General features: G+C 67.2%; 48 protein-coding genes, 2 tRNA genes and 2 pseudogenes (2 of these 52 only partly in view). 25 read left to right on the top strand and 27 right to left on the bottom strand.

The features are described from left to right. On the top strand, window positions 1-325 hold the 3' portion of the coding sequence (locus tag U1701_RS00840; RefSeq protein ID WP_332780641.1) for a winged helix DNA-binding protein. It extends 62 nt beyond the left edge of the window; the window shows 325 of its 387 coding nt (coding positions 63-387); its start codon lies off the left edge, out of view; it ends in the stop codon at window positions 323-325. A gap of 8 nt (window positions 326-333) precedes the next feature. Here the strand turns inward: U1701_RS00840 and U1701_RS00835 are convergent. Then, window positions 334-407, bottom strand: a tRNA-Gly gene (locus U1701_RS00835). A 105-nt stretch (window positions 408-512) separates the two neighbouring features. On the opposite strand from U1701_RS00835, the gene U1701_RS00830 reads away from it, so the two are divergent. Continuing rightward, window positions 513-1,790, top strand: coding sequence for a methyltransferase family protein (locus tag U1701_RS00830; RefSeq protein ID WP_332780640.1), 1,278 nt, complete (start codon window positions 513-515; stop codon window positions 1,788-1,790). A 97-nt stretch (window positions 1,791-1,887) separates the two neighbouring features. Here the strand turns inward: U1701_RS00830 and U1701_RS00825 are convergent, their stop codons facing one another. The 3 genes from U1701_RS00825 to U1701_RS00815 all read right to left on the bottom strand — a co-directional run bounded on the left by U1701_RS00825 (window position 1,888) and on the right by U1701_RS00815 (window position 4,363). After that, on the bottom strand, window positions 1,888-3,255 hold the full coding sequence (locus U1701_RS00825; protein ID WP_332780639.1) for a glutamate--cysteine ligase: 1,368 nt from the start codon (window positions 3,253-3,255) through the stop codon (window positions 1,888-1,890). A gap of 67 nt (window positions 3,256-3,322) precedes the next feature. Then, window positions 3,323-4,066, bottom strand: coding sequence for a 16S rRNA (uracil(1498)-N(3))-methyltransferase (locus tag U1701_RS00820; RefSeq protein ID WP_332780638.1), 744 nt, complete (start codon window positions 4,064-4,066; stop codon window positions 3,323-3,325). A 138-nt stretch (window positions 4,067-4,204) separates the two neighbouring features. Beyond that, a complete protein-coding gene (locus tag U1701_RS00815) occupies window positions 4,205-4,363 on the bottom strand; it encodes a hypothetical protein (RefSeq protein ID WP_332780637.1) in 159 nt (52 codons plus the stop codon). A gap of 84 nt (window positions 4,364-4,447) precedes the next feature. Between U1701_RS00815 and ubiA the strand changes: the two genes are divergently transcribed. From ubiA to U1701_RS00790, 5 genes are all read left to right on the top strand, one after another. Further along, a complete protein-coding gene (gene ubiA / locus U1701_RS00810; RefSeq protein ID WP_332780636.1) occupies window positions 4,448-5,356 on the top strand; it encodes a 4-hydroxybenzoate octaprenyltransferase in 909 nt (302 codons plus the stop codon). Window positions 5,357-5,371: 15 nt separating this feature from the next. Continuing rightward, window positions 5,372-6,718 (top strand): TldD/PmbA family protein, encoded by a 1,347-nt coding sequence (locus U1701_RS00805; RefSeq protein ID WP_332780635.1) that lies wholly within the window; start codon window positions 5,372-5,374, stop codon window positions 6,716-6,718. Continuing rightward, window positions 6,711-7,502, top strand: a complete 792-nt coding sequence (locus U1701_RS00800; protein WP_332780634.1) for a 3'(2'),5'-bisphosphate nucleotidase CysQ — start codon at window positions 6,711-6,713, stop codon at window positions 7,500-7,502. The genes U1701_RS00805 and U1701_RS00800 overlap by 8 nt, the downstream gene beginning before the upstream one ends. Window positions 7,503-7,520: 18 nt before the next feature. Continuing rightward, window positions 7,521-7,817, top strand: a complete 297-nt coding sequence (locus U1701_RS00795) for a putative quinol monooxygenase (RefSeq protein WP_332780633.1) — start codon at window positions 7,521-7,523, stop codon at window positions 7,815-7,817. A 64-nt stretch (window positions 7,818-7,881) separates the two neighbouring features. Beyond that, the gene (locus tag U1701_RS00790) at window positions 7,882-8,076 is read left to right on the top strand and encodes an NfeD family protein (protein WP_332780632.1); all 195 of its coding nucleotides are present in this window, start codon (window positions 7,882-7,884) and stop codon (window positions 8,074-8,076) included. 8 nt (window positions 8,077-8,084) lie between these two features. Here the strand turns inward: U1701_RS00790 and U1701_RS00785 are convergent, their stop codons facing one another. After that, on the bottom strand, window positions 8,085-8,795 hold the full coding sequence (locus U1701_RS00785; protein ID WP_332780631.1) for a hypothetical protein: 711 nt from the start codon (window positions 8,793-8,795) through the stop codon (window positions 8,085-8,087). A gap of 4 nt (window positions 8,796-8,799) precedes the next feature. Then, a complete protein-coding gene (locus tag U1701_RS00780) occupies window positions 8,800-10,008 on the bottom strand; it encodes a toxic anion resistance protein (RefSeq protein ID WP_332780630.1) in 1,209 nt (402 codons plus the stop codon). A gap of 253 nt (window positions 10,009-10,261) precedes the next feature. Here U1701_RS00780 and U1701_RS00775 point away from each other — a divergent pair, with 253 nt between their 5' ends. The 8 genes from U1701_RS00775 (at window position 10,262) to U1701_RS00740 (ending at window position 20,038) form a co-directional block, all read left to right on the top strand. Beyond that, window positions 10,262-11,275: a zinc-binding alcohol dehydrogenase family protein gene (locus U1701_RS00775; protein WP_332780629.1), complete on the top strand. Its 1,014-nt coding sequence runs from the start codon at window positions 10,262-10,264 to the stop codon at window positions 11,273-11,275. A gap of 225 nt (window positions 11,276-11,500) precedes the next feature. Next, on the top strand, window positions 11,501-13,345 hold the full coding sequence (gene typA / locus U1701_RS00770; RefSeq protein WP_332780628.1) for a translational GTPase TypA: 1,845 nt from the start codon (window positions 11,501-11,503) through the stop codon (window positions 13,343-13,345). A 384-nt stretch (window positions 13,346-13,729) separates the two neighbouring features. Beyond that, a tRNA-Leu gene (locus tag U1701_RS00765) sits at window positions 13,730-13,814 on the top strand. A gap of 18 nt (window positions 13,815-13,832) precedes the next feature. Beyond that, window positions 13,833-15,059, top strand: coding sequence for an NAD(P)/FAD-dependent oxidoreductase (locus U1701_RS00760; protein ID WP_332780627.1), 1,227 nt, complete (start codon window positions 13,833-13,835; stop codon window positions 15,057-15,059). A gap of 51 nt (window positions 15,060-15,110) precedes the next feature. Then, window positions 15,111-16,112, top strand: coding sequence for a fumarylacetoacetate hydrolase family protein (locus tag U1701_RS00755; protein ID WP_332780626.1), 1,002 nt, complete (start codon window positions 15,111-15,113; stop codon window positions 16,110-16,112). A gap of 113 nt (window positions 16,113-16,225) precedes the next feature. Further along, window positions 16,226-17,512: a 3-methyl-2-oxobutanoate dehydrogenase (2-methylpropanoyl-transferring) subunit alpha gene (locus U1701_RS00750; RefSeq protein ID WP_332780625.1), complete on the top strand. Its 1,287-nt coding sequence runs from the start codon at window positions 16,226-16,228 to the stop codon at window positions 17,510-17,512. A gap of 181 nt (window positions 17,513-17,693) precedes the next feature. Beyond that, entirely contained in the window at window positions 17,694-18,701 is a 1,008-nt protein-coding gene (locus U1701_RS00745) for an alpha-ketoacid dehydrogenase subunit beta (RefSeq protein WP_332781415.1), read from the top strand. Then, window positions 18,701-20,038, top strand: coding sequence for a dihydrolipoamide acetyltransferase family protein (locus U1701_RS00740; RefSeq protein ID WP_332780624.1), 1,338 nt, complete (start codon window positions 18,701-18,703; stop codon window positions 20,036-20,038). The genes U1701_RS00745 and U1701_RS00740 overlap by 1 nt, the downstream gene beginning before the upstream one ends. A gap of 203 nt (window positions 20,039-20,241) precedes the next feature. On the opposite strand, the gene U1701_RS00735 is transcribed toward U1701_RS00740, so the two are convergent. From U1701_RS00735 to pgi, 5 genes are all read right to left on the bottom strand, one after another. Further along, the gene (locus U1701_RS00735) at window positions 20,242-21,672 is read right to left on the bottom strand and encodes a glucoamylase family protein (protein ID WP_332780623.1); all 1,431 of its coding nucleotides are present in this window, start codon (window positions 21,670-21,672) and stop codon (window positions 20,242-20,244) included. 47 nt (window positions 21,673-21,719) lie between these two features. Further along, window positions 21,720-24,731 (bottom strand): TonB-dependent receptor, encoded by a 3,012-nt coding sequence (locus U1701_RS00730; protein WP_332780622.1) that lies wholly within the window; start codon window positions 24,729-24,731, stop codon window positions 21,720-21,722. 358 nt (window positions 24,732-25,089) lie between these two features. Further along, complete coding sequence (gorA, locus tag U1701_RS00725; RefSeq protein WP_332780621.1) at window positions 25,090-26,454, bottom strand: glutathione-disulfide reductase; 1,365 nt, start codon at window positions 26,452-26,454, stop codon at window positions 25,090-25,092. A 171-nt stretch (window positions 26,455-26,625) separates the two neighbouring features. Further along, window positions 26,626-27,000: a DUF4174 domain-containing protein gene (locus U1701_RS00720; protein WP_332780620.1), complete on the bottom strand. Its 375-nt coding sequence runs from the start codon at window positions 26,998-27,000 to the stop codon at window positions 26,626-26,628. A 226-nt stretch (window positions 27,001-27,226) separates the two neighbouring features. Beyond that, window positions 27,227-28,714: a glucose-6-phosphate isomerase gene (pgi, locus tag U1701_RS00715; protein ID WP_332780619.1), complete on the bottom strand. Its 1,488-nt coding sequence runs from the start codon at window positions 28,712-28,714 to the stop codon at window positions 27,227-27,229. 105 nt (window positions 28,715-28,819) lie between these two features. Here pgi and lepB point away from each other — a divergent pair, with 105 nt between their 5' ends. The 3 genes from lepB (at window position 28,820) to era (ending at window position 31,390) form a co-directional block, all read left to right on the top strand. Next, on the top strand, window positions 28,820-29,623 hold the full coding sequence (gene lepB / locus U1701_RS00710) for a signal peptidase I (protein ID WP_332780618.1): 804 nt from the start codon (window positions 28,820-28,822) through the stop codon (window positions 29,621-29,623). After that, complete coding sequence (rnc, locus tag U1701_RS00705; RefSeq protein WP_332780617.1) at window positions 29,620-30,282, top strand: ribonuclease III; 663 nt, start codon at window positions 29,620-29,622, stop codon at window positions 30,280-30,282. The genes lepB and rnc overlap by 4 nt, the downstream gene beginning before the upstream one ends. Window positions 30,283-30,460: 178 nt before the next feature. Beyond that, entirely contained in the window at window positions 30,461-31,390 is a 930-nt protein-coding gene (gene era, locus U1701_RS00700) for a GTPase Era (RefSeq protein WP_332780616.1), read from the top strand. A gap of 109 nt (window positions 31,391-31,499) precedes the next feature. Here the strand turns inward: era and U1701_RS00695 are convergent, their stop codons facing one another. Then, the gene (locus U1701_RS00695) at window positions 31,500-32,234 is read right to left on the bottom strand and encodes an NAD-dependent deacylase (RefSeq protein ID WP_332780615.1); all 735 of its coding nucleotides are present in this window, start codon (window positions 32,232-32,234) and stop codon (window positions 31,500-31,502) included. Between the two features lie 95 nt (window positions 32,235-32,329). Here U1701_RS00695 and U1701_RS00690 point away from each other — a divergent pair, with 95 nt between their 5' ends. Then, window positions 32,330-32,851, top strand: a complete 522-nt coding sequence (locus tag U1701_RS00690) for a hypothetical protein (RefSeq protein WP_332780614.1) — start codon at window positions 32,330-32,332, stop codon at window positions 32,849-32,851. A gap of 128 nt (window positions 32,852-32,979) precedes the next feature. Here U1701_RS00690 and U1701_RS00685 read toward each other — a convergent pair. The 6 genes and pseudogenes from U1701_RS00685 to U1701_RS00660 all read right to left on the bottom strand — a co-directional run. Beyond that, window positions 32,980-33,061: pseudogene (locus U1701_RS00685) on the bottom strand (NAD-dependent protein deacylase); the annotation flags it as partial. 43 nt (window positions 33,062-33,104) lie between these two features. Then, entirely contained in the window at window positions 33,105-33,452 is a 348-nt protein-coding gene (locus U1701_RS00680) for a hypothetical protein (RefSeq protein ID WP_332780613.1), read from the bottom strand. A gap of 1,073 nt (window positions 33,453-34,525) precedes the next feature. Then, a pseudogene (locus tag U1701_RS00675) lies at window positions 34,526-34,636 on the bottom strand (Sir2 family NAD-dependent protein deacetylase); the annotation flags it as partial. A 113-nt stretch (window positions 34,637-34,749) separates the two neighbouring features. Next, window positions 34,750-35,904, bottom strand: coding sequence for a tetratricopeptide repeat protein (locus U1701_RS00670; RefSeq protein ID WP_332780612.1), 1,155 nt, complete (start codon window positions 35,902-35,904; stop codon window positions 34,750-34,752). A 195-nt stretch (window positions 35,905-36,099) separates the two neighbouring features. Continuing rightward, window positions 36,100-36,891: an arginyltransferase gene (locus U1701_RS00665; protein WP_332780611.1), complete on the bottom strand. Its 792-nt coding sequence runs from the start codon at window positions 36,889-36,891 to the stop codon at window positions 36,100-36,102. Between the two features lie 147 nt (window positions 36,892-37,038). Next, on the bottom strand, window positions 37,039-38,283 hold the full coding sequence (locus tag U1701_RS00660; protein WP_332780610.1) for a threonine ammonia-lyase: 1,245 nt from the start codon (window positions 38,281-38,283) through the stop codon (window positions 37,039-37,041). 57 nt (window positions 38,284-38,340) lie between these two features. Between U1701_RS00660 and U1701_RS00655 the strand changes: the two genes are divergently transcribed. Continuing rightward, window positions 38,341-39,201, top strand: coding sequence for an NAD(P)-dependent oxidoreductase (locus U1701_RS00655; protein WP_332780609.1), 861 nt, complete (start codon window positions 38,341-38,343; stop codon window positions 39,199-39,201). Between the two features lie 110 nt (window positions 39,202-39,311). Beyond that, the gene (locus U1701_RS00650; RefSeq protein ID WP_332780608.1) at window positions 39,312-40,973 is read left to right on the top strand and encodes an amidohydrolase; all 1,662 of its coding nucleotides are present in this window, start codon (window positions 39,312-39,314) and stop codon (window positions 40,971-40,973) included. Between the two features lie 18 nt (window positions 40,974-40,991). Here the strand turns inward: U1701_RS00650 and U1701_RS00645 are convergent, their stop codons facing one another. From U1701_RS00645 to otsB, 3 genes are read right to left on the bottom strand one after another with little or no spacing between them, the layout of a single operon-like run. Beyond that, window positions 40,992-42,380 carry an alpha,alpha-trehalose-phosphate synthase (UDP-forming) gene (locus U1701_RS00645; RefSeq protein ID WP_332780607.1) on the bottom strand — a complete coding sequence of 463 codons (1,389 nt, stop codon included), beginning with the start codon at window positions 42,378-42,380 and terminating at the stop codon, window positions 40,992-40,994. After that, window positions 42,377-44,194, bottom strand: coding sequence for a glycoside hydrolase family 15 protein (locus U1701_RS00640; protein WP_332780606.1), 1,818 nt, complete (start codon window positions 44,192-44,194; stop codon window positions 42,377-42,379). Before U1701_RS00640 ends, U1701_RS00645 begins: the two co-directional genes overlap by 4 nt. Beyond that, complete coding sequence (gene otsB, locus U1701_RS00635; RefSeq protein WP_332780605.1) at window positions 44,194-44,946, bottom strand: trehalose-phosphatase; 753 nt, start codon at window positions 44,944-44,946, stop codon at window positions 44,194-44,196. The genes U1701_RS00640 and otsB overlap by 1 nt, the downstream gene beginning before the upstream one ends. Window positions 44,947-45,216: 270 nt before the next feature. On the opposite strand from otsB, the gene U1701_RS00630 reads away from it, so the two are divergent. The 4 genes from U1701_RS00630 to U1701_RS00615 all read left to right on the top strand — a co-directional run bounded on the left by U1701_RS00630 (window position 45,217) and on the right by U1701_RS00615 (window position 50,119). Further along, window positions 45,217-46,686, top strand: a complete 1,470-nt coding sequence (locus U1701_RS00630) for an efflux transporter outer membrane subunit (protein WP_332780604.1) — start codon at window positions 45,217-45,219, stop codon at window positions 46,684-46,686. Beyond that, window positions 46,686-48,068: an efflux RND transporter periplasmic adaptor subunit gene (locus tag U1701_RS00625; protein ID WP_332780603.1), complete on the top strand. Its 1,383-nt coding sequence runs from the start codon at window positions 46,686-46,688 to the stop codon at window positions 48,066-48,068. The genes U1701_RS00630 and U1701_RS00625 overlap by 1 nt, the downstream gene beginning before the upstream one ends. Window positions 48,069-48,123: 55 nt before the next feature. Then, the gene (locus tag U1701_RS00620) at window positions 48,124-48,780 is read left to right on the top strand and encodes an ABC transporter ATP-binding protein (RefSeq protein ID WP_332781414.1); all 657 of its coding nucleotides are present in this window, start codon (window positions 48,124-48,126) and stop codon (window positions 48,778-48,780) included. Window positions 48,781-48,910: 130 nt separating this feature from the next. Next, entirely contained in the window at window positions 48,911-50,119 is a 1,209-nt protein-coding gene (locus U1701_RS00615) for an ABC transporter permease (protein ID WP_332780602.1), read from the top strand. Here the strand turns inward: U1701_RS00615 and U1701_RS00610 are convergent. The 6 genes from U1701_RS00610 to U1701_RS00585 form a co-directional block, all read right to left on the bottom strand. After that, on the bottom strand, window positions 50,094-50,711 hold the full coding sequence (locus tag U1701_RS00610; RefSeq protein WP_332780601.1) for a nucleotidyltransferase family protein: 618 nt from the start codon (window positions 50,709-50,711) through the stop codon (window positions 50,094-50,096). The two genes, U1701_RS00615 and U1701_RS00610, sit on opposite strands and share 26 nt — an antisense overlap. Continuing rightward, the gene (locus U1701_RS00605) at window positions 50,698-51,621 is read right to left on the bottom strand and encodes an XdhC family protein (protein WP_332780600.1); all 924 of its coding nucleotides are present in this window, start codon (window positions 51,619-51,621) and stop codon (window positions 50,698-50,700) included. Before U1701_RS00605 ends, U1701_RS00610 begins: the two co-directional genes overlap by 14 nt. A 109-nt stretch (window positions 51,622-51,730) precedes the next feature. Continuing rightward, complete coding sequence (locus U1701_RS00600) at window positions 51,731-53,935, bottom strand: xanthine dehydrogenase family protein molybdopterin-binding subunit (RefSeq protein ID WP_332780599.1); 2,205 nt, start codon at window positions 53,933-53,935, stop codon at window positions 51,731-51,733. A gap of 175 nt (window positions 53,936-54,110) precedes the next feature. Beyond that, the gene (locus tag U1701_RS00595) at window positions 54,111-56,348 is read right to left on the bottom strand and encodes a xanthine dehydrogenase family protein molybdopterin-binding subunit (RefSeq protein WP_332780598.1); all 2,238 of its coding nucleotides are present in this window, start codon (window positions 56,346-56,348) and stop codon (window positions 54,111-54,113) included. Next, window positions 56,345-57,337 (bottom strand): FAD binding domain-containing protein, encoded by a 993-nt coding sequence (locus U1701_RS00590; RefSeq protein ID WP_332780597.1) that lies wholly within the window; start codon window positions 57,335-57,337, stop codon window positions 56,345-56,347. Before U1701_RS00590 ends, U1701_RS00595 begins: the two co-directional genes overlap by 4 nt. After that, window positions 57,334-57,671: the 3' portion of a 2Fe-2S iron-sulfur cluster-binding protein gene (locus U1701_RS00585; protein WP_332780596.1), read on the bottom strand. Its footprint extends 229 nt past the window's final position; 338 of the gene's 567 nt are visible here — the last part of the coding sequence; its start codon lies off the right edge, out of view — the gene reads right to left on this strand; the stop codon is at window positions 57,334-57,336. The genes U1701_RS00590 and U1701_RS00585 overlap by 4 nt, the downstream gene beginning before the upstream one ends.

The following is a 57,671-nucleotide window of genomic DNA, read 5'->3' as shown; positions in this document are numbered from 1 at the left end:
GGTCGAGCTTGCCCGGCGGCTCTATCGCCTGCGCAAGCGCCGCGACGCCGAGCTCGGTGGCACATTGTTCTCGGAGCCCGCCTGGGACATCCTGCTCGACCTGTTCATTTCCGATTACGACGATCGGCAGCTGAGCGTGTCGGCGGTCTGCATCGGCGCCCGTGCGCCCTCGGCAACCGCGTTGCGCTATCTGTCGCTGCTGCAGGAGGCGGAACTGGTCGAGCGCGTCCGCGACGCCACCGACGGCCGCCGTTCGCATGTGAAGCTGACCGCGCTCGGCCGGCGCCGCATGACGAATCTGCTGGCGATGCTCGCGCTGCCGTGATGCTGCGATGGAGCGGGTAACGGGAATCGAACCCGTGTATTCAGCTTGGAAGGCTGCTGTACTACCATTGTACTATACCCGCCCGGCGTCCGAGCATCGGTAAGCGCGGGTTAGCGTCGCGCCACCGCGTGCGCAAGCCGCGGAATGCTTCACGGCTTGCTTACCAATATCGGCTAGGGGCTCTGGCATGTACCACGACCCCGCGCTCGCGGCCCGGACGCCGGCCGATCCCCGCCCCAAATCCGCCGTCAGCCACGGCGCTGGGCTCGCCGGGCTGGCCGGCGTGCTGGCCTGGGTCGGGATCGCCCGCATGTACGGCATGGACGGGCCCTATTCTGCGCTGGTCAACCTGCTCGCCTGCGCGGTGCCGATGGTCGTCTGGTCGGTGTTCGTCGACAAGGTCCACCGCAACCCCAGCACCGGGATCGACTGGGCGGCGCCGCGGCCCTGGCGCGACACGCGCGAGATCAGCCTGACCAAGCTCGCCGCATTCTGGGTCACCTGGCTCGGTATCGCGACGATCTATTTCATGGGTCGCTTCTACTGGACGGGCAATTTCGCGTTCGCGATGTGGTGCTTCACCAACGCCGCGCCGATCCTGTTCGGCGCCTCGATTCCCTATGTGCTGTGGCTCGACCGCTATCTGGTCGAGCCGCGCGACGGCGCCTGGCATCTCGGCGCCTGGCTGACGGGGCAGGGAGGCGTCGAGCGCGAGGCGATCTACGGCCACTTGCGCGCCTGGGGGGTGAAGACCTTCTTCCTCGCCTTCATGCTGGCGATCGTCCCGCCGGGCTTCGGCGACTTCATCCGCGGCGATACCAGCACGATCCTGCGCGATCCCGCCGCGCTGGCGAACTGGCTGATCACCTTCATGTTCACGATCGACGTGGCGTTCGCGACCGTGGGCTATCTCCTGACCTTTCGCCCGCTCGACTCGCACATCCGCAGCGCCAATCCGTTCGCGGTCGCCTGGCTAGCGGCGCTGATGTGCTATCCGCCGTTCATCCTGATGAGCACCGGCGGGCCGCTCGATTACCATGAGGGCACGCGCTATTGGGATTTCTGGTTCCAATATCATCCGGTGGTGCTGGCGCTGCTGGGGTCGGTGCTGGTCGGCCTCACCGGAATCTACGCTTGGGCGACGATGGCGTTCGGGATGCGCTTTTCGAACCTCACGCATCGCGGCATCCTGACACATGGACCGTACGCGTTCTCGCGGCACCCGGCCTATCTGTCGAAGAACCTGTTCTGGTGGCTGTCGACGATTCCCGTGCTGACGATGGGCACCGCGACCGACGCGGTACGCGCGACCTTGCTGATGATGGCGGTCAGCGGCGTCTATTACTGGCGCGCGAAGACCGAGGAGCGGCATCTCGGGCTCGATCCGGCCTACCGCGACTATAGCGAGTGGATGGCGCGCCACGGTCTGGTGTCGCGGCTGTTCGCGAAGCTGACGGGCCGATAGTTCCGTCACCCTGAACTCGTTTCAGGGTCCACCGAACCGCAAGCGGTATCGCCCGTGGCGCGGTGGATGCTGAAACGAGTTCAGCATGACGGGGAGCTCAGAAGCTCGCTTCGTCGTACACCTTCGACACATCGCCACCCCAGACCCCGTGATAGCGGTCGAGCAGCATCTGTGCCGGCACCTTGCCGCTCCGCACGATCTCACGCAGCGGATCGAGGAACCCGGTCTCGTTGTCGCCCGCCCGGTTCAGCCGCGCGCGCGCCGACAGCCCCGCGCCCGCAATATCGAGCGCCGGCCCGGCGATATCGCGCAACGTCCGCCCACCCGCGATCGGCGCGTCGAGTCCCAGCTTCGGCACCGCATCACGCAACGCCTGGCGCTCGTCGAGCGTCCAGTCCTTGACCAGATCCCACGCCGCATCGAGCGCACCCTGATCGTAGAGCAGCCCGACCCACAACGCCGGCAGCGCGCAGATCCGGTTCCACGGCCCGCCATCGGCGCCGCGCATCTCGAGGAAGGTCTTCAGCCGCACCTCGGGGAACGCGGTCGACAGATGGTCGGTCCAGTCGGCCAGCGTCGGCTTCTCGCCCGGCAGGATCGACAGCTCGCCCTTCAGGAAGTCGCGGAAGCTCAGCCCGGCGGCGTCGATGTAGGTGCCGTCGCGGTAGACGAAGTACATCGGCACATCGAGCGCATAGTCGGCGTAGCGCTCATAGCCGAAGCCATCCTCGAACACGAAGGGCAGCATGCCGGTGCGGTGGGGGTCGGTGTCGGACCAGATATGGCTGCGATACGACAGCATGCCGTTGGGCTTGCCTTCGGTGAACGGCGAGTTCGCGAACAGCGCGGTCGCGAGCGGCTGCAGCGCCAAGCCCACCCGAAACTTCTTCGCCATGTCGGCTTCCGACGCATAGTCGAGGTTCACCTGGATCGTGCAGGTGCGCAGCATCATGTCGAGGCCCATCGAGCCCACCCGCGGCATGTGCCGCAGCATGATCGCATAGCGCCCCTTGGGCATCGTCGGCAGTTCGGCGCGGGTCTTGTCGGGCCACATGCCGAGGCCCAGAAAGCCGATCCCGAGCTTCTCGCCAGCGGCCTTCACCTGCTCCAGATGCCGTCCGGTTTCCGCGCAGGTCTGGTGCAGGCTCTCGAGCGGCGCGCCCGACAGCTCGAACTGGCCCGCGGGTTCCAGGCTGATGCTGCCATCCGCGCCCGCCATCGCGATCGGCTTGCCGTTCTCGAGCACCGGCTTCCAGCCATATTGTTCGAGCTCGCCGAGCAGCGCGCGGATCCCCGACGGCTCGTCATACGACGGCGCGTGGTGGTCGCCGTTCGCATAGACGAACTTCTCGTGCTCGGTGCCGATCCGCCACGCGTCCTTGGGCTTCTCGCCCCGCGCGAAGCTCTGGATCAGCTGGTCGCGCGATTCGATGATCGGGCTCGGCGGCGGGGTCTCGGTCGTCATGATCGCGCCTTACGCGTCGATGAACGGGGGAGCTAGGGGGGATCTGGACCGATCGGTACCGATTGGACTAGCGCCAGTCGCCCGCCGCCGCCATCCACAGCGCCACCGCCGCCGCCGCCGCGGTATCCGCACGCAGGATCCGGGGTCCCAGCCCGATCCCGACCGCCTGGGGATGACTGCGGATCGCGTCGCGTTCGTCGGCGTCGAACCCGCCTTCGGGGCCGATCAGCACCGCAGCCGGACCCGGACGCGCTCGCATGGCGTCGAGCGCCGACACGCCTCCGGTCTCGTCGGCAAAGAACAGCGCGCGCTCCGCGGGCCAGTCGCGCAGCAGCGCGGTCAGCTTCACCGGCTCGGTGACCTCGGGCAGCGCGGTGCGCCCGCATTGCTCGGCCGCCTCGATCATGTGCGCGCGCAGCCGCTCGGTATTGGGCTTGTCGACCACCGTCCGCCGCGTGACGACCGGCACCAGCCGCGCGACGCCCAGTTCGCACGCCTTCTCGGCCATCCAGTCGACGCGGCCCTTCTTGAGCGGCGCGGCGCACAGCCACAGATCGGGCACGTCCTCGCGCGGACGCAGGCATTCGGTGACATCGAGCACCAGGTCGCGGCGCCCAACGCTGGTCGCGACACCGAGCCATTCGCCGCTAACATCGTCGAACAGCTTGACCGGATCACCGACCTTCATCCGCATCACGCCGACGAGATAATGCGCGGCGGGCCCGTCGATCGAGCGGGCACCGGGGGCGAGGGGGGTGTCGACGAACAACCGCGGCGTGGATTGCGGCGGCCAGGCTGGGGTGGCGGGCATCAGCTTCCTTCAATCCTCCCCGGCACGGGGAGGGGGACCAGCGCAGCTGGTGGAGGGGGCGTGCCGCAGACGGTGCGTGCGTGGCAACCCCCCTCCACCACCGCGTCGCGGCGGTCCCCCTATCCGTGCGGGGGGGATTTACCGCCGCCGTTTCCAAACCTTCCGCACCACCACGACCACGATCGTCAGCGCCACCACCGCGCACAGCAGCGCCCCCGCCACCGCGCCCGCAACACGGAAAATCCCCCAGAACAGCGCCTCGACGAAGCGGCCGACCGCGACCGACAGGCCGATCATGACAGGGGTTCCGAACGCGACACCCCTGCGCACTAGCCCGTCCGGGCTTGCGCGCCAAACCTGCTGTTCCTAACCCCCAACCCCATGCAGGCAGAGATCGTCCCCGACAGCGAGCATAAGGGCCTGGTCGGCCGATTGCCCGCGACGCTGCGCGGGCTAGCCTTGCTCGCCCGCTTCGACCGGCCGATCGGCTGGTGGCTGCTGTTCTGGCCCGGCGCCTGGGGAATCGCGCTCGCCGGCGGCGCGGTCGCGCGCTGGGACTTGCTGCTCTGGTTCCTGCTCGGCAGCATCGCGATGCGCGGCGCGGGCTGCGTGTTCAACGACATCGTCGACCGCGATCTCGACGCGCAGGTCGCACGGACCCGCGCGCGGCCGATCCCGAGCGGGCTGGTGTCGATCCGGCTCGCCTGGGTATGGCTCGTCGCCTTGTGCCTGATCGGGCTGGTCGTCCTCCTGCAACTCACCCCGTTCGCCGCGGTCGTCGCGCTCGCCAGCCTCGCACCCGTCGCGGCCTACCCCTTCATGAAGCGGATCACCTGGTGGCCGCAGGCGTGGCTGGGCCTGGTCTTTTCCTGGGCGCTGCTGGTCGGGTGGAGCGACGTCGCCGGCGCGCTGTCGCTGCCGATGTGGCTGCTCTACGCCGGCTCGATCGCCTGGGTGATCGGCTATGACACGATTTACGCGCTGCAGGACCGCGAGGACGATGCGATGATCGGCGTGCGCTCGTCGGCGCTGCGGATGGGCGCGCATGTAAAGGCCGGGGTCGCGGCCTTCTACGCCGCCGCGCTGCTGCTATGGGCGCTGGCGCTCTGGCAGGTCCGGCCCGATCCGCTCGCGATCGCCACACTCTTGCCGGTCGCGCTGCACTTCGGCTGGCAGGTCGCGACGCTCAAGCCCGCCGACGGCAGCGGCGCGCTAGCCCGGTTCCGCAGCAATCGGTTCGCCGGCTTCCTCGTGTTCCTCGCCTGTGTGGTTGTCGGCACGAGCCTCTGACCCTAAGTCGGCGGGATGCTGACCCCTGACCAAGCCCGCGACCGCGCCACCGATATCGTGGCGCGCGCCACCGCCGCGGGCGCCGATGCCGCGGACGCCGTCTTCGCCGCCGATGCCGCGCTCGACGTCTCGATCCGCCTCGGCAAGCTCGAGGATGTCGGTCGGTCCGAAAGCGAGGAGCTTGGCCTGCGCGTGTTCGTCGGAAAGCGGACGGCGAGTGTCTCGACCTCCGATCTGTCCGAGGACGCGATGAGGACGCTCGTCGAGCGCGCGGTGGCGATGGCGCGCGAGGCGCCCGAGGATGCCTGGGCCGGTCTCGCCCCGCAGGAGCGGCTGTTGCACGGCGCCCCGCCGCACCTCGATCTCGACGACGGCGCCGAGGTCAGCCCCGAACAGCTCCGCGACGCCGCGCGCGCCGCCGAGGATGCCGCGCGCGCCGTCCCCGGCGTCACCAACAGCGAAGGCGGCGGTGCCAGCGCCTCGCGCAGCGTCTGGGCGCTCGCCACCAGCCACGGCTTTGCCGGCGCCTATGCCGCGACCGGCCACGGCATTTCCGCCAGCGTGGTCGCCGGGGAGGGCGGCGGCATGCAGCGCGACTATGCGTACAGCAGCGCGCGCCGCCGCCAGCATCTCGAATCGCCCGAGGCGATCGGCCAGCGCGCCGGCGAACAGGCGGTCGCGCGGCTCAACCCCGGCCGGCTCGCGAGCGGCCCGATGACCGTGGTCTATGACCGCCGCGTCGGCGGCTCGCTGATCAGCCACCTGATCGGCGCGATCTCGGGTTCGTCGATCGCGCGCAAGACCAGTTTCCTGCTCGACTCGCTCGGCACGCAGGTGTTCGCGCCCGGCGTCACGATCCGCGACGATCCGCACCGCCCGCACGGGCTGCGTTCACGCCCGTTCGACGGCGAGGGACTGCCGGTCTCGCCGAGCGCGATCATCGAGGCGGGCATGCTCGAAAGCTGGCTGCTCGATTCCGCCTCCGCGCGCCAGCTCGGGCTCTCGCCGACCGGCCATGCCGCGCGCGGCGTCGGCGGCAATCCGGGCGTGTCGACCAGTAACGTCTTCATGGAGCCGGGGCATGTCACGCCGGCGGGTCTGGTCGAGGACATCGTCTCGGGCGTCTACGTCACCGAACTGATGGGCGGCGGCGCGAACGGAGTCACCGGCGACTATAGCCGCGGCGCCGCGGGCTTCCGGATCGAGAATGGCGTGATCACCGGCCCGGTCGCCGAGTTCACGATCGCGGGCAACGTCAAGGATATGTTCCTGGCGCTCACCCCCGCCAACGACCTCGAATTCCGCTACGGCGTCAACGTCCCGACGCTGCGGGTCGAGGGGATGACGGTGGCCAGTGGCTGACACCCGCGTCGAACCCGCCCTGCTGAACGCGGTCTCGCAGATCGTCGCCGAGGCCGGGCGGATGGCCCAGGCGCGGTTCGGCACCGATTTCCACCGCTGGGAAAAGACGCCGGGCAGCCCCGTTTGCGAAGTCGACCTCGCGGTCGATGCGATGCTCAAGGCGCGGCTGTCGGCGCTGTTGCCCGACGCCGGCTGGCTGTCCGAAGAGACCGCCGACAATCCCGACCGGCTTGCCTGCGACCGCGTCTGGGTGGTCGATCCGATCGACGGCACCCGCGACTATATCCGAGCGCGGCCGGGCTGGTGCGTGTCGGTCGCGCTGGTCGATCGCGGCCAGGCTGTCATCGGCGTGCTCGACGCCCCCTCGCGCGGCGAGCATTGGCGCGCCGCACTGGGGCAGGGTGCGACGCGCAACGATCGGGCGTTGCGCGCCGGTGACCGGACGGTGTTTGCGGGTGCGCGCGTGCCCACCGATGCGCTACCCAAGGCCGACCGCGATCTCACCGCGATCGGCAAGCCCAATTCGATCGCGCTGCGCATCGCGATGGTCGCCGCCGACGAGGCCGATCTGGTCGCGACTCTGCGCTGGGGCAACGAATGGGACATCGCCGCCGCGGTGCTGATCGCCAGCGAAGCCGGCGCCGCGGTCAGCGATGCGTTCGGCGCCGCACTCGCGTTCAACAAGCCGCGCCCCGAGGCGTTCGGCGTCCTCACCAGCGCGCCCGGCATCCACGCCGCCGCGGTCGACCGGCTCGCATCCCGCGCCGCCGCCGCGACCGCCTAATTCGATCAGGAGACCATCATGGCCGTCAAAGTCATCGCGTTCGTATCGACCAAGCCGGGGCAGGAGGACGCCTTCGCCGCCGCGGCGCAGACCTGTGCGGCCGCGTCGCGCGCCGAACGCGGCGTGCTCTATTACCAGCTCTGGCGCGAATCCGGCGGCGAGCGGCGGTTCGTGTTCAACGAACTCTATGTCGACGACGCGGCAGTCGCCGCGCACATGGCTTCCGACCATTTCAAGGCGTTCGGTCGCGCCGCAGCCGGCTTCGCCGCCGCCCCGCCGGTCATCATCACCTGCGAAGCGGTCGACATCGGCTAGCCGCTAGCGGAACCATCACGGGTAGCGACGGTTCACCAATCGGGCGGGCGATGAAAGGTTTATCATGTCCCGCACCGGCTTACTGTCCTCGCTGAACCTCATGACGCTGATCGGCGTCTTCGTGATCGTCGCGATCGGCTTCATCTTCTTCCTGCGCCGCCGATCCAACCGCCGCCCGCTGGAAGGCCGCGAAGAACGCAACGTCGCCCGCGACCTCGACGCCGGCCGCCCCGCGCCGGATCACTCGCCGCGCAAATAACCAACGGGTTAGCTCGCGCCGTCGTCCTTGTACTTCAATTCCAGGAACCGGCCGCGGGTCGACAGCGTGTCGAGGTCGGCCTGCGCTAGCCGCGTCGTCATGTCGGCGATCTCCTGTTCGATCAGCGACAGGCCGGCGACGAGCTCCGCATCGGGAGAGCGGCCGTTGCGATCGGTCTTGCGCAGCGAGGCGGGCACCCGCGCGTAATCCTTGACGAAGGCGGGCAGCTGTTCGCCGATCAGTTTGCGGACCTCCTGCGCCGCCTCGCCGTCGTTATCGACGGCCGCGAGCTGCGGCGACAGCGTCTCCAGCCGCAGCCCGATCCGGTCGACCAAAGTCACCGCGGGCGCTGGCAAAGCGGGGCGCTGCGCGTCGAGCCAGCGTTCGGTCTGCGCGGGCAACGCCTTGATATCGACCGAGGCGAGGCGTTCCGGGGTCGGCGCGGTCTCGGTCGGCCAGATCGCGAACAGCACGGTCGCCGCGATCAGCAGTGCCATCACCAGCAGCGCACCCATGATGCCGAGCGGCATGACCATGCCGATCGCCACCGCCGCGACCAGGATCGCGCCGTCGGCCACCGCGATCCGCGTCAGCCGCTTGCCGATCGCCTGCGTCGTGCGCCGGCGGGCGCGGGTGTCCGCGCGCGGCGCGGTACGATCGTCGCTGATCCGGGCCCAGGAACTGCGCGCGCTGGCGATGGCGTCGTCGACTTCGCTCATAGGATCAGAGCGACTCCAGCTTGAACTGGGGTCCCGGGCCGTTCAGCGACCCCTGCGTCGCGCCCTCGGCGCGCGCGATATAGCCGCGCGACTTGTCGACCTCGTTCGACAGCGCGCCGACCGTGGTCTTCATGCTGTCGAGCGCCTTCAGCTTGAACGTGTCGATCGCATCCATCGTGTCGTAGATGTTCTGGAACGCGCGCTGCAGCGTCTCGAGCGGGATCGTCGAGGCGGCGGCCTGTTCGTGGATCGTCGCGGTCTGGCTCTTCAGCAGCTTGCCGGTCGAATCGATGATGTTCGCGGTCGTCGTGTTGAGCGCGGTGATCTGTTCGAGCACCAGCCGCTGGTTGGTCAGCGCCTGCGCGACCGTCACCGCGGTGCGCAGCGCCGACACCGTGGTGGTCGACGCGCGATCGACGCCCTTCACCAGCTCGACATTGTTCTTCTTGACCAGGTCGAGCGCCAGATAGCCCTGCACCGTCACCGCCATCTGCGTCAGCAGGTCCTGCGTGCGCTGGCGGGTGTAGAACAACGCGGTCTCGCGGATCGCCTTCGCCTTGGCCGGGTCGCTGTGGTCGAGGTCGTTGGCGGTATCTTCCAGCTTGGCGTCCATCGTCTTTGACAGATGGATCATCTGTTCCAGCCGACCCATCGCCGCCCACAAATTGCTGCGCTCGGTATCGATCGCGGCATTGTCCATCAGCAGCTCGTCCTTGCCCGACGACAGGCTCTTCAGGATCTGCGCGATATGCGTCTGCGACGATTTATAGCCGTCGAAATAATTGCGCATCTTGCTGCCGAACGGAATGATCCCGAACAGCTTCTGCGGCGCGGTCAGATTGCCCTTCTTGCCGGGATCGAGATCCTCGACGACGCGGCGCAGCGCGGCCAGATCCTTGCCGACCCCGGTCTCCTGATCCATCGCCTTGACCGGGCGGTCGAGGAAGCGGTTCGACTGGCCGGCGGCCTCGCGGATTTCCTTGGCGCCCATCGCGGTGATGGCGTCGACGCGCTTGCCGAACTCGGGCGAGTTGACGTCCTGCGCGACCAGATCGGTGACGAAGCTCGCGACGCGCGCGTCGAGCTGCGACTTCACACCGGACTCGACGGGAACGAGACCCGCAGCCTTCTCCGCCGTCACCGCGGGCACGGGATCGGGGGGCGTGAGCACCAGCGTCGTTTCAGGCGTCAGCGTGTCGGGGGTCGTCGCCATGTCGGTCTCCAGTCCAGAGCTACCATGGTGGCGGTAAGCGCCCGCGGGTTCAAGTGGTATATGGAGGCAGCACACCGCGCTCGCTCGCAACCACCACCCCGGCGAAGGCCGGGGCCCAAATGGGGGACGGTCGTAACGGAGGACGGCGGTTCGTTACATCGGCCTTCCCAATTGGGCCCCGGCCTCCGCCGGGGTGGTGCGGGGTTGAAACCCTCCACCATCGTCAACAGCTTGGCCTGCCAAGGAGATCCCCATGCGCGCCATCGGCCACACCCATTCGCTCCCCATCGACGATCCCAAGTCGCTCGTCGACATCGACCTGCCCAAGCCCGAGGCGACCGGTCGCGACCTGCTCGTCGCGGTGAAGGCGGTGGCGATGAACCCGGTCGACGCGAAGATCCGCCTGCGCCGCGCCGATCCGCCCGCCTGGCAGGTGCTGGGCTGGGACGCGGCGGGCGTGGTCGAGGCGGTCGGGCTCGACGTCACCGGCTTCGCGGTCGGCGACGAGGTCTATTACGCCGGTACGCTCAACCGGCCAGGCACGAACGCGGAATATCATCTGGTCGACGAACGCCTCGTCGGCGCCAAGCCCGCATCACTCGACTGGGCGGAAGCCGCGGCGCTGCCGCTGACCGCGGTCACCGCATGGGAGGCGCTGTTCGACCGCCTGTCCGTCAACACGCCGGTGCCAGGAGGCCCCCGCGCGATCCTGATCGTCGGCGGCGCGGGCGGGGTCGGATCGATCGCGGTACAGTTGGCGCGCACGCTGACCGACCTGACCGTGATCGCCACCGCGTCGCGCGACGAGACGCGCGACTGGATCCGCGATCTCGGCGCGCATCACGTCATCGACCACGCCAAGCCGATCGCCGCGCAGGTCGCCGCCCTCGGGCTCGGCGCGCCGGAGTTCGTCTTCTCGACCACGCATACCGACGCGCATCTCGCCGAGATCGTCGAGCTCATCGCGCCGCAGGGCCGGTTCGCGCTGATCGACGACCCCGCCTCGCTCGACATCATGCCGTTCAAGCAGAAATCGGTGTCGATCCACTGGGAGCTGATGTTCACGCGCTCCGTGTTCGAGACTGCCGACATGGGCGAACAGGGCATCATCCTGAGGGACGTCGCGCGGCTGGTCGATGCGGGCCGCGTGAAAACCACGCTGGGTGAGAATTTCGGCACGATCGACGCCGCCAACCTGCGCCGCGCGCACGCCCGGATCGAGAGCCATACGGCGAAGGGCAAGATCGTGCTGGAAGGCTTCGGCTGACGCGCCGCCCGCCCCGGCATCCCCCTTTCCTCCGTCATCCTGACGAAAGTCAGGATCCAGAGCCAAGCAGCGCACCGCGCGTAACCCTGGATCCTGACTTTCGTCAGGATGACGGCAGTGGTTCATGTAGACGCCACTTGGCCTGATCACCGGGGTATCTTCCCGCGGCGCAACAATTCGGCTATGGGCCCGCCCAGCTATATCCACGCACCTTCAGGAATTCCCATGAGCCTCCGCAATGTGGCGATCATCGCGCACGTCGATCACGGCAAGACTACTCTGGTCGACCAGCTGTTCCGCCAGTCCGGCACCTTCCGCGACAACCAGCGCATCGAAGAGCGCGCGATGGACTCGAACGACCTCGAGAAGGAGCGTGGGATCACGATTCTCGCCAAGCCGACTTCGGTCGACTGGACTCCCCCGGGCGAGACCGAGAGCATCCGCATCAACATCGTCGACACCCCCGGCCACGCCGATTTCGGCGGCGAAGTTGAGCGCATCCTCAGCATGGTCGACGGCGTCGTCCTGCTGGTCGATTCGTCGGAAGGCGCGATGCCGCAGACCAAGTTCGTCACCGGCAAGGCGCTGGCGTTGGGCCTGAAGCCGATCGTCGTCGTCAACAAGGTCGACCGCACCGACGCGCGCATCCAGGAAGTGCTCGACGAAGTGTTTGACCTGTTCGTGTCGCTCGACGCCAACGACGACCAGCTCGACTTCCCCGTGCTCTACGCCTCGGGCCGCAACGGCTACGCCTCGACCGACATGGATCGCCGCGAAGGCACGCTGATCCCGATGTTCGAGACGATCGTGAAGCATGTCCCGCCGCCCGCCGTGGAAGTCGCCGGCGTGCCCTTCACCTTCCTCGTCACTTTGCTCGACCGCGATCCGTTCCTCGGCCGCGTTCTCACCGGTCGCGTCAATTCGGGTACCGTGAAGACCAACCAGGCGATCCACGCGCTCGATAACGACGGCAAGATCATCGAGACCGGTCGCGCCTCGAAGATCATGTCGTTCCGCGGTCTCGACCGCGTCCCCGTCGACGAAGCCAAGGCCGGCGACATCATCTCGCTCGCAGGGCTTTCGGTCGCCACGGTGGCCGACACCATCGCCGACATCACGGTGACCGAGCCGCTGCACGCGCAGCCGATCGATCCCCCCACGCTGTCGATGCGTTTTGCCGTGAACGATTCGCCGATGGCGGGCCGTGAGGGCACCAAGGTGACGTCGCGCATGATCCGCGAGCGTCTGTTCCGTGAAGCCGAATCGAACGTCGCCGTGAAGGTGACCGAGGCCGCCGATAAGGACAGCTTCGAAGTCGCCGGCCGCGGCGAGCTCCAGCTGGGCGTGCTGATCGAGACGATGCGCCGCGAAGGCTTCGAGCTCGGCATCTCGCGTCCGCGCGTGCTGTTCGGCGAGGACGAGGACGGCAAGAAGACCGAGCCGTACGAGACCGTCATCATCGACGTTGACGAGGAGCATTCGGGCACCGTCGTCGAGAAGATGAACATCCGTAAGGCCGAACTCGTCGACATGCGTCCGTCGACCGGCGGCAAGACCCGCATCACCTTCTCGGCGCCGTCGCGCGGCATGATCGGCTATCACGGCGAGTTCCTTTCGGACACGCGCGGCACCGGCATCATGAACCGGCTGTTCGAGAAGTACGGCCCCCACAAGGGCAACATCGAGGGCCGCAAGAACGGCGTGCTGATCTCGAACGGGTCGGGCGAAGCCAACAACTACGCACTGGGTCCGCTTGAAGAGCGCGGCATCCTGTTCGTGGGCCACGGCGAGGCGCTCTATGAGGGCATGATCGTCGGCGAGAACGCCAAGCCGGACGACCTCGAGGTCAACCCGATGAAGACCAAGGCGCTGACCAACTTCCGCGCGAGCGGCGGCAAGGACGACCAGGTCCGCCTGACCCCGCCGAAGCGCGCGACGCTGGAGCAGGCGATCGCGTACATCGACGACGACGAGATGGTCGAAGTCACGCCGAAGTCGATCCGCTTGCGCAAGCGTTACCTCGACGCCAACGAGCGCAAGCGGGCGAGCCGGGCAAAGCAGAGCGCGTAAGCCTGGCACGGCGAAGCCGGCCAGGCTTACGAGCTCGGCCGGCCTCGCTCACGCGAGGTCCGACGACGCGGCTTTGCCGCGGCGCGCTGGGTGACTGAATGGGGGGTCGGGGGGAAACTCCCGGCCCTTTTTCATGCGTCATCCGAGCCCGATCCGGGCGTCGGCCGCTCTGCTCCCCTCCCTGGAAGGGAGGAGCTGGGGGTGGGTCGGCGCGCGAGGAAAGGTGGAGCCCGCCCCGAACCGACCCACCCCCGACCCCTCCCTTCCAGGGAGGGGAGAACGTACGGGCGCCCCGGGACAAAATCTCCCCCGCTCCCCTATGGAGTTCCACGCGAACCTCTCTTATAGACCGCGAACTCCGGCCGATCGTGCCGCGGGGCGCATGCGGGCGTGGTGGAATTGGTAGACGCGCCGGACTCAAAATCCGGTTCCGAGAGGAGTGTGGGTTCGATTCCCACCGCCCGCACCATCTGGCTTCAGGAGCGGCATGACCGAGAGCTACGATGTCCTGATCGTCGGCGCGGGCCATGCCGGCGCGCAGGCCGCGATCGCGCTGCGGCAACGCAAATTCACCGGCACCATCGCGTTGCTCGGCGACGAACCCGATCCCCCCTATGAACGCCCGCCGCTGTCGAAGGACTATTTGGCCGGCGACAAGCCGTTTGACCGCATCCTGATCCGCCCGCCGACCTTCTGGATGGAACGCGAAGTCGCGCTGCTGCTCGGTCGCCGCGTCGACGCGGTCGATCCAGCTGCGAAGACCGTGACGCTCGGCGACGGTACCGCGATCGGCTACGGCGCGCTGATCTGGGCGACCGGCGGATTGCCGCGGCGACTGACCTGCACCGGCCACGACGCGCGCGGCGTCCATTCGGTCCGCAACCGCGCCGATGTCGACCGGATGATCGCCGAACTGCCTGCCGTGACGCGCGTCGTCGTGATCGGTGGCGGCTATATCGGGCTGGAGGCGGCCGCGGTGCTTACCAAGCTAGGCAAGCATGTGACGGTCCTGGAGGCGCAGGACCGCGTCCTCGCCCGCGTCGCCGGCGAGCCGCTGTCGCGCTTCTTCGAAGCCGAACACCGCGCACAGGGCGTCGACATCCGGCTCGGCGCGACGGTGTTCTGCATCGAAGAGCGCGACGGTACGGCTGTCGGCGTGCGCCTCGCGGACGACGCTATCCTCGCCTGCGACATGGTGATCGTCGGCATCGGCATCGAACCCGCGGTGGCCCCGTTGCTCGATGCGGGTGCGGCGGGGGGCAACGGAGTCGTCGTCGACGATGCGTGCCGCGCCTCGCTGCCCGACATCTACGCGATCGGCGACTGCGCCGCGCACGCGAACCGCTTCGCCAATGGTGCGACGATCCGGCTGGAATCGGTGCAGAACGCGAACGACCAGGCCAACACCGTCGCCAAGCTGCTGACCGGCGCCCCCGAACCCTATGACGCGGTGCCGTGGTTCTGGTCGCACCAGTACGATCTGAAGCTTCAGACCGTCGGGTTGTCGACCGGCCATGATTCCGCCGTGGTCCGCGGCGATCCGGACACGCGCGCCTTTTCCGTCGTGTATCTGAAGGAGGGCCGCGTGATCGCGCTCGACTGCGTCAACGCCACGCGCGACTATGTCCAGGGCCGCGCGCTGGTGATGGGCGGCGCGGTGGTCGATCCGGCGCTGCTGACCGACGTCGACGTCCCGCTCAAGACGCTCGCGTAGCTTTGCCCCGTCGACCCCGCTAGGACGGCGCAAACAACGAGAGGATTTCTGATGAAACTCGCCAGCCTCAAGAGCGGACGCGACGGCGCGCTCGTCGTCGTCTCGAACGATCTCGCCTGGTGTGCCGACGCCGCACACATCGCGCCGACGCTGCAGGCCGCGCTCGACGATTGGGACGCGCTCGCACCCGCGCTCGAGAATCTCGCGACCGATCTCGCGCATGAGATGATCCCGATGCGTCGCTTCCACGAGCATGCCGCCGCCTCGCCGCTGCCACGCGCCTATCAGTGGGCGGACGGCTCGGCCTATGTGAACCACGTGGCGCTGGTCCGGCAGGCGCGCGCCGCGGAAATGCCCGACAGCTTCTGGCACGACCCGCTGATGTACCAGGGCGGATCGGACGGGTTCCTGGGCCCGCGCGACCCCATCCCGCTCGCCGACGAAGCCTGGGGCTGCGACATGGAGGCAGAGGTCGTGGTCGTCACCGGCGACGTCCCGCTCGGCGCGACCCGCGAGCAGGCGCTGGCGGCGATCCGCCTCGTCGGGCTCACCAACGACGTATCGCTACGCAACCTGATCCCCGGCGAACTGGGCAAGGGCTTCGGTTTCTTCCAGTCGAAACCGGCCAGCGCGTTTTCCCCGGTCTTCGTCACCCCCGACGCGCTCGGTGACTGGTGGCGGGACGGCAAGCTGCACCGCAAGCTGATGGTCGACCTCAACGGAGCGCCCTTTGGTCGTGCCGACGCGGGCGAGGACATGACGTTCGACTTCGGCACGCTCGTCGCGCACGCGGCCAAGACGCGCGCGCTCGGCGCGGGAACGATCGTCGGCTCGGGCACGGTGTCGAACCGCGGCGCCGATGGCGGTCCCGGCAAGACCATCGCCGCCGGCGGCGTCGGCTATTCGTGCCTCGCCGAACTGCGCACGATCGAGACGATCGAGGGCGGCAAGCCGGTCACGCCGTTCCTGAAGGCCGGCGACACAATGAAGATCTGGGCCGAGGACGACAAGCACCGCCCGATCTTTGGCACGATCGAGCAGGTCGTGGGCTGACTTCTCCCCTCCCTTCCAGGGAGGGGAGCGTCGGATCACAAAGCTTGTAATTTAATAACAAAGCTACGAAGAGGCTGCCCACGCGTAGAAGCGCGGGGATCTAGGAGAATCGAGTGGCGACCGAGCATCTGCGCGCCAATTTGCAGCCATTGTCATTGCACGTCCCCGAACCGAAGTTTCGCCCTGGCGATGCGGTCGATTTCGCCGCGGTCGACGTGCCACCCGCGGGTTCGGCGCGCCGCCCCGATACCGCCGCCAGGCCCGACAGCTTCCACGAGCTTGCGTACACGTTGGTGCGCGTATTGGACGACGACGGCAACGCGGTCGGTCCCTGGGATCCCAAGCTCTCGCCCGATACGTTGCGCAATATGCTGCGCAGCATGGTCCTGCTCCGCGCGTTCGACGAGCGCATGTTCCGCGCGCAGCGTCAGGGCAAGACGAGCTTCTACATGAAGGCGCTGGGCGAAGAGGCGGTCGCGGTCTCGGCGGCCTATGCGCTCGATTATGACGATATGTGCTTCCCGTCCTACCGCCAGCAGGGGCTGCTGATCGCGCGGAACTGGTCGCTGGTCGACATGATGAACCAGATCTATTCGAACAGCGCCGACCGCCTGCAGGGCAAGCAGCTGCCGATCATGTATTCGGTCAAAGAAGCCGGCTTCTTCTCGATCTCGGGCAACCTCACCACGCAATATCCGCAGGCCGTCGGCTGGGCGATGGCGAGCGCCGCCAAGGGCGACACGCGGATCGCCGCGACTTGGTGCGGCGAGGGGTCGACGGCCGAGGGCGACTTCCACTCCGCCTGCACCTTCGCGAGCGTGTATCGGGCGCCGGTCATCTTTAACGTCGTCAACAATCAGTGGGCGATTTCGAGCTTTTCGGGGTTCGCCGGCGCGGAGTCGACGACGTTTGCGGCGCGTGCGATCGGGTATGGGATCGCCGGGCTCCGGGTCGACGGCAACGACGCGCTGGCGGTCTATGCGGCGACGCAGTGGGCGGCGGAGCGGGCGCGGACCAACCAGGGGCCGACGCTGATCGAGCATTTCACCTATCGCACCGAGGGGCATTCGACCTCGGACGATCCCGGCCAGTATCGCAGCGAGGGCGAACCGACCGCGTGGCCGCTCGGCGATCCGATCGTCCGGCTGAAGGGCCATCTGATCGCGATCGGCGAGTGGGACGAAGAGCGCCACGTCGCGCAGGACAAGGAAGTCGGCGACCAGGTCAAGGCCGCGCAGAAGGAAGCCGAGAAGAACGGCATCCTCGGCCACGGCCTGCTCCAGCCGCTGGATTCGCTGTTCGACGGCGTGTTCGAGGAGATGCCCTGGCATTTGCGCGAGCAGCAGGCGCAGATGATCGCGGAAGAGACGGCGTCCGGCCGGCCATGGGACGTGAAGTGATGCGGGCGGCCTTAAAGGTCCGTCACCCCGGACTTGTTCCGGGGTCCATCGGGCGGCGTACCAACCGGCCTGAGAGTGTGCGGAACGATGGATGCCGGAACAAGTCCGGCATGACGGAGTGGTTTTGGTGAGCGATACGATCGAACAACCCATCGACGGGTCCGATGGCGGCACCATCCGCATGAACATGATCCAGGCGATCAACTCCGCCATGGACGTGATGATGACGCGCGATCCCGACGTGATCGTGATGGGGGAGGATGTCGGCTATTTCGGCGGCGTGTTCCGCGCCACTGCCGGCCTGCAGGCGAAACACGGCAAGACCCGCGTGTTCGACACCCCGATCAGCGAGATCGGCATCATCGGCGTCGCGGTGGGCATGGGCGCGTACGGCCTGCGTCCCGTCCCCGAGATCCAGTTCGCCGACTACATCTACCCCGCGCTCGACCAGCTGGTGTCGGAGGCCGCGCGCCTGCGCTATCGCTCGGCCGGCGAGTTCACCTCGCCGATCACGGTGCGCTCGCCCTTCGGCGGCGGCATCTTCGGCGGCCAGACGCACAGCCAGTCGCCCGAGGGGCTGTTCACCCACATGTCGGGGATCAAGACCGTGATCCCCTCGACACCCTATGACGCCAAGGGCTTGCTGATCGCCGCGATCGAGGACAATGACCCGACGCTCTTCTTCGAACCCAAGCGCATCTATAACGGCCCGTTCGACGGCTATTGGGATCGCCCGTCGCAGAACTGGTCGAAGCATCCCGCCGGCGAAGTACCGACCGGCTATTACAAGATCGAGCTCGGCAAGGCGAAGATCGTCCGCGAAGGCCAGGCGCTGACCATCCTCGCTTACGGCACGATGGTCCATGTCTGCACCGCAGTGATCGCCGAGGCCGGGATCGACGCCGAGATCGTCGACCTGCGCACGCTTGTGCCGCTGGACATCGAGACGATCGAGGCGTCGGTGAAGAAGACCGGGCGCTGCATGATCGTCCACGAAGCGACGCGCACCAGCGGCTTCGGCGCGGAGCTTTCGGCCTTGGTGCAGGAACGCTGCTTCTACCATCTCGAAGCCCCGATCGAACGCGTGACCGGGTTCGACACGCCATATCCGCACAGCCTCGAATGGGCGTATTTCCCGGGCCCCGTCCGCATCGGCGAGGCGCTCAAGAAAATCATGAAGGACGCATAATGGCCCGCTTCACCTTCAAGCTGCCGGACATCGGCGAAGGCATCTCCGAGGCCGAGATCGTCGCGTGGCATGTCGCGGTCGGCGACCGCGTCGAGGAGGACCAGGGCCTCGCCGACATGATGACCGACAAGGCGACCGTCGAGATGGAGTCGCCGGTGTCGGGCGTGGTCGTCGAACTCGCGGGCGAAGTTGGCGACCAGGTGTCGATCGGGGCTGCGCTGGTGGTGATCGAGACGGACGCCGTGGTGGCCGACGACGCGGAGGTGGTCGCCGCGCCGCTGACGGCTGCACAGGTCGAGACGGCGGAGCAGTATGAGGCGGAGAAGCCGGGGGTCGAGGAAGTCGCGACCGAAACTCCCCTCCCGCTTGCGGGAGGGGCTGGGGGTGGGCTCCCGGCCTCGGCGGGAGCCACCGTGGAAAGCGCGAGCCCACCCCCGTCCCCTCCCGCAAGCGGGAGGGGGGAAGAAGTGCTCAAAACCCACGCCCTCGCATCCCCCGCAGTCCGCGCCCGCGCGCGCGATCTCGGCATCGACCTCGCGTCCGTCAAAACCGACGCCGACCGCGTGCGCCACAGCGATCTCGACGCCTATCTCCGCTACGGCGCGGGCGAAGGCTATCACGCCCCGCACGCATCGCGCGCGCGCGCCGACGAACCGATCAAGGTCATCGGCATGCGCCGCCGCATCGCCGAGAACATGGCCGCGTCGAAGCGCGCGATCCCGCACTTCACCTATGTCGACGAAATCGACGTCACCGCGCTGGAGGCGATGCGCGCCGACCTCAACGCCAACCGCGGCGGCCGCCCGAAGCTGACGATGCTGCCGCTGATGATCGTCGCGATCTGCAAGACGATCCCCGACTTCCCGATGATGAACGCGCGCTACGATGACGAGGCCGGCGTGGTCACCCGCCACGGCCAGATCCACATGGGCATGGCCGCACAAACCGACGCCGGGCTGACGGTGCCGGTGATCCGCGACGCGCAGGACCGCAACGTCTGGCAGCTCGCGACCGAGATCACGCGCCTCGCCGAGGCCGCGCGCGCGGGGAAACTCGCGCCGAACGAGATGGGCGGCGGCACGATCACCGTCACGTCGCTCGGGCCGCTCGGCGGGATCGCGACGACGCCGGTCATCAACCGGCCGGAGGTCGCGATCATCGGGCCGAACAAGATCGTCGAACGGCCGGTGTTCAAGGGCGACGAGATTGTCCGCGCGAAACTCATGAACCTGTCGATCTCATGCGACCACCGTGTCGTCGACGGCTGGGATGCGGCAAGCTTCGTCCAGGGGCTCAAGAAGTATCTGGAGACGCCGGTCCTGTTGTTCGCGGACTGACGCTACCTCCTAGTTGCTCCGTCGCCCGTCGCCCGTCGCCCGCGCTCCGTTACCCAACCACTCCCCAATTCGTCACCCCAGCCTTCGCTAGGGTGACGGATGGAGGTGAGGGTGTAGGTGCAAGGGTGACGGATGGACGTGCGGGTGACGGATGGACGTGCGGGTGCGGTTGCAAGTGCAGGGGTGACGTCCGTGCAGCGAACCTACCCCCGGTCGAGCCACCCGCCCCGAAACCCCGCGCGCTCCAGCCCGCGGCGGATATGCTGGCTGCCGCGCAGGGTCTTCCAGATCAGGCCTGAACCCAGATTTTCGATCATCGCCACGATCGAGCCCTGGTCGATGCCGAGATAATCGATATCGACCCACCCCGTGCCGGGCACGATCTTGCCGTGTTTCAGCGGCACGGTCGCGTCCGTGAGGGTCGGGTTGAACGCGTCGACAAAGCCGTATTTGCCGTAGATGTCGGGGCCATAGCGCCGGTGCATCGCCTCGATCGCGGGAATGCAGATGTCGGGCGTGAACGCGATCGAGCTCGCGGCGGCGGCCGGCGCGATGGTACCGTCGTCGCGGTCGCCGGGGCCGCGCGCCGAATAGCTGTAGAAGTCGCGCTTGCGCCCGGCGATGTCGAGCGTGAAGTCGCCCGGCCCGTCGCACGCGGTCAGCCCCCAGACATCGGCGTCATAGCCCTTCCAATTGCCCGAATTGGCGATCGCATAGTCGCGCTGGGCCCGCGTCGCGCGGATGCTGTTCTCGAAATAGTCGATGCCCTTCGATCCGATGAATCGATCGCGGATACCGCGAAAATCGATAAAGACATGGCTGAACTGATGCCCGAACAGCGGTGGGAAATGTGCATGCGCCAGCTTGCCTTCGCCGCTCCACGCCTTTTCGAAATTCTGCGTCCACCTATCCCAGTACTCCGCCGGGATCGGATGCGTCGGCGATCCGAGCGCCAGCACATAGAGCAGCAGGCCCTCGTTATAGATATTCCAGTCGCTGGCGATGAAGCCGCTCTCGGGATGCCAACCCATCGCCAGATACGGCTCGCGCGGCGTGATCCAGTCCCACTGCACGGCAAGGTAAAGCTGGTCAGCGAGCTGGCGGATGCGGCGCTCGTCGGGGTGATCGCCATCGAACCACCCTTGCGCGAACAGTATGCCGCCCAGGAGCAGCGCGGTGTCGATCGTCGACAGTTCGCAGCGCGCGAAGCGTTGGCCCTTGGTGGTGCCGAGGAAGTGGTAGAAAAAGCCCTTGTATCCGCTCGTTCCGGTCGGCGCGTCGCCCTGCGGCGCGGCGGCGAAGAATTCGAGCGTGACAAGCGTCCGCTCACGCGCCTGTTCGCGGGTGATCCAGCCATGGACGACGCCGATCGGATAGGCGGTCAGCGCGAAGCCGACCGCAGCGATCGACGCGAACGACGGGGTCGGCCAGCGATCCGGCGCGAGCCCGGTCTTGGGATCGGTCGTGTCCCAGAAATAGCGGAAGGTGCGTTCCTGCAGGTCGGCGACCAGATCGGTCTTGCCCGCAGTGGCGAGCGGCCGCTGCAGCGTGGCGCAACCGCCCAGGCCCAGCGCGCCGGCGCCCAGGAACGCGCGGCGGTCGAGCCCTGGGGCATCGGTGTCGTTGATACGCATGGTACAAACGAACGGGCACCCAACAGGGGTGCCCGTTCCCTTTCAGATCAGAAGCGATAGCCGACGCGGAACTGCAGGCGCTGCGGCAGGGTCAGCAAATTGTTGCCGATCCGCGGGCTCGTCAGCGGGTCGGTCACTTCGCCGGTGGCCGGGTTGATGGTGTTGTTGAACCCTTCGTCGAAGCCCGAGAAGTTCTTGTTGTTGAACGCGTTGAGCAGGTCGACCGCGACTTCGAGCTGATCGTCGCGACCGAAGATGCGCAGCTTGTTGGCGAGCGTCAGATTGACTTCGCAGAACGCGAACACGCCCTTGATGCAGCGCTTGCTGGGATAGCGCGCGGTGAACTTGCGCTGCCCCGGGTCGCTGCCGAGCGTGGTGTCGGTGACCTGATAGGCGGTGCCGCTGCCGAAGGTGTTGAGCATCGAGAACTGGAAGCCGAGCGGCAGATCGAGGATCCCCGAGACGACCAGGCGATGCCGCTCGTCGCCGCGCGTCGCACGATAACCGTACGCGTCCGGTGTCAGCTCATCGAGGCTGAACAGATCGCCGCCATTCTGCTCCGACTTGGACAGCGTATAGGCAATGTTGAGGCCCCAGCCGCTCGACTTGGTGTAATCCTTGTCGATCGTGACGAAGAGCGCCTTGTACCGCGTGTCGAGCCCGTCGAACCCGACGATGACGTTCGAATAGCCGAACGGGATGACCGGGGCGGTGTTGCAGCATGCACCCGTTCCGCCGTTTTGCCGCGTCGCGAAAATGTTGGTGTAGCCGTGGCGGCCGCGCTGGTACGATCCGGTCAGCGAGGCGCGGAACGGTCCAACGCGCTGGCGGACGCCGATGCTCGCCTGGTCGTTGACCGGCGGCTGGGCGTCGTTCTTGACCGCGAACAGCTCGGGCAGGCCTTCGGTGGTCGAACTGGCGACCAGCGCGAGCAGCCCGTCGCGCGTCAGATAGGACGGGTTGAACACCGTCGTCGGCAGGCCGTTGCGCGGCTGGCCGTCGCGCGAGAAGCGGAACACGCCGATCGGGTTGATCGTGCGGCTCAGCTCGTCGACCGTGTTGTTGAAATTGTTGCGGTCGTAATAGCGCCCGACGCCGCCGAAGATGACGGTCGACTGGTCGTCCTTGATATCCCACGAGAAGCCGAAGCGCGGCGCGATCGCACCCTTGAACGGCGAGCGGTTCTTGCCGTTGGTGATGTAGTTTTCGGGGTTGAAATAGTCGGTCGTCGGCAGCGCGCGCAGCGCGGCGGCTGCCGTCGCCGGCGTACGATATTCGTTGTTGAAGCCGTTGGTCTCGTAATCCCAGCGCACGCCGACGTTGAGCTGCAGCCGCTCGGTCACGTCCCAGTCGTCCTGCGCGTACAGGCCGACCTGCGTGTTCGACGCCAGGATGCGGCCGCTGCCGAGGCCCAGGCGCGCCTCGGCGGGGAAGCTGAAATCGGTGCGGCTGGATACCACCGGATTGTTGGGATCGTTGCGGAAGGTGTAGCGCGGCTGGATATAGGACTGGTTGTTGAACTCGATATCGGTGATCTCGACACGCGCGCCGACCTTGATCGCGTGGTTGTCGAGGCCCGTATAGGTCACATCGTCGCGCAGCGTGTAGCTCTGCTGATGCTGGCGCCGGGTCGAATCCTTGCCGCCGAACACGACCACGCCGTCATAGTCGAAGGTCGCGAGATCGGGGTTCAGCGACGACGGGTTGAACGTGTAGTCGAGGTAGTTGGCGTTGAATTCGTTAATGAAATTGTCGCCGGTATAAGTCCACTTGTACAGATAGGTGTCGACCCGGTTCTTCTTGTTCTCGGCGCTTTCGAACGAGATGTTGTCGCCGAAGCCCTGGATGTCGGTCTCGTCGCGGCGGCTGAACGACAGGTCCATCACCTGGTTGTCGGTCGGCGTCAGCGTCAGCTTGCCGAAGTAGAAATCGCCGCGGAACGGGCTGACGAACGCGCCCTGGAACTCGCTGATCCGGCGGCCCGATGCGGCTTCGAACGCGGCGATCTGCGTGGCGGACCCGGTGCTCTGGACGTTGAACGCACGATCCTGGTCGTTGCCTTCATAGGCGGCGAAGAAGAACAATTTGTCCTTGATGATCGGGCCGCCCAGCGACACGCCATACTGCTTGCGCTCGAACGCCGGCTTGGTGCGGTTGTTGCGCTCGTCGAGGAAGCTCTTCTTGGTCAGGCTGCGGTCGGTATATTGGCCGAACACTTCGCCGTGGAAGTCGTTGGTGCCTGACTTGGTGATCGAGGTGATCACCGCGGCGCCGGCCTGCTCATACTCGGCCTTGTAGTTCTGCGTGAGCACGCGGAATTCCTGCACGGCGAGCTGGCCGAACGGGTTGCCGCGGCTGTTCTGCTGGCCGGCGACGCCGCCTTCGCTCAGCTTGTTCTTCAGGCTGACGCCGTCGATGAAGACGTTGACCTGGCTCGCGGTCGACGCGCCCGAGGTGAAGCTCTTGTCGGTCTCGCTGTCGTTGTAGCGCACGCCGGGGGCAAGCGCTGCGAACGACAGGAAGTTGCGGTCGGTCTGCGGCAGCGTGCGGATCTGCTCCTGGCTGACGTTGGTCGCGACTTCGCTGGTGCGCGTCTCGACCAGGCGACCGCCGGTGACGACGATCTCGTCGCTCGCGGCTTCGCCGCCCGAAGCGTCGGGCGCGTTGGCGTCGGGGGTCGTGCCGGCAGGCGCAGCAGCGGCGGCGGGTGCCAGCGTCGCGTCGAGCGAGGCGGCCTGGGCGATGCCGATCACGATCGAGCGGCTGAACACGTCGCCGTTCGGGCCGGTGATCGTGACGGTGTAGGGGGCCGGACGCAGACCGCTCAGCACATAGGCGCCATTCGCGCCCGATGTCGCACGGAAGGTCTGGTTGGTGCCGCCGTTGACGGCAACCACGGTTGCGCCGGCAACCGGCGCACCGGCGCCGTCGCGCACCTGGCCGCGGATCGAGGCGGTGGTGGTCTGCGCCGCGGCGGGCGCGGTCAATGCGAAGCTTGCGCCGAGGATGGTCGTCGTCGCGAGAGCGGCGCGCAACGCGGCCGCGGTCATGGTCTTCATATTGTCCTGTTCCCTGTGTACCGGTGAGGCGCGATGGGCGTGCGGTCGTCCCAACTGCCGAGGCAGCCAACGTAGAAATGCGGAGACGATCGTCGCGGACCCATGGCCCTCATCCTGCTCCCTGCACGGCCTGTGCCGACTAGCCCCGCGCCGTCCTTCGCCCGGGTTCTGTCGGCGCCCTACGCCCGATTCGGTGGGACTCACAGAGTGAAAAGCTGATGTAGATTAGATCGATAATGAACGTGACATAATCGTCACAAACCGTTGCCGGAGCGTAACGTTTTGCGCATACGAGCACCGCATAAGTGCTAGCGCTATCATGACATAATGGGCAGCAGGCGCTGCGCAGGTCGGCCGCTTACTTCAGCAGGACGAGTTCTTCGGCCATGCTCGGATGCAACGCAACGGTGGCGTCGAAATCGGCCTTGGTCAGGCCCGCCTTCACCGCGACCGCGGCGGCTTGCAGGATCTCGGCGCAGTCCGGCCCGATCATGTGCAGCCCGACGACGCGATCGGTCTCGGCATCGCACACCATCTTGTACAGCGATCGCTCGTTGCGCCCCGCTAGCACGTTCTTCATCGGCCGGAAGTCGGACGAATACACGCGGATCGAGCCCAGTCTCTCACGCGCCTCGGACTCGGTCAGTCCGACGCCGGCCAGCGGCGGATGGCTGAACACCGCGCTCGGCACGCAGTCGTAATCGACCGTGGTCGGCTTGTTGCCATAGAAGGTGTCGGCGAACGCCTGGCCTTCGCGGATCGCGATCGGGGTCAGCTGGATGCGGTTGGTCACGTCGCCGACCGCGTAGATGCTGTCGCAGGTCGATCGGTTCTCGGCATCGACCTTGATCGCGCCCTGCGCGTCGAGTTCGACGCCCGCGCTCTCCAGCCCGAGCCCGCGCGTGTTGGGCACGCGCCCGGTCGCGAACATCACGCAGTCGACCACCGCATCGTCATAGCCTGACATCCGCACCGTGATGCAGCCGTCCGCGCCCTTGTCGATCCCCTCGAGATTGGCGTTGAAGCGGAATTCGATGCCCTTGGTGATCGAGATCTGCAGCAACCGGTCCACGATTTGCCGGTCATAGCCGCGCAGGATCTGGTCGGTGCGGTTCATCAGGATGACGTGCGCGCCGAGCTGATGGAAGATGCCGGCGAATTCGTTGGCGATATAGCCACCGCCCGCGATCAGGATGCGCTTGGGCACGTCGGCCAGATGGAACGCCTCATTCGAGGTAATGCCGTGCTCGACGCCGGGCGCGTCGGGCACCAGCGGGTGTGCGCCGACCGCGATCAGGATCCGCGCGGCGGTCTTCTTGGTGCCATCGGCCAGCGTGACCTCGTTCGGCCCGCTGACGACGGCGCGCGACAGGATGATCTCGACACCGTTGTTCTCGAGCGTGCCGGTATAGGCGCCGTTGATCCGGTCGACCTCGTCCATGACGTTGTCGCGCAGCGTCGGCCAGCTGAAGTCGAGCTGGTCGGGGACGTTCCAGCCGAACCGCTTCGCGTCCTTCAGATCCTCGGCGAAATGCGCGCCGTAAACCAGCAGCTTCTTCGGCACGCAGCCGCGGATCACGCAGGTGCCGCCGACGCGGTATTCCTCGGCGACCGCGACTCGCGCGCCATGCGCCGCCGCGACCCGCGACGCGCGCGTGCCGCCCGAGCCTGCGCCGATGACGAAAAGGTCGTAGTCGTAAGGGGAGGCGTCGGTCACGGGCATTCCTTGTGCGGTATGCGGTGCCACTTGGGGCAGGGGGCGGGCGGGAACAAGGCCGCGGATGCGATCAGTGTAATCGCCCGCGTCACCCCGGCCTCGAGCCGGGGTCCCGCTTCTTCACGCGGTCGAGAAGCGGGACCCCGGGTCAAGCCCGGGGTGACGGGGTGGGAGAGGTTACCGGCTTTCCGCCCTGCGCATCGGCATCGCATCGATCGTCTCGGCGAGCGCCGCAGCGGGGAAGGGGCGCGGACTGCGCAACTTCTCGCCGCCGTCCTTGCCGATCAGGATGGCGGCGAAGCCGGCGGGGAGACGGTATTTCCGGCGGATGGCCGCTGCGGCGTCGGCGGCCCCCGAGACGCGGTCGCCGACGACTTCGACGATGGTCAGGTCGCGCGCGTCGCTCTCCTTGCGCCAGGCAGCGAGGATGCGGCGTTGCTCGGCGAGCTGGGGGTCGGCCGCGGTCTGCGCGACGACGACGAGGACGCGTCGCTCCCACCGCATCTGGGCAAGCGTGGCCTGGGCAAGCGCGGCGGCGATCAGCATGGACATGGGGCGATAACGCGCGAGGTCGATCCGTTCTCCCGCGCAGGCGGGAGTCCAGGAGTCGCGCGCGCGCCGCCCGAAACCCTGGCCCCCCGCCTTCGCGGGGGAACGATGCAATGCCTCTGTTCCCCGGCGAAGGCCGGGGCCCAGTTGGGAAAGCTCGGGTTCGAGCCACCACCGTTCCCCCAACTGGACCCCGGCCTCCGCCGGGGAACAGCCATTGGCCCGCGCCTTACCCGAACGCGCGCTTGATCAGATCATCTGTCGACGGATCGAAGCTCCCGCCGCCCTGGGCCGCTTCCTTCGCCATTTCCTTGCCCAGCTCGACGCCGAACTGGTCGAACGAATTGATCCCCAGCAGCACGCCGTTCACGAACACCCGGTGCTCGTAGAAGGCGATCAGCGCGCCCAGCGTCCGCGCATCCAGATCGTCGAGCAGCAGCGTCGACGACGGCCGATCGCCCGAATAGCTGCGCGCCGGATCCTCGACCTGCTTGCCCTCCATCAGCGCGGCGCCCTGCGCGAACGCATTGAGCAGCAGCGCCTTGTGATGATCCTCGGCCAGCGTATCGCCGGCCTCGATCACCGCGATGAACTCGACGGGGACCAAGTGCGTGCCTTGGTGGAGCAGCTGGAACACGGCATGCTGTGCGTCGGTGCCGACGCCACCCCAGGTGATCGCCGCGGTCGGCCGCCCGACCGGCTGGCCGTCCGCGGTCACCGCCTTGCCATTCGACTCCATCTCCAGTTGCTGCAGATAGCTCGGCAACAGCCGCAGCCGCTCGTCATAGGCGAACGGCGCGCGCGTCTCCGCACCGCGAACCTGCGTATAATAGAGATCGGCAAACGCCGCGAGCGCGGGCGCGTTCTCGTGCAGCGCGGCCAGGCGGAAATGCCGGTCCATCTCGGCGGCACCCTCGAGCAGCTGTTCGAACTTGTCCCAGCCGAGCGCGATCGCCGCCGGGAACCCGATCGTCGACCAGAGCGAATAGCGCCCGCCGACGCTCTCGGCGAACGGCAGGATCCGGGTCTCGTCGACGCCCCAGTCCATCGCCTTTTGCGGCGCCGCGGTCAGCGCGATGACGCGGCCGTACGGATCCTCGACATCATGCTCGGTCATCCACTGCAGGACCGACTCGGCGTTCATCATCGTCTCGGTAGTGGTGAAGGTCTTCGACGCCACCACCAGCAGCGTCGCCGCCGGATCGAACCGCTCGAACACGTCCTCCAGCGCGACGCCGTCGACGTTGGAGACGATCGCGACGTCGTAGCGCTTGTCCTCGCGCCCCAGCGCATCGACCAGCAGGTGCGGCCCCAGCGCCGACCCGCCGATCCCGACGTGCAGCACGTGGCGGATCGGCCCCAGGGCATCCGCCTCGATCGCGTCGATCAGCGCGCGCATCCGGCCGTGGCTCGCCTGCGCGATCGCGACGCTCTCGGGCTTGCCTTCGCCGCGCTCGGCGGTGTGCTCGACCGCGCGGTTCTCGGTCACGTTGACGATCTTGCCGGAGAACAGCGCCTCGCGCTTGCCCGCCAGGTCCTGCGCCTTGGCGAGCTCAGCAAACGCCGCGATCGCATCCTTGGTCAGATGCGTCTTCGACCAGTCGAAATGGATGCCCGATACGTCCAGGCTCAGCGTCGCGAGCCGGTCGGGGTCGCCGGCGAACAGCTCGGTCAGCTTGGCGGCGGGCAACGCTTCGATCTTGGACCAGTCGGCCATAATATGTCTCCGTGTGGAATCGCGAACGATACGCGTGGTGCCTACCAATCGATCCCCCGAACCGCCAGCTTGACGACACGCGCGGCCCCACGCAAACCGCGCGACATGGCCCAAACCCCCAAACCCGTCCGGTCCGAGACCAGCGAGACGTTCCGCTTCCTGCTGAAGCTCGCGCTGGTCGTGCTGATCGTGCGCAGCTTCCTGTTCGCGCCGTTCAGCATTCCGAGCGAATCGATGCTGCCGCGGCTGTTCATCGGCGACTATCTGTTCGTGACGAAATGGAACTATGGCTATTCGCGCTGGTCGCTGCCCTGGGGCCTGCCGCTGATCCCCGGCCGGGTGTTCGGCAGCGTACCGACGCGCGGCGACGTCATCGTCTTCCGCGCGCCCGAAGTGCTCGACCACGACGTCATCAAGCGCGTGATCGGCCTGCCCGGCGAAACCATCCAGATGCGGCAGGGCCAGGTGTTCCTCAACGGCAAGCCGATCCCCAAGACCCGCATCGCCGATTTCACGCTGCCGCTGACCGGCAATTTCAACGCCGAGAAATGCGGCGTGGATTATCAGGACGTCGATGCGCAGGGCGTTGCTATCTGCCGTTATCCGCGCTTCCGCGAAACCTTGCCCGGCGGGCGCAGCTACGACGTGCTCGACCAGGCGCAACTGCCCGACCGCGACGATACCGGCGTCTATACCGTGCCCGCGGGTCATGTCTTCGTGATGGGCGACAACCGCGACGACAGCGGCGACAGCCGGTTCCCGGCGCCGCAGGGCATGGGCTATGTCCCGCTCGAAAATGTCGAGGGCAAGGCGGTCGTGACCTTCTTCTCGACCGACGGCAACGCCTCGCTGGCGCCGTGGACCTGGGTGTCGGCCGCGCGCTGGGCGCGGATCGGGGAAGGCTTTTGAGCGATCTCGCCAAATGGCTGACCGAGGTGTTCGGTCGCCGCCCGACCGATCTCGCCCCCTTTCAGCGTGCCCTGACCCACGGCAGCCAGGCCGCGGCGAATTACGAACGGCTCGAATTTCTCGGCGACCGCGTGTTGGGGCTGGTCGTCGCCGAATGGCTGTACGAGACGTTCGACGACGACGCCGAGGGCCAGCTGTCGAAGCGGCTCAATGCGCTGGTGACCGGCGCGGTCTGTGCCGAGGTCGCGCGCGAACTGGGCGTGCGCGATCATCTCAAGCTCGGCAAGCAGGCGCGCGACGACGGCGCGTCCGACAGCGACAATGTGCTCGGCGACGTGATGGAGGCGCTGATCGGCGCCTGGTTCCGCGAGGCCGGGCTCGACGCGGTCCGCGCGTTCGTGCGGAAAGCCTGGGGCGACCGCGTCAAGGCCGGCGCCAAGGCGCCGCAACACCCCAAATCGCAGCTCCAGGAATGGGCCGCCGCGCACAACCGCAAGCCGCCCGAATACCGCGTGCTGGAACGCACCGGCCCCGGCCACGCCCCGCGCTTCACCATCGCCGTCGCGCTCGGCAGCTTCGCCGAGGCGACCGCGGAAGGGACCAGCAAGCAGGAGGCCGAGACCGCGGCGGCGAAGGCGCTCTTGGAAAAACTCGGCTAATACGGCCGCCGCAACGTCATTCCCCCGTTCGTCATCCCCGCGAAGGCGGGGATCCATATCCTCCGCCGTGGAATGTGAAGCCGTAAGGCCAGCCAGTATGGATTCCCGCCTGCGCGGGAATGACGAAAGAGGGTTTTGCCTGTAGGGTCCGCGATCGCCAGGACGACGAAAGACATTTGTGACCGAACCTACCGATACCCAGACCCAACCTTCCGCCCCCAAACATTGCGGCCTCGTCGCCGTCGTCGGCGCCCCCAACGCCGGCAAATCGACGCTCGTCAATGCGCTCGTCGGCCAGAAGGTCGCGATCGTCAGCCCCAAGGCGCAGACGACGCGCGCCAAGCTGATGGGCGTCGCGATCCTCGGCGACACGCAGGTGCTGCTCGTCGACACCCCCGGCATCTTCGAGCCCAAGCGCCGGTTCGACCGCGCGATGGTCGCCGCCGCCTGGGGCGGCGCGGAGGGCTCGGACATCATCGCCTTGGTGGTCGACGCCAAGGGCGGCATCGGCGGCAAGGTGACCGACATCGTCCAGTCGCTGATCGGCCGGCCCGAGCCGATCTGGCTGATCCTCAACAAGGTCGATCTCGCCGACAAGACCAAGCTGCTGATCCACGCCGAGAAACTAAACGCGCTGCTGCCCTTCGCGGAGACCTTCTTCATCAGCGCCGGCACCGGCGACGGCATCGCACACTTCAAGGCCGAACTCGCCAAGGCGATGCCCGAGGGCCCGTGGCATTATCCCGAGGATCAGGTCTCCGACGCAACCGAACGCTCGCTCGCCTCCGAAGTCACGCGCGAACAGCTCTATCTCCAGCTCCACGCCGAACTGCCGTATGCGAGCACGATCGAGACCGAGCAATATATCGAGCGGCAGGACGGTAGCCTCGAGATCCACCAGCAGATCCTCGTCGAACGCCCGACGCAGCGCGCGATCGTGCTCGGCAAGGGCGGCCAACGCATCAAGGAAATCGGCGCGCGCGCGCGGATCGAGCTGTCCAGCATCACCGGCAAGCCCGTGCACCTGTACCTGCACGTGAAGGTCAAACCCGGCTGGGACGAAGACCGCGAAACCTACCGCGACATCGGGCTCGACTGGGTGGAATAGCCTTAGGCTCCCCTCCCTGGAAGGGAGGGGCTGGGGGTGGGTGGTTATCGCGGGAATGCCGCGCCTCGAGCCGACCCACCCCCGACCCCTCCCTTCAGGGAGGAGAGATCTATACGGCGAGCACTTCCTCCACCCAATCCGGCACCAGCACCCCCGCTGCGCCGATCCGCGTCTCTTCGAAGAACACGCTCCCCATCGACGGATCGAGGTTCATCTCCAGCGTCCGCGCGCCGTGCCAGCCCGCCGTCTGCACGAACCCCGCCGCGGGATACACCGCCCCCGACGTCCCGATCGACACGAACAGATCGCATTTCGCCAACGCCGCCTCGATCCGCTCCATGGCGTATGGCATCTCGCCGAAGAACACGATGTCGGGCCTGAGCGCCGCCGCCCCGCACGTCCCGCACACCGACCCAGGCGGCAGGCTCCCGGTCCAATCCTCCCGCGCGCCGCATGCCGCGCAGAGCGCCGACGGCAATTCGCCGTGCATATGCAGCACACGCCGCGCGCCGGCGCGCTCGTGCAAATCGTCGACATTCTGCGTCACGATCAGCAGTTCGCCCGGCCAGGCCGCATCCAGCCGCGCCAGCGCCGCATGCGCCGCGTTCGGCGCCACCCCGCCGAGCGCCGCGCGCCGCCCGTCATAGAAACGATGCACCAGCGCCGGATCGCGCGCCAGCGCCTCGGGCGTGCAGACATCCTCAACTCTATAACTTTTCGGAACAAGGTTATTTTCGTATACATCCCAATGCGTTACGCCAGATTTAGAGCGAAAGGTGGGGATGCCGGACTCGGCGGAAACGCCTGCGCCGGTCAAGATTACGATGTTTTGAATGTCACGCATCGGCAGAGAATACGCGGCGCGGGTTATGTCTGAAAGTGGTGATGGGGTGGAAAGCGGACATTGACCAACAGCGTGGGGCCTCCGATACCGGCAGCATGATCTGGAAAGCTCTCGCGCTATTGCCACTTCTCGGAGGCTGCGGCGTCGCCCAGCAGCCGGAGAGCTTAAGGACAGTTGCGGCTTATGAAATCCCGCTGCCCACGGTCAAGGATAAGGCCACCTTTATGGCGCTGCTCAGAGCAGAGGCGCAGACGCAAGGTTTTCATGTTTACGCGTCCACGCCTGCCGAAATGGAAGCGCAGTCTGAAGTGTCACCGATTACATTCAATGCGGCCGTATGGCGGGGTGACGATGAGGAAGTGATCGCCTCTGCAATGGATTTTCAAGATCACCTCGGCCGGGTTTGGATTTTGTTTTCTATCGGAGAAAATCCATCTCGTTCCGCGCGGTTTCGAGGCGCACTTATCAGCAAGACAAAAAATATTTGGCCTGAAACGGCATCTCTGCCGATAATGCCAAATGGCAGCATTCCGCTGACGGATGACCTTAGCCATACAACTTCTGGATACACCGTTAAGCCAGCCGCTGCATCGAAGTACGATGATGAACCCAGATAGCTAGTCAATGTCCGCAATTGGGCGTTAGCCGCCATTTCGACCGTCCGGTTGGGACTACCACTTTTCCTCAACTCTATAACTTTTCGGAACAAGGTTATTTTCGTATACATCCCAATGCGTTACGCCAGATTTAGAGCGAAAGGTGGGGATGCCGGACTCGGCGGAAACGCCTGCGCCGGTCAAGATTACGATGTTTTGAATGTCACGCATCGGCAGAGAATACGCGGCGCGGGTTATGGCTGAAAGTGGGTGGTTAGTTGCCGTTCCGCTTGAACCAGCTTCGAAAAAATGTCTGTCTTGCCGCCACCCGCGCTCGGTGCTCAGTTGCTGCCCGGTCTTGGAAGTCCGAACGGCTGTAACCAACTGCCCAGCGGTAGAGCGAGACAAGCATGACGGCGAACGTGCCCGTCGCGCCAAGAGCGATCACCATAAGCGATGCAGAACTGTCGCGCGGAAAATCTAAGACATCCAGAATGCCGATCACTGCGATGCTCACGAGAAACGGGATGCTCCAAACGATGCGTTGCCCAAAGGCGAACACGGGATTGTACTTCCGGCTCGCCCAGTCCCGATCCATCCATCCGATCAGCGCACGAAACATCACGCGTCCCCACTTTCGTGCCCGTCTTACCCGCCTATGGCGATGTCCGCTATTGGGCGTTTGCGGACTGGCCACCTTTGAGCGTTCGCTTCGCCGTTCGCGAATGTCGCGTTGTGGAGGGAAGCGGACATAGCGTCCCGGCCCCTACGGCTTCCGAACGCTCACGAGCTTCTCAATCAAAACGGTGCGGGTTCCGTCGCCTAAATACCGTTTCTCACGCCGAGCAGTGCTTACCCGCCCTAAAATCTTGACGGTGAACGTTCCCCAAACCGGCTCAGGCTTATTCCACCGAACCGCCTTCCGAGCGGCGGCGTCCAGCTCCTCACAACTCTGCGCTACGCATTCGATGGACGCACCTTCGTCCAAAACAGGAGCGGTGTTTCCGGGAATGTGACACTGCACAAACCTGCTGTTCTCAAAATTGCTGAACCACTCGCAAACGAGGCGTTGCCGTGGACCGAAGGCAGTCCCCTTGACCGTCAGGGGTTGGCTTGCCTGCGGGGATGCCGATGCCAGAATAGCTACGATGACCTGCCACATCCCGCTACCCTAAGGCCGACACGAATGTCCGCAAGTGGGTGCTTTGAGCCCGTCTAGTTCTGGAGCCCGCTTTGCCGGTCGGGAACGGCGATACGTGGTGGCAAGCGGACAGGCGGCTTTCAAGCACGGCTCGCGATTAGCGGACGCTCCAGCGGCCAACCAAGAAGCCGAAGATAGACAAGCCCAACCACACGGCCAAAATCGGTAGCGCTAACCACATCGCGCGTGGCCATTCAGCCAGATAACTCGGCGGCGTGGGCGGAACAAATGCCAGCCCAATAGTGATAAATATTATTGGCGAGACGACGAGAGCCGCCAAGCTAAACTGACGTGTGCGTTGGCTGTCGAAGTGCGCGAGCGCGAAGGCGACGATAGCCGCGATCCATATCCCCGACCACGCGGTGCCCACGACAATCCTCCAATGCGGCAAACCGCGCCAGCGTCTGCAATTGAGACAGCGTAGCGCGACGCTGAACGACCGCAAGTGGGCGTTAGCCGCCATCTCGACCGTCCGGTTGGGACTACCACTTTTTCTCGACGCGGTGCCCCTCCCACAACCCACCGGGCCCGCGAAACGTGGCGATCCCCGATTCCGCGGAAATCCCCGCGCCGGTCAGGATGACGATGTTACGGATGTCCTGCATCGCCGGACGATAGGGCGCCTGGCGGATGTCCGAAAGCCTTGGAATTGCTCGGGTCTTGCTTCGACCACCCGGGTAACGCAGCCGGATGGTCCCGCTTCTTGGGGCGGGGCCACTTAGGCGCCAGGTTTCGATAATGCCTTTTGCGTGCGGTCGCGGTGCGCGGCGCTCATGGCGTCGGTCTCGGTCAGATCGATGACGTGGATCGAAACCTCGCCCATACGCCGCCCGATACGACTGCCGGTGGGCATTCCCAACGTTCCTCTCACCGTGAACCGGTCGATCCGGTAGATGCCGGGCTTGTCCGGCTCGACGTCGAGCGGAATATACCGCCTCTGACGGACCTGCTTGAGAATGCCGGGCGCCCACTGAGACAGTCCGGAGTCGCGCAAGAGTTCGGCGCCCGCGGTTCGGCCGTCCGGTCGAATCCAGAAGCCGACATCGGCGAATCGAACGTCCGAATCATGCCACGGATCTTGCTGGAATCCGGATCGGGGCCGATCGATCTCCTCGATCGATGGTGCAAAAAGGAGCTTCGGCGTCTCGGTTGCTGACTGACGCAGCCGCGCCGCCAATAGGTCGACCGCCCCGTCGTTGCCGCGGCGGATCGCAATCCGCGCGCGGATGAGATCCCGTAACTCCAACATCGTCGGGTTGTGGCCGCCGGTCAGTGCAACGGCTTCGTCCGCGCCTTGCTCGGCGTCCTTGTCGCGTCCGGCCAGCGCGTACAGCCAAGCCCGCCGGAATGCCGCGCCCGCCGCCAGATCGGTCTCGCCGTGGTCCGTCGCCACGCGCTGAACCTTCCGGTAGATCTCATCGGCGGAGTCCGTTCTATTCAGCCCGAACAGATTGTCAGCGAAGGCGAGCTCTTCGGTCAGCGTCGCCTTGTGCGTTTCGCCCAAGTTGCGTCGCAGTACCACGACATCGTTCCGCGCCGACCAGAACCAGAGTTCGGTGTCACCGAGATGCTCGGCGACCGTCGCCAGCGTGGCGTAGAGGCTCGACACAGGGCCGGGCAACTCGGCGGCGTGATCGCGGTTGCGCCGAATGGCCTTTTGCAACGTCTGCCGCGCGTCGCCATAGCGGCCGTCGGCGAACTGCTCCACTGAGGCTTGGAGCGATGCCTCGATCTCTTCGGCGGGCGGGCAGTTGCGGGAAAAGCATGCCGCCAGCTCCTGTTCGGCGCGTCGCCCGACAACGATGATGTCACTCGGTACCGTCGAAGACGGCGTCGCGGCTTGCGCCAATACTATGAGCAGCGGACCGAACATTTCGCAATGCTCGGGCGAACATGATTTCTTGTCAAGACTATCGTCGGCGGGGACGAAGCATCACGTTGCCGAAAATGATATTGCGCACCGTGCGCGATGGTCGTTGCATCAGGAACTGCAGGGGAAGCGATCGCCGCGGTATTGCGGATGGCGGCTTTGAGGACGCCGCCCCTGGCCGTCCGCCGTCATCCAGCTTTATCGCACGACGCTAACGTCCCGCCCCACCGCCGCCGATCCCGACGCCATCTCCGCCTCTTCGAGCCGCCGCCACCCGGTCGGCCCCAGCGCCTCGATCGGGCGATAGCGCGTCTTGTAGGCCATGCGCGGCGAATCCTTCACCCAATAGCCGAGATAGACGTACGGCAGCCCGGCATCGCGCGCGCGCAGGATGTGGTCCATGATGATGAAATTGCCGAGCCCCGGGCGCGCGAAGTCCTCGTCCGCGGCGAAGAAGCTGTAGATCATCGACAGCCCGTCCGCCTGGCGATCGGTCAGGCACGCGCCGATCAGCCGGCCGGGGACGCCGTCGACGCTCGGCTCGCGATATTCGACGACCAGCGAATTGACCGGCGAATGCTCGACCATGTCGGCGTAATCGTCCTCGTCCATCCCCGCCATCCCGCCGCCGGGGTGCCGCGCGCTCAGATAACGGCGCAGCAGCTCGAACTGTTCGTCGGTCGCCCAGGCCTTGCAGGCGGTGACCTGGATGTCGCTATGGCGCTTGAGTAGCTTGCGCTGGGTCGCGCTCGGCGCGAATTCGGGGGTGACGACGCGCACCGAGATGCAGGCGCTGCACCCCGCGCAGCTGGGCCGATAGGCGACGCCCTGGCTGCGCCGGAACCCGATCCGCCCGAGCGCGTCGTTGAGCTCGATCGCATGCGGTCCGGTCAGCTCGGTGAACACTTTCCGCTCCTGCCGGCCGGGCAGATACGGGCAGGGCGCCGGGCTCGTCACGAAGAAGCGCGGAAAGCGGAACGGCGCGGTCACAGCTGTGGGACATCCCTCGGCGCGGCACTGCGCATGCCCGCTATATGAGGGCGCGCGCGGTGATGAAAACCCGCTTTACCATGTTTGACGGTTAACAAACCATGCGTACGCCGTGCCGTGCCAGCCTGGGACGATAAGGGGGGACGATCAGGCGAGTTCTACCGTACTCGTCTCGTATCCCGCCGCGCGCAGCGCCATCACCAGCCGGTCGAGATGCGCGCGGTCGCGTGCCTCGCATTCGATATCGGTGATGAGGCCCTTGGCCGGCAGAGTCGTGAAGACGCGCTGGTGATAGATCTCGATGATGTTGATGCGTTCCTGGTCGAAGATCCGCGCGACGTTGAACAGCGCGCCGGGCTGGTCCTGCAAGCGGATCCGCAACCGCGCGAGCCGCCCCGACCGCGCCAGATCGCGCAGCAGCACGTTGGCGAGCAGCCGCGTGTCGATATTGCCGCCGCACAGGATGACGCCGATCGTCCGGCCGGCGAAGCGTTCGGGATGCTGCAGCAATGCGGCGAGTCCTGCGGCGCCCGCGCCCTCGACCACGGTCTTCTCGATCTGCAGCAACAGGCTGACCGCCATTTCCAGGCTGCGTTCGCTGACCAGCACGATGTCGTCGACCAGCTCGGCGACCATCTTCGCCGTAATGCCGCCGGGCTCCTTGACCGCGATGCCTTCGGCCAGCGTGTCGCCCGCGCACGGCATGTCGGTGCCGTTGATGCGGTTGTACATCGACGGGAACAGCTCGGCCTCGACCCCGACCACCTCGATATCGTGATCCGCCGCGCGCGCGACGGTGGCCATGCCCGAGATCAGCCCGCCGCCGCCGATCGGCGTCACGAACATGTCGATGCCGGGCACGTCCTCGAGCATCTCGATCGCCGCGGTGCCTTGGCCCGCGATGACGCGCGGATCGTCGAACGGGTGGACGAAGGTGAAGCCGCATTCGCCCTCCAGGATGCGCGCATGCGCATAGGCGGAATCGAACGTGTCGCCGTGCAGCACGACATTGGCGCCATGGCCCTCGGTCTGCGTGACCTTCACGGTCGGCGTGTTGGTCGGCATCACGATGGTGGCGGGGATGCCGAGCCGGTTGGCGTGATAGGCCAGGCCCTGCGCATGGTTGCCCGCCGAGGCCGCGATCACGCCCTTGGCCTGCGCCTCCGCGGACAGCTGCAGCAGCGTGTTGAGCGCGCCGCGTTCCTTGTACGCCGCGGTGAACTGCAGATTCTCGAACTTCAGATACACCGTCGCGCCGGTCATCTGGCTCAGCGTCTTGCTGATCAGCGTCGGCGTGCGGACGATCGAATCGCGGATCCGGTCGTGCGCGGTACGGATGTCGTCGATCGAGACGGGAAGGGTGGGTGCCGCTACGGCAGCTCGGGTAGCCATGCGCCGTGAGCTAGACCATCTGGCGCGAAGGGGGAACACCGCTTATGCGCGGACCCCATGGCAAAACTGGCATTCATCGGAACCGGCGTGATGGGCGCGCCGATGGCGGGGCATCTCGTCGCGGCAGGGCACGACGTGACCGTGTACAATCGCACGCGCGCAAAGGCGGACGCCTGGGCGGCCAAACACGGCGGATCCGTTGCCGGCACACCGGCCGAAGCGGCGCGGGATGCGGAGGCGGTGTTCGCCTGCGTCGGCAACGACGACGATCTGGCGGCGGTGACGCTGGGCCCGGACGGCGCTTTCGCGGCGATGGCGCCGGGCGCGCTGTTCGTCGATCACACCACGGTCTCGGCAAAGATCGCGCGGCACCTTGCCGACGAAGGCAAGGCCCTGCTCGTCGTCGACGCGCCGGTCTCGGGCGGGCAGGCGGGCGCCGAGAACGGTAAGCTCTCGATCATGTGCGGCGGCACCAACGACGCGGTCGCCAAGGCGACTCCGCTGATGCAGGCCTATGCCGCGCGGATCGTCCATGTCGGGCCAGCGGGCGCGGGGCAGACCACCAAGATGTGCAACCAGATCGCGATCGCAGGCGTGCTGCAGGGCGTCGCGGAGGCGCTGCGGTTCGCGCAGGCGAGCGATCTCGATCTGGCCAAGGTGTTCGAGGCGATCTCGGGCGGCGCGGCGCAGAGCTGGCAGATGGTCAATCGCTGGGAGTCGATGGGCGCGGACCGGTTCGACTTTGGCTTCGCGGTCGACTGGATGCGCAAGGATCTGGGGCTCGCGCTCGACGAGGCGAAGCGGAACGGCGCGGTGCTGCCGGTCGCGGCGCTGGTCGACCAATTCTACGCCGAGGTGCAAAGCATGGGCGGCGGTCGCCAGGATACGAGTGCGTTGGTGCGGAGATTGCCGAAGTGATGAAGTCCCCCCGTCATGCCGGATTTAGTCCGGCATCCATCGTGCGGCAGGAGCCGAAGCCATTGGGTGCGCGGCGACCCCGGACCAAGTTTGGGGCGACGGTCGGGGTTTTGGCCGCCCTGCTATCCACCACCCCGGCCTATGCCGACGGCATCGTCGACAACGTCAACGGCATCACGATGGGCGACGGCGGGCGCGTCATCCACTTCAAGGCGATCCTGATCGACAAGGACGGCCGCGTCACCCGGCTGGTGCCGCCCGGTGAGGCGCCGCCCAAGCTCAGCCGCAAGGAGCTGGTGAAGAACGCCGGCAAACCGCTCTACGACTGGCGGGTCGACATGGGCGGCAAGACCTTGCTGCCCGGGTTCATCGACGCGCACGGCCATGTCCTCGAACTCGGTTTCCGCACGCTCGAACTCGACCTTTCGGGGACCAGGTCGCTCGACGAGGCGAAGGCGAAGATCGCCAATTTCGTCAAGGCCAACCCCGATCGCAAATGGGTGCTGGGCGGCGGCTGGAACCAGGAGGCGTGGGGCCTCGGCCGCTTCCCGACCGCAGCCGATCTCGATTCGATCGTCAGCGATCACCCCGTCTGGCTCAGCCGCGCCGACGGCCATGCCAGCTGGGGCAACACCGCCGCGCTCAAGGAAGCCGGCATCACCGCCAAGACCGTGTCGCCGGCGGGCGGGCGGATCGAGAAGAGTGGCGGCGCCCCGTCCGGCGTGTTCGTCGACTCCGCGCAGGCGCTGGTCGCCAAGGTCGTGCCGCAGCCGCTGCCCAAGGAGCGCGACGCGGCGTTCCTGACCGCCCAGCAGATCCTGCTAAGCTACGGTGTCACCGCGACCGCCGACATGGGCACGACGCTCGACGAGTGGCTGACCTATCGGCGGATGGGCGATATCGGCGGCTTGCGCGTGCGGATCATGAGTTACGGCATGGGCGTCGAGACCGCGACCCGCGTCGGCGGCAAGGGGCCGACGCCGTGGCTCTATGGCGACCGGCTGAAGATGGGCGGCGTCAAGATCTACGCCGACGGCGCGCTCGGCTCGCGCGGTGCGTGGCTGAAGGCGCCTTATGCGGATGCGCCGGGCCAGTCGGGCGCGGGCTTCCTGACCGATGACCAGCTGCAGAATTCGATGAGCCGCGCGGCGATGGACGGCTTCCAGGTCGCGGTCCACGCGATCGGCGACCGCGCCAACGAGCAGGTGCTCGACGCCATCCAGGTGCTGTCGGAAACCTACAAGGGCGATCGCCGCTGGCGCGTCGAACACGCGCAGATCGTCGCGCCCGAGGATCTGGTGCGGTTCGGCCGCTATGGCACGATCGCGTCGATGCAGCCGACCCACCAGACCAGCGACCGGACGATGGCCGAGGCGCGGCTGGGGCCGAACCGTCTGGCCGGCGCCTATGCGTGGAACACGATGCTCAAGAACGGTGCCGGACTCGCCTTCGGGTCCGACTTCCCGGTCGAGCGGCCCGATCCGTTCGCGGGCTGGGCGGCGGCGTTCACGCGGCAGGATGCCGACGGGCAACCGTTCGGCGGCTGGCGCCCCGAGGAGCGCGTGACACGCGAACAGGCGTGGTGGGCGTTCACCGGCGGCGCGGCCTATGCCGGGTTCGCGGAGAAGCAGTTCGGATCACTGCAGGCGGGGCAGCGCGCCGACTTCATCATCGTCGACCGTGATCCGACACTGGCCTCGCCGAGCGATCTCCGCGCGACGCGCGTCCAGCAGACCTGGATCGGCGGCGAGAAGGTGTTCGAGCGGAAGTGACGCAGCCGGGGCGGCCGCTCAGGCCGCCTCGTGCTCCGGCACCGCCTCCAGCGCGGCGAGGAACAGGTCGCACCACCACATCACGTCCTCGCGGCGGACATTGTCGATCAGTTTCTCCCAGCGCGCCTTGCGCTCGGCGAGCGGCATCGTCAGCGCGGTGGCGATCGCGTCGGACATCTCCTCCGCGCTGTACGGGTTGACCAGCACCGCGTCGCTCAACTGCGCCGCGGCCCCCGCGAACTTCGACAGCACCAGCACGCCGGGGTCCTCCGGATCCTGCGCGGCGACATATTCCTTGGCGACAAGGTTCATCCCGTCGCGCAAGGGCGTGACCAGCCCGACGCGCGCGGCGCGATAGATGCCGGCGAGCTGATCGCGCGGGAACCCCTGGTTGACGTAGCGGATCGGGGTCCAGTCGATATCCGAATATTCGCCGTTGATCCGCCCCGATAGTGAATCGAGGTTCGCGCGGATCTCCTGATAGGTGTCGACCTTCTCGCGGCTCGGCGGCGCGATCTGCAACATGTAGACCAGGCCGCGGCGGTCGGGATGCGCGCCCAGGAACCGTTCATAGCCCTGGAACCGCTCGGCCAGCCCTTTCGAATAATCGAGCCGGTCGACGCCGACGATCAGGCTCCGCCCGGTCGCGCTCATGTACATGCGCTCGCGCGCCATCCGCGCGACGTCGCTGTTCGCGGATTTCTCGAAATCGACGGTCTCGATGCCGATCGGCGCGGCGATCGCCTTGATCGTCCGGTCGCCGACCGTCACCGTACCATGCTTGCCGAGCACCGCGCCGAGCTGGCTCGTCACATAGTGCAGAAAACCGTCGAGCCAGTCCTGCGTCTGGAACCCGACGACGTCGTACGCGAACAGCGACTCGACCAGCGCTCGGTGGCTGGGCAGCGACAACAGCATCGCCATCGGCGGCCAGGGGATGTGCAGGAAGAAGCCGATGCGGTTCTGCACGCCCAGCTTGCGCAGTTCCTGCCCCAGCGGCACGTGGTGATAGTCGTGCACCCAGACCAGATCATCCGCCTCGATCAGCGGCACCACGGTCTCGGCGAAGCGCTGGTTGACGCGCGCATAGCCGCTGGAGAAATCGCGCTCGAACTCGGTCAGGTCGATCCGGTAGTGGAACAGCGGCCACAGCGTCCGGTTGGCGTACCCGTTGTAATATTCGTCGACATCCTGGTCTTCCAGATCGATCGTCGCGGTCGTCACGCCCCCGCCCTGCTGGAAGTTGATGTGCCCGCTGAACTGGTCGGTGGTCTCCCCCGACCAGCCGAACCAGATCCCGCCCTTTTCGCGCAGCGCCGCCAGCAGCGCGACCGCGAGGCCGCCCTGGTTGCCGCTCGGCGCGTTCAGCGCCTGGACGCGGTTCGAGATGACGACGAGGCGGCTCACCTTACTGCGCTCCACGGTTTGCTCAGCAACGTCGCGCAGTTGATCAGTCCGACCAGCGAATAGGTCTGCGGGTAATTGCCCCACAGCTCGCCGGTGTTCGGGTCGATATCCTCGGATAGCAGCCCGGCGGGGGTGCGCCGCGCGACCATTTCCTCGAACAGTTCGCGGGCGTCCTCGGAGCGGCCGGTGACGTGCAGCGCCTCGATCAGCCAGAAGGTGCAGAAATTGAACGCGGTGTGCGGCAGCCCGAAATCATCCTCGGTCGCATAGCGCAGCATGTACGATCCGCGCCGCAGACCGTCCTCGACCGCGGTCAGAGTCGACTGGAAGCGGGGATCGTCGGGCGCGATGAAGCGCAGGTCGAGCAGCTGGATCAGGCTCGCATCGAGATCGTCGGCGCCGAACGTCGCGGAAATGCGCTGGGTATCCTCGCGCCACGCCGCGCCCTCGATGGTCGCGCGCATCGTATCCGCACGGTCCTGCCAGAACACGCAGCGATCGGGCAGCCCGAGCACGTTGGCGGCGTTCGCCAGCCGGTCGCACGCCGCCCAGCACATCGCCGCCGAATAGGTGTGGACATGCGCCTTGGTGCGCAGCTCCCACAGGCCCGCATCGGGCTTGTCGTACATTTCCCAGGCGCGGTCGCCGACGCGCTCCAGGCTTGCGAAATCCTCCGGGCCCGACATGCGGAACAGCCGCGCATCGAAGAACGCCTGTACGTCCGACAGCACGATCTGGCCGTAGGCGTCGTGCTGGATCTGCTCGTACGCCTGGTTGCCGACGCGCACCGGACCCATGCCGCGATAGCCGGGCAGAGTGGTCTCGATCCGCTCGACCAGGGTCGCCTCGCCACCGACGCCGTAGAGCGGCTGGATATGCCCGCCCTTGGCCGCGTCGACGATGTTGCGCAGATACTCCAGATAGCCTTCGAGCACGTCGAGCGCGCCGAGCCGGTTGAGCGCCTGCACGGTGTAATAGGCGTCGCGGATCCAGCAGTAGCGGTAATCCCAGTTGCGCTCCGACCCCTCATGTTCGGGGATCGATGTGGTCAGCGCCGCGACGATCGCGCCGGTTTCCTCGTGCTGGCACAGCTTCAGCGTGATCGCCGCGCGGATCACGACGTCCTGCCATTCGACCGGCGTCGCCAGGCCGCGCACCCAGTGGCGCCATTCGTTGGTGGTGCGTTCGAGCATCGCCGCGGCAGCTTCGCTCAGCTTGCCGGAAAAGCTCTCGTCGGGCCCCAGGAACATGTGCACCGGTCGTTCGAGTCGGAACCAGTTCTCCGCGGTCAGATGCCCGACCGGCGCATCGGTCGACAGCCGCAGCGTCTGATCCGCCATCAGGTAGCGGATATGGTTCGATCCATGCGTACGGCTCGCGGGCTCGCCCCAGTTGGTCGCGACGCGCAGCCGCATCCGGATCCGCGGCGACCCCGATATCGGCCGCACGATCCGCACGAAGCTGGTCGGGCGATAGGTCCGCCCCTCGCGCACGAAGCGCGGCGCGAAATCGGTCACCTCGATCGCGTTGCCAGCCTCGTCCTCATGCCGCGTCACCAAGATCGGGGTGTTGCGGATATAGCTTTGGGTGACGGTCTGAACGTTCTCCAGCTCGATCGACCAGAACCCCGTCTCGGGCTCCTCGACGCCGCCGAGCAGCGAACAGAAGGCGGGATCGCCGTCGACGCGCGGCACGCAGCCCCAGACGAAGGTGCCGCGGCTGTCGATCAGCGCGGAGACCTGGCAATTGCCGATCGGCCACAGGTTCATGTCGGCGCGGGGGGTGCCTGCGGTGGGGTTCGGGGTCGTCATCATCACTCCAGTATCGCGGCGATCCAGGCGCGAAGCGCGCCGACATCGCCAAGCCGGTAGGTGGCAGCGGTGGGCCGCGCCGCACCGATCAGCACGCCTGCGCCGCCCAGTGCCGCCGCCGCTTCGAAGCCGTCCTCATCGGTGACATCGTCGCCGAAGAACAGCGGTTTCGTCCCCGCCATCGCGGCGGCCGTCATCAGCGTGGTCAACGCGGCACCCTTGTCGCCGGGTCCGCGCACCTCGACCATCATCTTGCCCCGCTGCAGCGTCAGCGCGTGGCGCGCTGCGACGTCCTCGCCCAGCCGGACGGCATCATGTTCATGCTCGGGGTGCTGGCGGTAATGCAGCGCGGCGCCCAGGCTCTTGGGCTCGAACACCAGGTCGCGTGCCGCGGCGAATTCGGCCAGTTCGGCGGCGGCGCGGTCGAGGGCGGCGGGGGCCTCAGGGATCACATGGCCGTCCTCGGGCGTCCGCCGCTCGGCGCCGTGGCTGCCCGCCACCGCGAACAGCTGCGCATGATCACCGAGCATCGCATCGAGCTGCGCGATCGACCGCCCGCTTACGATCGCCACGCGTCCGGGCAGCATCCCGGCCAGCGCGTCGAGCTGCGCGAGCAACTGCGCCTCGACCACCACCCCCTCGGGGGTCGCGGCGAGCTCGACCAGCGTCCCGTCGAAATCGAAGAACAGGCTCGTCGTCTCGCGCGAAAACGGCGGCGCAGTCTCGCGCGTCGCGGGCGGGGTTTCGGCGGGCATGGACGGTGAACCTCCGGAAGCGTGGCTGCGTTCCGCTGCACTGCGGAAAAGCGATACGCAAGCGGTTCGATTGCGTTGATAGCTAGGCGTATCATGATCCCCGGCGGAGGCCGGGGCCCAGTTGGGAAGGCAGATGTAACCGCGCGCTGCCATTCGTCACCGCCGTTCCCCAACTGGGCCCCGGCCTTCGCCGGGGAACCGCCCCCCCCGGATACATCTCGCGACACAAAAAAACTGGACGAAACCAGCCCCCTTGGCCATCCCCTCCGCATGGTCCGCACCCGCGCACTCCTCCTTCTGTCCGCCGCGCTCGCCGGTTGCACCGTCGGCCCCGACTACCACCCGAAGGCGGCGTCCGAGCTCGGCGTTCCCGACGCCTATTCGGTCACCCCGCCCACGACCGCTGCCGACCTCACCCGCTGGTGGCAGCGGTTCGACGATCCCGTGCTCGGCCAGCTCGTCGAACAGGCGGCCTCCGCCAATCTCGACCTTGCGCAGAGCGTCGCCCGCCTCCGCCAGGCGCGCGAATCCCTCAACCAGAGCCGCGCCAGCCTGCTCCCCACGCTCAGCGGTTCGGCCGGCTACCAGCGCAACGAGAATCTGCGCGGCGGCGGCCGCGCGTTCACGCTCCCCGACGGCACCGTCGTCGACACCGGCGGGGGCGGCGGCGCCAACAGCTTCTCGGTGGGCCTCAGCGCCAGCTACCAAGTCGGCATCTTCGGCGAGATCCGGCGGACGATCGAGGCGAGCAACGCCGATTATGCGGCATCCGGCTACGACTATGCCACCGTCCTGCTGTCGGTCGAAAGCGAGGTCGCGCGCAACTACGTCCTCGCCCGCCTCTACCAGGCGCAGCTGGCCAACGCCCGCGCCTCGCTCGCCATCCAGGACGACAATCTGGAAATCGCCGGCTTCCGCGTCCAGGCCGGGCTCGTCTCCAGCCTCGACGCCGAACAGGCGCGGTCGCAGCGCGCGCAGACTGCGGCGACGATCCCGAACCTCGAACAGCAATACAACGCCGCCGTCTCGCGCCTCGGCGTGCTGACCGCGCAGGCGCCGGGCGCGCTGAAACCGCTGATCGCGCCGGTCAAGCCGATCCCGCGCGGTCCCGCGACGGTCGAGACCGGCATCCCCGCCGACACGCTGCGCCAGCGCCCCGACATCCGCGCGTCCGAACGCGCACTCGCCGCCGCCACCGCGCGGATCGGCGTCGCCAAGGCGCAGCTCTACCCCGCGCTCGCGATCACCGGCAACATCAACACCAACGCCAGTTCGATCGGCAATATCGGCGACGCGATCACCGGCGGACTGTTTGCCGGCCTGACCCAGGCGATCTTCAACGGCGGCCGCCTGCGCAGCCAGGTGCGTGCCAGCGAAGCCGCCGCCGACGGCGCGTTCGCGGCCTATCGCGGCACCGTGCTGACCGCGCTCGAGGATGTCGAGAACGCGGTCGTCGCGCTGCGCTCGGCGCAGGAACGCGAGCGCCAGTTCGCGATCGCGCTGGATGCGGCGAACAATTCGGCGATCCTGTCGCGCAGCCAGTATCGTACCGGGCTCACCGACTTCACGACGCTCAACCAGCAGGAAACCGCGCTGCTCTCGGCGCAGAACGGCGCAACCCAGGCGCGCGCCGACGCCGCGACCGCGCTGATCGCGCTCTACATCGCGCTCGGCGGCGGCTGGGACGCGACGCGCGTGCCCGAAGCTCCAGACACATCCAATACCTCGGGAACCCGGTGATGGCCGACGAACAGCTCGACGATTTCCTCGGCGTGAAGCCGGTGTCGCCGTGGAAACGCTACATCAAATGGGTCGTGATCGCGGTCGGCGTGATCCTGCTCGTGTTGCTCGCGATGCGGATGTTCGGCGCCAAGCCGCAGACCGAATATACCAGCACCCCCGCGACGCGCGGCAACCTGACCGTCACCGTGTCGGCGACCGGCAAGCTCGCCCCGACCAACCAGGTGACGGTCGGCTCGCAGCTGTCGGGGCTGGTGACCAAGGTCGTCGCCGACGTCAACGACCGCGTCGTCGCCGGGCAGGCGCTGGCGCTGATCGACCCCGAACAGCTCGACGACCAGATCCGCCAGGGCAATGCGCAGCTCGCCGCCAACCAGGCGCAGGTCAACCAGGCGCAGGCGACCGTCGGCGAAAGCCAGGCGCAGCTCGCCCGCCTCGAGGAAGTCTCGCGTCTGTCCGGTGGCCGCGTGCCGTCGAAGACCGAACTCCAGACCGGCCGTGCCACCTACGCGCGCGCCGTCGCCGCGCTGAAGGTCGCGCAGGCCAACGTCTCCGCGAGCCGCGCCGCCTTGGCGCAGAGCCAGACGCAGCGCGCGCGCGCGATCATCCGCTCGCCCGTCACCGGCGTCGTGCTCGCGCGCCAGATTGATCCGGGCCAGACCGTCGCGGCGTCGTTCAACACCCCGACGCTGTTCGTGATCGCCGAAGACCTGACCAAGATGAAGCTCGAGGTCGCGATCGACGAGGCGGACGTCGGCGAGGTCAAGATCGGCCAGAAGGCCAATTTCACCGTCGATGCGTTCCCCGGCCAGACCTTCCCGGCGACGATCAGCCGCGTCGATCTCGGCTCCAACCTGACGGTCAGCTCGGCGACCTCATCCAGCACGACGACGACCGCCACCACGGGGCAGGTCGTATCCTACGCCGCCGACCTGACCGTCGCCAACCCGACGCTGACGCTGCGCCCCGGCATGACCGCGACCGCGGACATCGTCACCTCGGACAAGCAGGGCGTCCTGCTCGTCCCCAACGCCGCGCTGCGGTTCAAGCCGACCGCGGCAACCGACGCCGCCGGCGGCGGGATCGCCGGCTCGCTGACCTTCCGCCCGCGGCGCGGCGGTGGTGCCGAACGCACCGCGACGGTCGCACGCGGCGCGCAGCAGACGCTGTATATAAAGGGCGCCGACGGCACGCCGCAGGCGGTGCAGGTCGTCACCGGAGACACCAACGGCACGATGACCGAAGTGCTCTCGGGGCTGAAACCCGGCGCGCAGGTCATCACCGGCCAGCTTGCCACCGGCGGCGAGAACAGCAAGGCCGGCGGCGGGGGCAGCGGCCGTCGCAGCGGCGGCGCCAGCAAGGGTGGGGGCGGTGCCCAGTAACGCCCCCCTCATCAGTCTCCGTGGCGTCACCAAGGTCTACGGCGCCGGCGCGACCATGTTCCAGGCGCTCAAGGGCGTCGACCTCGACATCGCGACCGGCGATTTCGTCGCGGTGATGGGGCCGTCGGGGTCGGGCAAGTCGACCACGATGAACATCCTCGGCTGTCTCGACGTACCGAGCGCCGGCACCTTCCTGTTCCGCGGGCATCATGTCGAGACGCTCGACCGCGACCAGCGCGCGCTGCTCCGCCGGCGCTATCTCGGCTTCGTGTTCCAGGGCTTCAACCTGCTCAGCCGCACCAGCGCGCTCGAAAATGTCGAACTCCCGCTGCTCTACCGCGGCGACGAAAAGCGCGCGCGCCGTGCCGCCGCGATGGCCAGCCTCGACACCGTCGGCCTGGCGGACTGGTGGGACCACACCCCCGCCGAACTCTCGGGCGGCCAGCAACAGCGCGTCGCGATCGCCCGCGCGCTCGTCACCAGCCCCGACGTGCTGCTCGCCGACGAACCCACCGGCAACCTCGACAGCGAACGCTCGATCGAGATCATGGAACTGCTCACCCGCCTGAACGCGGAGAAGAACATCACCGTCCTGATGGTCACCCACGAAGCCGACATGGCCGCGTTCGCGCGGACGGTGGTGCACTTCAAGGACGGCCTGGTCGAACGCATCGAGACCCAGCACCGGCAAGGCGAGAGGGTGGGGGCGTGAGCATCCCCACGCCGCCATGCCGGACTTGTTCCGGCATCCATGCTTCCGCGAATTCTCCGGCCATTGGGTACGCGGCACGATGGACCCCGGAACAAGTCCGGGGTGACGGCGCGCCTGGGACTCCCGCCTGATGCTCGCCACAACGCTTTCCCTCGCGCTCCGCTCGATCCGCCGCCACCTGCTGCGCTCGTTCCTGACGATCCTCGGCATCGTCATCGGCGTCGGCGCGGTCGTCACCATGGTCACGCTCGGCAAGGCGACCACCGCCGCCGTCCAGCAATCGATCTCCGCGCTCGGCACCAACATCCTCCAGGTCCGTCCCGGCCAGGGCTTCGGCCGCGGCGGCGGGGGGCCGCGGCCGCCCGACTTCAAGCCCGAGGACGTCACCGCGATCGCCAACCAGATTGCCGGCGTCACCGCGGTCGCGCCGCAGGCCAGCGCCGCCGTCACCGCGATCTACGAAGGCGCGAACTGGTCGACGACGATCAACGGCACCACCAACGCGATCTTCCAGGTCCAGCCCTGGCCGCTCGCCGCGGGGCGGACCTGGACGCGTGCCGAGGAAAGCGCGGGCGCCGCGGTCTGCATCATCGGTAACACCGTCGCCAAGAACCTGTTCCCCGGCGGCGATCCGGTCGGCCACCGCTTCCGCGTCGGCACGATCAGTTGCGACGTCATCGGCGTGCTGACGACGCGTGGCCAGGCAGGCTTCGGCGGCGACCAGGACGATACCGTCGTGATGCCGATCAAGGCGGTCCAACGCCGCTTCACCGGCAACCGCGACATCAAGCTGATGCTGGTCGGCGTCGACCAGCGCTTTTCGACCACCACCGTCCAAGCCTCGATCACCGACCTGCTGCGCGAGCGCCGCACGATCACCGATGGCAAGCAGGACGATTTCAACATCTTCGACACCAAGCAGATCTCCGACACGCTGACCGGTACCACCACCTTGCTGACCGGCATCGTCGCCGCGGTCGCGGGGATCAGCCTGGTGGTCGGCGGGATCGGGATCATGAACATCATGCTGGTGTCGGTGACCGAGCGCACGCGCGAGATCGGTATTCGCCTGGCGATCGGCGCGGTCGCGCGCGAGGTGTTGCTGCAGTTCCTGGTCGAGGCGATCGCACTGTCGTGCCTCGGCGGGCTGATCGGCCTGGTGATCGCGCAGGCGGCGATCGCGCTGATCTCGCCGCTGATCAAGGTCGAATGGATGTTCGACCTGAAGATCAACATCATCGCGTTTGCGATCTCGGCGGTGATCGGCGTCGTGTTCGGCTATTTTCCCGCGCGTCGCGCCGCGGCGATGAACCCTATCGATGCCTTAAGGCACGGATGATCGACTCAGCCGGATCGTGGACCAGCGCCTGAAGTGCTGCCAGATCCTCGGGCGTGTCGATGTCGATCAGCTCGGCGGGTGAGGTGACGACGTGCCGTCCCGCCTTGACCAGGTCGCGCGCGCCCGCGTCGCCGTCGAGAGTCAACAGGAAGTCGAACCGCTCGCGGCCGAACAGCACGGGGGGGGAGGGCTTCACACCGTCGCTCGACGCCACCACCGCGTCGGCACTGTCGGCACCATCGAGCAGCCGATAGATGTGCGCCGTGGTCAGCCGCGGCATGTCGGCGAGCGCGATCAGCACCGCCGCCGCGCCGGTTTCCTTGGCGTGCTGCACGCCCAGCTTGACCGACCGCGACATCCCTGCGGCGGGATCGTCGTTGTGGATCGCGGTATAGCCGCGCGACGCGAAATCGAGCTGGCAGCCATCGGTCACCACCAGCCGGTCCCGAAACGGCATGTCCTCCAATGCGGTGACGACGTGGAACCCCAGCGGATGGCCGAGAAACTCGACCTCTAGCTTGTTCGGGATGCCGAACCGCTGCGATCGGCCGGCGGCGAGCAGGATCAGGACGACGTCTTCAGCGGCGATCATGAAAGGCTCCAATCATGGCGGCGGCGATCGAGAGTGCGATCTCGGACGGTCCGATCGCGCCGATGTCGATCCCGACCGGCGCGTCGATCCGCTCGATAGTCTCAGGGCTAACGCCCTCGGCGGCAAGTCGCTCCCGCCGCGCTGCATGGCTCTTGCGGCTGCCGAGCGCGCCGACATAGGCCGCGTCGCTGGCCAGCGCGGCGACCAGCGCCGGATCGTCGATCTTGATGTCGTGGCTCAGTGTCACCACCGCGGTCGACGGGCCGGGGCGGTAGGCCGCGATCGCCTCGTCAGGCCAGCGGTCGTCGAGCGTGACGCCCGGGAACCGTTCTTCGGTCAGGAAGCGCGCGCGCGGGTCGATCACCACAGTCTCGATCCCGAGCGACGCCGCCATCTGCGCCAGCGACTGCGCGATCTGCACCGCGCCGACGATCAACAGCCGACGCGGCGGATCGTAGCGGTTGACGAACACCTGCCCGGTTTCGAGCGGCCGCGCATCCGAATGGCCCGAGGTCAGGTCGGTCGACACGGTCAGCGCATCGCCCTCGTCGCGCGCGGCGGCGATGCGGTCGAACAGTTCGGGGTCGAACCCTTCGGCCGACACCGGCTGCACCATCACCGAAATCTCGCCGCCGCACGGCAGGCCGACCTCCCACGCCGCGGCATCGGCGACGCCGTAGCTGCGCACCGAAAACGGTGCGCCGGCGATCACGTCGGCGGCGGTGGCAAGGATGTCGCTCTCGACGCAGCCACCCGACACCGATCCCTCGAACCGACCATCGGCATGGACGAGCATATGGCTGCCCTTGGGCCGCGGCGCGGAGCCCCAGGTCGACACCACCGTGGCGATCGCCATCGGTTCGCCCTTCCAGGCCGCGGCGGCGGCAATCACGCTATCGTTTTCAGCCATGTCTTTTCTCTTTCGTCATGCCGGACTTGGTCCGGCATCCATCGTGCCGCGTACTCTATGGGTTGGGATGTGCGGTGACATGGACCCCGGAACAAGTCCGGGGTGACGGTCACACCGCCGGCAACCCCTCCAGCAGCTTGTCGAGAGTCACCGGAAAGTCGCGAACCCGAACCCCGGTCGCATTATAGATCGCGTTCGCCACCGCCGCGCCGGCACCCGAAATCCCCAGCTCGCCAACCCCCTTCGCCCCCGCGGGGTTGGCCGAATCGTCGATCTCCTCGATGAAATGCACCGCGATCTGCGGCACGTCGGCGTTCACCGCGACGTGATACTCGCCGAAATCGGGGTTCGCGAAACTGCCGGTTCGCGTGTCGACCACCGCCTCTTCGCCGAGCGCATAGGAGATCCCCCACACCATCCCGCCGACGATCTGGTTGGTCGCGGTCTTGGCGTTGAGCACGCGGCCGACGTCGAACACGCCGAGCATCCGCCTTACCCGAGTCTCGCCGGTGACCGCGTTGACCGCGACCTCGACGAACTGCGCGCCATGGCTCGCCTGGCTGGTGCGCTTGCTCTCGGCGCCGGGGCCGGTCTTGCCCATCGCGACGATCGGATCGCCGCGGACAAGGTCGACCAGCGACACCTGCCGGCCCCCCACGCTGACGCAGCCGTCCTTCAGCCGCAGCTCCTCGGGCGCCGCGTTCATCCGCCGCGCGAGTTCGGCGAGGATATCCTCGCACGCCAGCGCCACCGCCGCGGTCGCGCTGCCCGCGCCGAACGATCCGCCCGATCCCGCGCTCGGGGGCAGGTCGGTATCGCCGATCCGCACGCTCACGTCGGAGACCGGCAGGCCGAGCATCTCGCCCGCCATCTGCGCCAGGATCGTGTAGGTCCCGGTGCCGATATCGGTCATGTCGCATTCGACCACCGCGCGGCCCTCCGCCGTCAGCCTCACGCGCGCCTGCGCCCGCACGGTAAAGTTGCCGCGCAGCGCCGCCGCCATGCCGATTCCGATCAGCCATTCGCCCTCGCGCACCGATCCGGGCGCCGGGAGCTTTGCGGGCCAGTCGAACCGTAGCGCGCCCTGCGTGTAGCAATCGAGCATCCGCCGCGTCGAAAACGGCTTGCCGCTCACCGGATCGGTCTCGGGCTCGTTGCGCCGCCGCAGCTCGATCGGGTCCATCCCCAATTGTTCGGCGAGCTCGTCCATCGCGCATTCGACCGCAAAGGTGCCGACCGCTTCGCCCGGCGCGCGCACCGCCCCCGTCGGCGGCAGGTTGACGCGGACCAGATCGGTGCGGAACCGCCGCGCTTCGCCGCGGTACAGCGGCAGCGTCCCGAACGGTACCGGTTCCAGGAACTCGCCATGATCGTTCTGCGCGGCGATGCCTTCATGGCCGAAGCCGTGGATCACGCCGTCGGCATCGCACGCGATCCGCACACGCTGCACGGTGTGCGAGCGATGGTGCACCATATAGGCGGTCTGGCGGCGGGGCAGCGCGATCTTGACGGGGCGGCCCGTCGCTTCCGCGGCGATCGCGGCGAGGATCACTTCGGCGCCGACCCCGGTCTTGCCGCCGAACCCGCCGCCGACATAGGGCGCGAGCACGCGGACCAGATCGGGATCGATCTTCAGCGCGGTGGCGATCGTCTTGCGCGCGCTGCCGATCACCTGGCTGCTGGTGCGCACGGTGAGCTTGCCATCGTCCCACCACGCGGTGGTGGCATGCGGTTCGAGTGCAGCCGGAAAATGGATCGGCGTCGTATAGGTCCGGTCCAGCGTCACCGCGGCGTCAGCCATCGCGGCGTCGAGGTCACCGATGTCGGTCGGCGGCAAGAAGCCGATGGCGGGTGCGGTATCGACCGGCTGATCGGCGACGTCGTAACGCGCTGCGCCCGCCTCGACCTCGACCACCACCAGCGCCGCGGCGTCGCGCGCGATCGCCTGGTCCTCGGCGACGACGATCGCGACCGGCTGGCCCAGATGGAGGATCGTCTTGGTATCGAACAGCGGCATCGCGTTCGAACTCGCCTGACCCGACGGCATCCGCGGATCGCCGTGGAGGACTGCGATCACACTGGGGAGCGACGCCGCCGCGGTGTCGTCGATTCCGACGATGCGGCCGCTGCCGACCGGCGTCCCGACGACCGCCGCATAGGCGATCCGCGCCGGTGTGCCCTCATAGGCATAAGCGGCGGTGCCCGCGACCTTGTCCGGCCCCTCGACCCGGTCGATCGGCCGCCCCAGCACGCCCTGTACCGCGCGATCGAGCCCCGCCGGCCGAAACGCCGCATCCATCACATGGTCGGTCATGCATCATCCTCGAAGTGAGGCCGGAGATAGGGATGGGGCGGGGGTGAGCCAACCGCCATCTACCACCCCGGCGAAGGCCGGGGCCCAAATGGGGGACATCCGTGACAACGGACAGCGCTCCGTTACACCCGCCTTCCCAATTGGGCCCCGGCCTTCGCCGGGGTGGTTGGAAGGATTAAACCGCCGGTAACCCCTCGAGCAGCTTGTCGAGCGTGATCGGGAAGTCGCGAACCCGAACCCCCGTTGCGTTGTACACCGCGTTCGCCACCGACGCGCCCGCGCCCGAAATCCCCAGCTCGCCGATCCCCTTGGCGTGGATCGGATTCGCATGGATGTCGCGCTCGTCGAGGAAATGCACGTCGAGCTGCGGCACGTCGGCGTTCGACGGCACGTGATATTCCGCCAGGTCGCGGTTCACGAGCTTGCCGTTGCGAAGGTCGTGGATCAGATCCTCGGTCAACGCACACCCGATCCCGAACGTCATCCCGCCCAGGCACTGCGACCGCGCGGTCTTCGCGTTGAGGATACGCCCCGCCGCGAACACGCCGAGCATCCGCCGCACGCGCACCTCGCCGGTGACCGCGTTCACGCCGACCTCGGCGAAATGCGCGCCATACGACGCCTGCGTGGTCAGCTTCTCCTGCTTGCCCGGTTTGACGTGGCCGGTCGCCTCCAGGCCCTTGCCGACCAGGTCGCCGATCGGCGTCGACCGGTTGTCGCCGATCGCCTGACCGTCCTTCAGCGTCAGCCCGTCCTCGTCGACCCCCATCGCCTTGGCGAGCTTCCCGCGCAGCATCTCGCACCCCAGATACACCGCGGTGCCGGACGATTGCGCGCCCCACGACCCGCCCGAACCCGCCGCCGGCGGATCGTTGGTATCGCCGAGCGACAGCGTGATGTTCTCGACCGGGATGCCCAGGATCTCCGACGCGATCTGCGCCAGGATCGTGTAGCTGCCGGTGCCGATGTCGGTCATTGCCGACGATACCGTCGCGGTGCCGTCGGGCCGGATCTCGACCTTGGCGGACGATTCCTGCAGCATGTTACCGCGCACCGCGGCCGCAACGCCCATGCCGATCAGCCATTCGCCGTCGCGGCGTGTGCCGGCCTTGCGCCGATCGCCCCAGCCGAAGCGCTTGGCTCCTTCGTCGAGCGACCGCATCAACTGCCGCGACGAATAGGGTATGTCCTTTTCGGGGTCCTGTGCGGGATCATTGACCCGCCGCAGTTCGATCGGGTCCATCCCCAGCTTTTCGGCAAGCTCGTCCATCGCGCCTTCGATCGCGATCATCCCGACCGCCTCGCCGGGCGCGCGCATCGACCCCGATACCACCAGGTTGACGTCGACCAGGTCGTGCGTGATCAGCCGGTTCTCGCCCGCGTACAGCATGTGCGAGCTGATCCCGGCGGGTTCGAAATACTGCTCGGTCGACTGGTTCGAACACAGCGTCTCGTGCCCGATCGCGGTCAGCCGCCCGTCGGCATGCGCGCCGAACCGCATCCGCTGCTCGGTATTCGAACGCCGCACCGTCGCGTCGAACACCTGCTGGCGCGCCATCACCGCCTTCACCGGGCGGCCGAGTTGTTTGGCGGCGATCGCCGCGGCCACGCTCTCGGGCGAGATGCCGAGCTTCGACCCGAACCCGCCGCCGATGTACCGTGCGACGATCCGCACCTTCTTGACCGGCACGCCCAGCGACTTCGCCAGCTGCGACGCGTCCGGCGTCGGCATCTGGTACGATCCATAGAGCGACAGCGTGCCGTCCTCCTCCCACACCGCGGTCGAGGCATGCGGCTCCATCGCCGACGAATTCTGGCTCGGGGTGATGTAGGTGACGTCGACCGTCACCGGCGCCTCCGCCATCGCCTTGTCGACGTCGCCCTGGCTGAAATGCGCCTTGGTCGAATCATCCTTGGGTTTACGCGTCTCGTGCTTGTGCGCCTCGAAGTCGTACTGGCCTTCGCCGGCCTCATATTTGATCGGCAGCGCTTGCGCGGCGTCGCGCGCCACTTCGAAGCTCTCGGCGAGGACGATCGCGACGATCTGGCCGAATGCGGTGATCTCCTTGACGCCCTGCGTCGGGGCTTCGGTCTCGCCGCCCTGGCCGGCCACGCGGATGAAGCGGTCGAAGTCGGTGACCACGTCGATCACGCCGGGCATGCCGCGCACCGCGTCCGCGTCGATACTGACGACCTTGCCCGCCGATATCTTGGTGCCGACCAGCACGCCGAATGCCATGTTGTCGAACGCATATTCGGCCGCATAGGTCGCGGTGCCCGAGACCTTGAGCGGCCCGTCGACGCGATCGATCGGCCGGCTGATCACACCCTGCACGCCGGTGTCGAGCAGGCTCTCCGGGTGCGGCTTGTCCATCGTCAGGCTGTTGGTGGTGCCGAAATCGAACAGGCTCATGATGCCGCTCCCTCTACCGAAGTCAGTTCGCGAAGCGTCGCGATCAGCGTGCGCTTCACCAGCGGGATCTTGAAGTCGTTCGAGCCATAGCCCTTGGCGCCTGCGACCAGTGCGTCGGCAGCGGCCGCAAAGACGAGATCGCTCGGCTCCTTGCCGACCAAGGCCGCTTCGACCGCGTCGTTCTTCCACGGCATGTGCGCCAGCCCGCCGAACGCGAGCGAGGCGCTCGCGATCCGCCCGTCCTCGACCGACACGACGCCGGCGACCGAGACCAACGCGAACGCGTAGGACGCACGGTCACGCACTTTCCGGTAGGCATGCTTGCCCTTGGGCGGCGTCGGCAGTTCGACATGCGTGATCAATTCGCCGGCTTCGAGCACGTTCTCGATATGCGGCGTGTCGCCGGGCAGGCGGTAGAAGTCGTGGATCGAAATCCGCCGCCGATCGCCGTCGGCCTTCAGCGTCACGATCGTGGCGTCGAGTGCGCGCATCGCGACGGCCATGTCGCTCGGGTGAGTCGCGATGCAATGCTCGCTGGTGCCGAGTACCGCCAGAATGCGGTTGAACCCGCCGATCGCGTCGCAGCCGGTGCCCGGCTCGCGCTTGTTGCACTTGGCGGCCGTGTCGTAGAAATAATAGCAGCGCGTCCGCTGCAGCAGATTGCCGCCGGTCGATGCCTTGTTGCGCAGCTGACCGCTCGCGCCCGCGAGCAAGGCCCGGCTCAGCACTTCATATTTGGCGATGACGCGCGGGTCGGCGGCGAGGTCGCTGTTCGGCACCAGCGCGCCGATCGTCAGCCCGCCATCCTCACGCTCCTCGATCGTACCGAGGTCGAGCCGGCTGATATCCACCAGCTTGCCCGGCGTCTCGATCTGCAGTTTCATCAGGTCGAGCAGGTTGGTGCCGCCCGCGATGAACTTCGCGCCCTGCGTGAAATCGCCGACTGCGGCCTCGGGCGTGTCCGCTTTGGCGTAGGTGAAGGTCTTCACGATGCGAGCTCCCCGTGCGTGAGTTCGCTTCGCATCGCTTCGTCCTTCTCGTCCGCGGTGCGGCCCTGGGGCTCGGCGCCCGCGACTTCGCGGATCGCGTCGACGATGTTGGGATAGGCGGCGCAGCGGCAGATATTGCCGCTCATCCGCTCGGAAATCTCAGCGTCGTCGAAGGCGGGATCGGTCAGGTCGCCAGAGACATGGCTCGCCCAGCCCTTCTTGACCTCGTCGAGCATGCCGACCGCCGAGCAGATCTGCCCCGGCGTGCAATAGCCGCATTGATAGCCGTCATGCCGCACGAAAGCCTCCTGCAATGGGTGCAGATTGCCGACCT

Source organism: Sphingomonas rhamnosi, assembly GCF_036663615.1.
Classification (GTDB): Bacteria; Pseudomonadota; Alphaproteobacteria; order Sphingomonadales; family Sphingomonadaceae; genus Sphingomonas.
The sequence above is the reverse complement of the archived record's forward strand: the minus strand, read 5'-3'. Positions and strand labels throughout refer to the sequence as shown.

Coding starts and splice junctions, on each gene's coding strand:
- U1701_RS00775 (WP_332780629.1), top strand. CDS start 10,262: ATGCGCGCCATCGGCCACACCCATTCGCTCCCCATCGACGATCCCAAG.
- U1701_RS00630 (WP_332780604.1), top strand. CDS start 45,217: ATGGTCCGCACCCGCGCACTCCTCCTTCTGTCCGCCGCGCTCGCCGGT.
- otsB (WP_332780605.1), bottom strand. CDS start 44,946: ATGCCCGCCGAAACCCCGCCCGCGACGCGCGAGACTGCGCCGCCGTTT.
- U1701_RS00825 (WP_332780639.1), bottom strand. CDS start 3,255: ATGACGACCGAGACCCCGCCGCCGAGCCCGATCATCGAATCGCGCGAC.
- U1701_RS00735 (WP_332780623.1), bottom strand. CDS start 21,672: ATGCGTATCAACGACACCGATGCCCCAGGGCTCGACCGCCGCGCGTTC.
- U1701_RS00660 (WP_332780610.1), bottom strand. CDS start 38,283: ATGGCTACCCGAGCTGCCGTAGCGGCACCCACCCTTCCCGTCTCGATC.
- U1701_RS00745 (WP_332781415.1), top strand. CDS start 17,694: ATGAACATGATCCAGGCGATCAACTCCGCCATGGACGTGATGATGACG.
- U1701_RS00755 (WP_332780626.1), top strand. CDS start 15,111: ATGAAACTCGCCAGCCTCAAGAGCGGACGCGACGGCGCGCTCGTCGTC.
- pgi (WP_332780619.1), bottom strand. CDS start 28,714: ATGGCCGACTGGTCCAAGATCGAAGCGTTGCCCGCCGCCAAGCTGACC.
- U1701_RS00600 (WP_332780599.1), bottom strand. CDS start 53,935: ATGACCGACCATGTGATGGATGCGGCGTTTCGGCCGGCGGGGCTCGAT.
- U1701_RS00805 (WP_332780635.1), top strand. CDS start 5,372: ATGCTGACCCCTGACCAAGCCCGCGACCGCGCCACCGATATCGTGGCG.
- U1701_RS00610 (WP_332780601.1), bottom strand. CDS start 50,711: ATGATCGCCGCTGAAGACGTCGTCCTGATCCTGCTCGCCGCCGGCCGA.
- U1701_RS00640 (WP_332780606.1), bottom strand. CDS start 44,194: ATGATGACGACCCCGAACCCCACCGCAGGCACCCCCCGCGCCGACATG.
- U1701_RS00620 (WP_332781414.1), top strand. CDS start 48,124: ATGTTCCAGGCGCTCAAGGGCGTCGACCTCGACATCGCGACCGGCGAT.
- U1701_RS00615 (WP_332780602.1), top strand. CDS start 48,911: ATGCTCGCCACAACGCTTTCCCTCGCGCTCCGCTCGATCCGCCGCCAC.
- ubiA (WP_332780636.1), top strand. CDS start 4,448: ATGCAGGCAGAGATCGTCCCCGACAGCGAGCATAAGGGCCTGGTCGGC.
- U1701_RS00595 (WP_332780598.1), bottom strand. CDS start 56,348: ATGAGCCTGTTCGATTTCGGCACCACCAACAGCCTGACGATGGACAAG.
- U1701_RS00790 (WP_332780632.1), top strand. CDS start 7,882: ATGTCCCGCACCGGCTTACTGTCCTCGCTGAACCTCATGACGCTGATC.
- U1701_RS00795 (WP_332780633.1), top strand. CDS start 7,521: ATGGCCGTCAAAGTCATCGCGTTCGTATCGACCAAGCCGGGGCAGGAG.
- U1701_RS00740 (WP_332780624.1), top strand. CDS start 18,701: ATGGCCCGCTTCACCTTCAAGCTGCCGGACATCGGCGAAGGCATCTCC.
- U1701_RS00785 (WP_332780631.1), bottom strand. CDS start 8,795: ATGAGCGAAGTCGACGACGCCATCGCCAGCGCGCGCAGTTCCTGGGCC.
- U1701_RS00760 (WP_332780627.1), top strand. CDS start 13,833: ATGACCGAGAGCTACGATGTCCTGATCGTCGGCGCGGGCCATGCCGGC.
- U1701_RS00830 (WP_332780640.1), top strand. CDS start 513: ATGTACCACGACCCCGCGCTCGCGGCCCGGACGCCGGCCGATCCCCGC.
- U1701_RS00720 (WP_332780620.1), bottom strand. CDS start 27,000: ATGTCCATGCTGATCGCCGCCGCGCTTGCCCAGGCCACGCTTGCCCAG.
- typA (WP_332780628.1), top strand. CDS start 11,501: ATGAGCCTCCGCAATGTGGCGATCATCGCGCACGTCGATCACGGCAAG.
- U1701_RS00730 (WP_332780622.1), bottom strand. CDS start 24,731: ATGAAGACCATGACCGCGGCCGCGTTGCGCGCCGCTCTCGCGACGACG.
- lepB (WP_332780618.1), top strand. CDS start 28,820: ATGGCCCAAACCCCCAAACCCGTCCGGTCCGAGACCAGCGAGACGTTC.
- gorA (WP_332780621.1), bottom strand. CDS start 26,454: ATGCCCGTGACCGACGCCTCCCCTTACGACTACGACCTTTTCGTCATC.
- U1701_RS00695 (WP_332780615.1), bottom strand. CDS start 32,234: ATGCGTGACATTCAAAACATCGTAATCTTGACCGGCGCAGGCGTTTCC.
- U1701_RS00815 (WP_332780637.1), bottom strand. CDS start 4,363: ATGATCGGCCTGTCGGTCGCGGTCGGCCGCTTCGTCGAGGCGCTGTTC.
- U1701_RS00820 (WP_332780638.1), bottom strand. CDS start 4,066: ATGCCCGCCACCCCAGCCTGGCCGCCGCAATCCACGCCGCGGTTGTTC.
- U1701_RS00780 (WP_332780630.1), bottom strand. CDS start 10,008: ATGGCGACGACCCCCGACACGCTGACGCCTGAAACGACGCTGGTGCTC.
- U1701_RS00655 (WP_332780609.1), top strand. CDS start 38,341: ATGGCAAAACTGGCATTCATCGGAACCGGCGTGATGGGCGCGCCGATG.
- U1701_RS00625 (WP_332780603.1), top strand. CDS start 46,686: ATGGCCGACGAACAGCTCGACGATTTCCTCGGCGTGAAGCCGGTGTCG.
- U1701_RS00670 (WP_332780612.1), bottom strand. CDS start 35,904: ATGTTCGGTCCGCTGCTCATAGTATTGGCGCAAGCCGCGACGCCGTCT.
- U1701_RS00690 (WP_332780614.1), top strand. CDS start 32,330: ATGATCTGGAAAGCTCTCGCGCTATTGCCACTTCTCGGAGGCTGCGGC.
- U1701_RS00680 (WP_332780613.1), bottom strand. CDS start 33,452: ATGTTTCGTGCGCTGATCGGATGGATGGATCGGGACTGGGCGAGCCGG.
- U1701_RS00605 (WP_332780600.1), bottom strand. CDS start 51,621: ATGGCTGAAAACGATAGCGTGATTGCCGCCGCCGCGGCCTGGAAGGGC.